Source organism: Variovorax sp. 01N429, from assembly GCF_056399425.1.
This window is the reverse complement of record NZ_JBFTRG010000002.1, coordinates 114580-170827: the sequence shown is the minus strand read 5'-3', so window position 1 is coordinate 170827 and position 56248 is coordinate 114580. Positions and strand designations below refer to the sequence as shown.

The 56248-nt window shown below is 63.8% G+C and carries 53 protein-coding genes, 1 tRNA gene and 1 riboswitch (2 of these 55 running past the window's edge); of the genes, 23 read left to right on the top strand and 31 right to left on the bottom strand.

Translation table 11 applies throughout. The features are described 5' to 3' along the window. A protein-coding gene (locus tag AC1DSF_RS04025; RefSeq protein ID WP_478123590.1) for a xanthine dehydrogenase family protein molybdopterin-binding subunit crosses the window boundary here: on the bottom strand, window positions 1–26 show its beginning. Its footprint begins 2296 nt before the window's first position; 26 of the gene's 2322 nt are visible here — the first part of the coding sequence; the start codon lies at window positions 24–26; its stop codon lies off the left edge, out of view. Window positions 27–244: 218 nt separating this feature from the next. Here AC1DSF_RS04025 and AC1DSF_RS04020 point away from each other — a divergent pair, with 218 nt between their 5' ends. Further along, on the top strand, window positions 245–838 hold the full coding sequence (locus AC1DSF_RS04020) for a MarR family winged helix-turn-helix transcriptional regulator (protein ID WP_478123589.1): 594 nt from the start codon (window positions 245–247) through the stop codon (window positions 836–838). A gap of 120 nt (window positions 839–958) precedes the next feature. Here the strand turns inward: AC1DSF_RS04020 and AC1DSF_RS04015 are convergent, their stop codons facing one another. After that, complete coding sequence (locus AC1DSF_RS04015) at window positions 959–1726, bottom strand: class II aldolase/adducin family protein (protein ID WP_478123588.1); 768 nt, start codon at window positions 1724–1726, stop codon at window positions 959–961. Between the two features lie 62 nt (window positions 1727–1788). After that, the gene (locus AC1DSF_RS04010) at window positions 1789–2373 is read right to left on the bottom strand and encodes an HD domain-containing protein (RefSeq protein WP_478123587.1); all 585 of its coding nucleotides are present in this window, start codon (window positions 2371–2373) and stop codon (window positions 1789–1791) included. Between the two features lie 136 nt (window positions 2374–2509). Between AC1DSF_RS04010 and AC1DSF_RS04005 the strand changes: the two genes are divergently transcribed. Then, the gene (locus AC1DSF_RS04005; protein WP_478123586.1) at window positions 2510–3232 is read left to right on the top strand and encodes a Crp/Fnr family transcriptional regulator; all 723 of its coding nucleotides are present in this window, start codon (window positions 2510–2512) and stop codon (window positions 3230–3232) included. Between the two features lie 21 nt (window positions 3233–3253). Here AC1DSF_RS04005 and AC1DSF_RS04000 read toward each other — a convergent pair whose 3' ends face one another. Then, the gene (locus tag AC1DSF_RS04000; RefSeq protein WP_478123585.1) at window positions 3254–4435 is read right to left on the bottom strand and encodes an ABC transporter substrate-binding protein; all 1182 of its coding nucleotides are present in this window, start codon (window positions 4433–4435) and stop codon (window positions 3254–3256) included. A gap of 238 nt (window positions 4436–4673) precedes the next feature. On the opposite strand from AC1DSF_RS04000, the gene AC1DSF_RS03995 reads away from it, so the two are divergent. Next, window positions 4674–5099, top strand: coding sequence for a hypothetical protein (locus AC1DSF_RS03995; RefSeq protein WP_478123584.1), 426 nt, complete (start codon window positions 4674–4676; stop codon window positions 5097–5099). 10 nt (window positions 5100–5109) lie between these two features. Here the strand turns inward: AC1DSF_RS03995 and trmB are convergent, their stop codons facing one another. The 4 genes from trmB to AC1DSF_RS03975 all read right to left on the bottom strand — a co-directional run bounded on the left by trmB (window position 5110) and on the right by AC1DSF_RS03975 (window position 8874). After that, window positions 5110–5856, bottom strand: coding sequence for a tRNA (guanosine(46)-N7)-methyltransferase TrmB (trmB, locus tag AC1DSF_RS03990; protein WP_478123583.1), 747 nt, complete (start codon window positions 5854–5856; stop codon window positions 5110–5112). Beyond that, a complete protein-coding gene (gluQRS, locus tag AC1DSF_RS03985; RefSeq protein WP_478123582.1) occupies window positions 5853–6767 on the bottom strand; it encodes a tRNA glutamyl-Q(34) synthetase GluQRS in 915 nt (304 codons plus the stop codon). Before gluQRS ends, trmB begins: the two co-directional genes overlap by 4 nt. A gap of 16 nt (window positions 6768–6783) precedes the next feature. Further along, window positions 6784–7851, bottom strand: coding sequence for an NAD(P)/FAD-dependent oxidoreductase (locus tag AC1DSF_RS03980; protein WP_478123581.1), 1068 nt, complete (start codon window positions 7849–7851; stop codon window positions 6784–6786). A gap of 69 nt (window positions 7852–7920) precedes the next feature. Beyond that, window positions 7921–8874: a LysR family transcriptional regulator gene (locus AC1DSF_RS03975; protein ID WP_478123580.1), complete on the bottom strand. Its 954-nt coding sequence runs from the start codon at window positions 8872–8874 to the stop codon at window positions 7921–7923. Between the two features lie 142 nt (window positions 8875–9016). Here AC1DSF_RS03975 and AC1DSF_RS03970 point away from each other — a divergent pair, with 142 nt between their 5' ends. The 4 genes from AC1DSF_RS03970 to AC1DSF_RS03955 are packed head-to-tail and all read left to right on the top strand — an operon-like array spanning window position 9017 to window position 11727. Next, entirely contained in the window at window positions 9017–9718 is a 702-nt protein-coding gene (locus AC1DSF_RS03970; protein WP_478123579.1) for a pirin family protein, read from the top strand. A 59-nt stretch (window positions 9719–9777) separates the two neighbouring features. After that, window positions 9778–10218 carry a DoxX family protein gene (locus AC1DSF_RS03965; protein WP_478123578.1) on the top strand — a complete coding sequence of 147 codons (441 nt, stop codon included), beginning with the start codon at window positions 9778–9780 and terminating at the stop codon, window positions 10216–10218. 14 nt (window positions 10219–10232) lie between these two features. After that, window positions 10233–10784 carry a flavodoxin family protein gene (locus AC1DSF_RS03960; RefSeq protein ID WP_478123577.1) on the top strand — a complete coding sequence of 184 codons (552 nt, stop codon included), beginning with the start codon at window positions 10233–10235 and terminating at the stop codon, window positions 10782–10784. A gap of 28 nt (window positions 10785–10812) precedes the next feature. Then, window positions 10813–11727 (top strand): pirin family protein, encoded by a 915-nt coding sequence (locus tag AC1DSF_RS03955; protein WP_478123576.1) that lies wholly within the window; start codon window positions 10813–10815, stop codon window positions 11725–11727. A gap of 6 nt (window positions 11728–11733) precedes the next feature. Here the strand turns inward: AC1DSF_RS03955 and AC1DSF_RS03950 are convergent, their stop codons facing one another. Further along, complete coding sequence (locus AC1DSF_RS03950; protein WP_478123575.1) at window positions 11734–12519, bottom strand: sulfurtransferase; 786 nt, start codon at window positions 12517–12519, stop codon at window positions 11734–11736. Window positions 12520–12561: 42 nt separating this feature from the next. Here AC1DSF_RS03950 and dnaE point away from each other — a divergent pair, with 42 nt between their 5' ends. Next, entirely contained in the window at window positions 12562–16062 is a 3501-nt protein-coding gene (dnaE, locus tag AC1DSF_RS03945) for a DNA polymerase III subunit alpha (protein WP_478123574.1), read from the top strand. 15 nt (window positions 16063–16077) lie between these two features. Here the strand turns inward: dnaE and AC1DSF_RS03940 are convergent, their stop codons facing one another. The 14 genes from AC1DSF_RS03940 to ribD all read right to left on the bottom strand — a co-directional run bounded on the left by AC1DSF_RS03940 (window position 16078) and on the right by ribD (window position 28250). Beyond that, the gene (locus tag AC1DSF_RS03940) at window positions 16078–17499 is read right to left on the bottom strand and encodes a multicopper oxidase family protein (protein WP_478182349.1); all 1422 of its coding nucleotides are present in this window, start codon (window positions 17497–17499) and stop codon (window positions 16078–16080) included. 11 nt (window positions 17500–17510) lie between these two features. After that, the gene (locus AC1DSF_RS03935) at window positions 17511–18878 is read right to left on the bottom strand and encodes a TolC family protein (RefSeq protein WP_478123572.1); all 1368 of its coding nucleotides are present in this window, start codon (window positions 18876–18878) and stop codon (window positions 17511–17513) included. A 105-nt stretch (window positions 18879–18983) separates the two neighbouring features. Then, window positions 18984–19289 carry a hypothetical protein gene (locus AC1DSF_RS03930; RefSeq protein ID WP_478123979.1) on the bottom strand — a complete coding sequence of 102 codons (306 nt, stop codon included), beginning with the start codon at window positions 19287–19289 and terminating at the stop codon, window positions 18984–18986. A 147-nt stretch (window positions 19290–19436) separates the two neighbouring features. Beyond that, window positions 19437–20417: a CDF family Co(II)/Ni(II) efflux transporter DmeF gene (dmeF, locus tag AC1DSF_RS03925; protein ID WP_478123571.1), complete on the bottom strand. Its 981-nt coding sequence runs from the start codon at window positions 20415–20417 to the stop codon at window positions 19437–19439. Between the two features lie 16 nt (window positions 20418–20433). Beyond that, window positions 20434–21402, bottom strand: coding sequence for a cell envelope integrity protein TolA (gene tolA / locus AC1DSF_RS03920; RefSeq protein WP_478123570.1), 969 nt, complete (start codon window positions 21400–21402; stop codon window positions 20434–20436). 3 nt (window positions 21403–21405) lie between these two features. After that, on the bottom strand, window positions 21406–21843 hold the full coding sequence (locus AC1DSF_RS03915; protein WP_478123569.1) for an ExbD/TolR family protein: 438 nt from the start codon (window positions 21841–21843) through the stop codon (window positions 21406–21408). 16 nt (window positions 21844–21859) lie between these two features. Next, window positions 21860–22573 carry a protein TolQ gene (tolQ, locus tag AC1DSF_RS03910; RefSeq protein ID WP_478123568.1) on the bottom strand — a complete coding sequence of 238 codons (714 nt, stop codon included), beginning with the start codon at window positions 22571–22573 and terminating at the stop codon, window positions 21860–21862. Next, on the bottom strand, window positions 22570–23034 hold the full coding sequence (gene ybgC / locus AC1DSF_RS03905) for a tol-pal system-associated acyl-CoA thioesterase (protein ID WP_478123567.1): 465 nt from the start codon (window positions 23032–23034) through the stop codon (window positions 22570–22572). The genes tolQ and ybgC overlap by 4 nt, the downstream gene beginning before the upstream one ends. Then, window positions 23031–24230, bottom strand: a complete 1200-nt coding sequence (locus AC1DSF_RS03900; protein ID WP_478123566.1) for a pyridoxal phosphate-dependent aminotransferase — start codon at window positions 24228–24230, stop codon at window positions 23031–23033. Before AC1DSF_RS03900 ends, ybgC begins: the two co-directional genes overlap by 4 nt. Beyond that, window positions 24227–24760 (bottom strand): transcription antitermination factor NusB, encoded by a 534-nt coding sequence (gene nusB / locus AC1DSF_RS03895; protein WP_478123565.1) that lies wholly within the window; start codon window positions 24758–24760, stop codon window positions 24227–24229. The genes AC1DSF_RS03900 and nusB overlap by 4 nt, the downstream gene beginning before the upstream one ends. Next, on the bottom strand, window positions 24757–25221 hold the full coding sequence (ribH, locus tag AC1DSF_RS03890) for a 6,7-dimethyl-8-ribityllumazine synthase (protein WP_478123564.1): 465 nt from the start codon (window positions 25219–25221) through the stop codon (window positions 24757–24759). The genes nusB and ribH overlap by 4 nt, the downstream gene beginning before the upstream one ends. Before the next feature lie 28 nt (window positions 25222–25249). Next, a complete protein-coding gene (gene ribBA / locus AC1DSF_RS03885) occupies window positions 25250–26413 on the bottom strand; it encodes a bifunctional 3,4-dihydroxy-2-butanone-4-phosphate synthase/GTP cyclohydrolase II (protein ID WP_478123563.1) in 1164 nt (387 codons plus the stop codon). Beyond that, on the bottom strand, window positions 26410–27063 hold the full coding sequence (locus tag AC1DSF_RS03880; RefSeq protein ID WP_478123562.1) for a riboflavin synthase: 654 nt from the start codon (window positions 27061–27063) through the stop codon (window positions 26410–26412). Before AC1DSF_RS03880 ends, ribBA begins: the two co-directional genes overlap by 4 nt. A gap of 44 nt (window positions 27064–27107) precedes the next feature. After that, window positions 27108–28250: a bifunctional diaminohydroxyphosphoribosylaminopyrimidine deaminase/5-amino-6-(5-phosphoribosylamino)uracil reductase RibD gene (gene ribD / locus AC1DSF_RS03875; protein WP_478123978.1), complete on the bottom strand. Its 1143-nt coding sequence runs from the start codon at window positions 28248–28250 to the stop codon at window positions 27108–27110. A 143-nt stretch (window positions 28251–28393) separates the two neighbouring features. Between ribD and pilV the strand changes: the two genes are divergently transcribed. From pilV to AC1DSF_RS03845, 6 genes are all read left to right on the top strand, one after another. Then, window positions 28394–28993 (top strand): type IV pilus modification protein PilV, encoded by a 600-nt coding sequence (gene pilV, locus AC1DSF_RS03870; RefSeq protein WP_478123561.1) that lies wholly within the window; start codon window positions 28394–28396, stop codon window positions 28991–28993. Continuing rightward, entirely contained in the window at window positions 28994–29947 is a 954-nt protein-coding gene (locus tag AC1DSF_RS03865) for a PilW family protein (RefSeq protein ID WP_478123560.1), read from the top strand. Beyond that, complete coding sequence (locus tag AC1DSF_RS03860; protein ID WP_478123559.1) at window positions 29944–30558, top strand: pilus assembly PilX family protein; 615 nt, start codon at window positions 29944–29946, stop codon at window positions 30556–30558. The genes AC1DSF_RS03865 and AC1DSF_RS03860 overlap by 4 nt, the downstream gene beginning before the upstream one ends. A 68-nt stretch (window positions 30559–30626) precedes the next feature. Continuing rightward, on the top strand, window positions 30627–34538 hold the full coding sequence (locus AC1DSF_RS03855; protein WP_478123558.1) for a pilus assembly protein: 3912 nt from the start codon (window positions 30627–30629) through the stop codon (window positions 34536–34538). Continuing rightward, a complete protein-coding gene (locus AC1DSF_RS03850; RefSeq protein ID WP_478123557.1) occupies window positions 34535–34969 on the top strand; it encodes a type IV pilin protein in 435 nt (144 codons plus the stop codon). The genes AC1DSF_RS03855 and AC1DSF_RS03850 overlap by 4 nt, the downstream gene beginning before the upstream one ends. After that, window positions 34966–35502 (top strand): GspH/FimT family pseudopilin, encoded by a 537-nt coding sequence (locus tag AC1DSF_RS03845; protein ID WP_478123556.1) that lies wholly within the window; start codon window positions 34966–34968, stop codon window positions 35500–35502. Before AC1DSF_RS03850 ends, AC1DSF_RS03845 begins: the two co-directional genes overlap by 4 nt. A 54-nt stretch (window positions 35503–35556) precedes the next feature. Here AC1DSF_RS03845 and nrdR read toward each other — a convergent pair whose 3' ends face one another. From nrdR to AC1DSF_RS03830, 3 genes are all read right to left on the bottom strand, one after another. Further along, window positions 35557–36000: a transcriptional regulator NrdR gene (nrdR, locus tag AC1DSF_RS03840; protein ID WP_478123555.1), complete on the bottom strand. Its 444-nt coding sequence runs from the start codon at window positions 35998–36000 to the stop codon at window positions 35557–35559. A gap of 33 nt (window positions 36001–36033) precedes the next feature. Beyond that, window positions 36034–37278 carry a serine hydroxymethyltransferase gene (gene glyA / locus AC1DSF_RS03835; protein ID WP_478123554.1) on the bottom strand — a complete coding sequence of 415 codons (1245 nt, stop codon included), beginning with the start codon at window positions 37276–37278 and terminating at the stop codon, window positions 36034–36036. A 41-nt stretch (window positions 37279–37319) separates the two neighbouring features. Next, a riboswitch (ZMP/ZTP riboswitch) is annotated at window positions 37320–37446 on the bottom strand. A gap of 37 nt (window positions 37447–37483) precedes the next feature. Further along, a complete protein-coding gene (locus AC1DSF_RS03830) occupies window positions 37484–38332 on the bottom strand; it encodes a transglycosylase SLT domain-containing protein (RefSeq protein ID WP_478123553.1) in 849 nt (282 codons plus the stop codon). Window positions 38333–38937: 605 nt separating this feature from the next. Between AC1DSF_RS03830 and AC1DSF_RS03825 the strand changes: the two genes are divergently transcribed. Both AC1DSF_RS03825 and AC1DSF_RS03820 read left to right on the top strand, forming a co-directional pair. Next, window positions 38938–42732, top strand: a complete 3795-nt coding sequence (locus AC1DSF_RS03825; protein WP_478182348.1) for a DUF748 domain-containing protein — start codon at window positions 38938–38940, stop codon at window positions 42730–42732. Window positions 42733–42823: 91 nt separating this feature from the next. Beyond that, window positions 42824–45667 carry a DUF349 domain-containing protein gene (locus tag AC1DSF_RS03820; protein ID WP_478123551.1) on the top strand — a complete coding sequence of 948 codons (2844 nt, stop codon included), beginning with the start codon at window positions 42824–42826 and terminating at the stop codon, window positions 45665–45667. A gap of 39 nt (window positions 45668–45706) precedes the next feature. Here AC1DSF_RS03820 and AC1DSF_RS03815 read toward each other — a convergent pair whose 3' ends face one another. From AC1DSF_RS03815 to AC1DSF_RS03795, 5 genes are read right to left on the bottom strand one after another with little or no spacing between them, the layout of a single operon-like run. Then, window positions 45707–46501 carry a M90 family metallopeptidase gene (locus AC1DSF_RS03815; RefSeq protein WP_478123550.1) on the bottom strand — a complete coding sequence of 265 codons (795 nt, stop codon included), beginning with the start codon at window positions 46499–46501 and terminating at the stop codon, window positions 45707–45709. Further along, window positions 46501–47262 carry a UDP-2,3-diacylglucosamine diphosphatase gene (locus tag AC1DSF_RS03810; RefSeq protein ID WP_478123549.1) on the bottom strand — a complete coding sequence of 254 codons (762 nt, stop codon included), beginning with the start codon at window positions 47260–47262 and terminating at the stop codon, window positions 46501–46503. The genes AC1DSF_RS03815 and AC1DSF_RS03810 overlap by 1 nt, the downstream gene beginning before the upstream one ends. Window positions 47263–47269: 7 nt before the next feature. Then, on the bottom strand, window positions 47270–47779 hold the full coding sequence (locus AC1DSF_RS03805; protein ID WP_478123548.1) for a peptidylprolyl isomerase: 510 nt from the start codon (window positions 47777–47779) through the stop codon (window positions 47270–47272). Between the two features lie 14 nt (window positions 47780–47793). Further along, window positions 47794–48378: a peptidylprolyl isomerase gene (locus AC1DSF_RS03800; protein WP_478123547.1), complete on the bottom strand. Its 585-nt coding sequence runs from the start codon at window positions 48376–48378 to the stop codon at window positions 47794–47796. 49 nt (window positions 48379–48427) lie between these two features. After that, the gene (locus tag AC1DSF_RS03795; RefSeq protein ID WP_478123546.1) at window positions 48428–49018 is read right to left on the bottom strand and encodes a tetratricopeptide repeat protein; all 591 of its coding nucleotides are present in this window, start codon (window positions 49016–49018) and stop codon (window positions 48428–48430) included. Window positions 49019–49211: 193 nt separating this feature from the next. Between AC1DSF_RS03795 and cysS the strand changes: the two genes are divergently transcribed. The 7 genes from cysS to AC1DSF_RS03760 all read left to right on the top strand — a co-directional run. Next, window positions 49212–50591, top strand: a complete 1380-nt coding sequence (gene cysS, locus AC1DSF_RS03790) for a cysteine--tRNA ligase (RefSeq protein ID WP_478123545.1) — start codon at window positions 49212–49214, stop codon at window positions 50589–50591. Between the two features lie 14 nt (window positions 50592–50605). After that, complete coding sequence (locus tag AC1DSF_RS03785) at window positions 50606–51256, top strand: DNA-3-methyladenine glycosylase family protein (RefSeq protein ID WP_478123544.1); 651 nt, start codon at window positions 50606–50608, stop codon at window positions 51254–51256. A gap of 16 nt (window positions 51257–51272) precedes the next feature. Next, entirely contained in the window at window positions 51273–52253 is a 981-nt protein-coding gene (locus AC1DSF_RS03780; RefSeq protein WP_478123543.1) for an acetyl-CoA carboxylase carboxyltransferase subunit alpha, read from the top strand. Between the two features lie 44 nt (window positions 52254–52297). Then, the gene (tilS, locus tag AC1DSF_RS03775; protein ID WP_478123542.1) at window positions 52298–53248 is read left to right on the top strand and encodes a tRNA lysidine(34) synthetase TilS; all 951 of its coding nucleotides are present in this window, start codon (window positions 52298–52300) and stop codon (window positions 53246–53248) included. Between the two features lie 114 nt (window positions 53249–53362). After that, on the top strand, window positions 53363–54631 hold the full coding sequence (locus AC1DSF_RS03770) for an aspartate kinase (protein ID WP_478123541.1): 1269 nt from the start codon (window positions 53363–53365) through the stop codon (window positions 54629–54631). Window positions 54632–54654: 23 nt separating this feature from the next. Further along, window positions 54655–54747, top strand: a tRNA-Ser gene (locus AC1DSF_RS03765). 236 nt (window positions 54748–54983) lie between these two features. After that, window positions 54984–56248: the 5' portion of an MFS transporter gene (locus AC1DSF_RS03760; RefSeq protein ID WP_478144589.1), read on the top strand. The gene runs 73 nt beyond the window's last position; only the first 1265 of its 1338 coding nucleotides appear in the window; its start codon is at window positions 54984–54986; its stop codon lies off the right edge, out of view.

Below are 56248 nucleotides of genomic sequence, written 5' to 3'. Positions count from 1 at the left end.
GCGGAAAGATCAGGAGGATTGCGCATGGTGAAGGTCCTCGGACGTGGCGGGCCTGCACCTCGAACAGCGCAGATGGATTCATTAGTGAAACAGTGATTCGCTAATGAATGGATATTGTCCGGGAACGTGTTGACGCATCAACTTGCTGTAAACGCCGATTGACGTTAGAAAATAAAGTGGTATGGCAGATAACACGTGACGGTCCGCCGCCAGGCCGCTGCACTTGGACCACAATGCGCGCCACATGACAGAAGAAAGCAAGACCATTCCAGCTCCCCCTGCCGATCGCTCGGCCGTTCCCGACGCGCAGCCCACCCCTTGGACCGACGTCGACGAAGCCGGCACCACCCTTACGGTGGACGCCTTCATCACAACCATGATGAGTCAGGTGGGCAATGCCCTGAGGCGCACGATCACGCTGCCGTACGCCGATCAGTTCGGCTTGTCGGTGTCCGAATGGCGCGTGCTGGCGCTCGTCGCGCACGCAGGCACTGTGGCCTTCAGCGACCTCGTCGTTCAGTCGACTTCAGACAAGGCACTTGTCAGCCGCACCCTCAAGCTCCTGGAGAGCCGGGCCTTGGTTCAGCTGAGTTCAGAGGGAAACACGCCGCGCAAGAAAGTCTTCTGCGCGATCACCCCCGAGGGCAAGAAACTGCACGCAGAGGCCATCCCCCTCGCGCGCAAACGCCAAGCCGCCGCCCTCCGCGTGCTGGCGCCGCCGGAGCGCGACGCCATGTACCGCGCCCTCATCAAGCTGCGCGATTACTGCCGCCAGGAAGAACAGGGAAAAGCCCCCCCCGACCGCCGCAAAGACGACACCCCCGACACCGATATTTAGAGGAACAGGCCGCCGGCCAAAGTCGTGAGCCGCCACGGAACCGGCTCAGCCGGGCCGTCAGCGGCGCCCCCCTTAGAGGGGGGTAGGCGAAGCGACACGAAGTGCGCGCAGCCTGGGGGGTTAGCTCCTGTATGTGTTGTCAGTCCGATCCAGCTTCCGAATCAGCGAAGGCCAGACGAAGGCACCGCCCATTCCCCCTGTCTGCACCTTCATCGCATGACCGACGCCTTCGACGATGCGCGGATCGACCTGCGTCAACTCACCGCCGCCAGCCTGCGCGGCGATCTGGATCTGGCATGTGTTCTCGAACGTGTACATGCTCAGGAATGCATCGGCGATGGTCTTGCCTACCGTCAGCAGACCGTGGTTGCGCAGCAGGAGGAAGTTGGCGTCGCCCATGTCGGCCTGCAGGCGCGGCTTCTCGTCGTCGCGGAAGGCCACGCCTTCGTAGTTGTGATAGGCCAGTGAGGCCAGCACGAAGGTGGACTGCTGGCTGATCGGCAGCACGCCGTTCTTTTGCGCGCTCACTGCAATGCCGGCGCGTGTGTGGGTATGCAGCACGCACTGGATATCTTCACGCGCCGCATGCACGGCGCTGTGAATCACGAAGCCCGCCGGATTGACGGGGTAGGGCGAGTCGATCACCTTGTTGCAGCTCTGGTCGACCTTGACCAGGCTCGACGCAGTGATCTCGTCGAACATCAGCCCATACGGATTGATGAGGAAGTGGTGTTCCGGGCCCGGCACACGCGCGCTGATGTGCGTGAAGACGAGATCGCTCCAGCCGTACAGCGCAACCAGCCGATAGCAGGCGGCAAGGTCGACGCGCAGCTGCCATTCTTCGGCGCTGACGAGCTTCTGGACTTCGGAGGGGGAGGTGGCGTTCATGGTGAGTCTCCTGGCGGGATCGGGTGACGTTGTGGAAATGGGTGCGGAGCTGCGCGATGTGCTCAGGCAGCGGCGGGCTCGGCCGACTTGTAGATGCTCTGGCGCGGCTGCGCCATCACACGCCGGAGCATCGGCTCGAATTCGCTGATCGGCAAGGTCTCGGCCTTGGCGTCGAACGCCGGGTTGTCATAGAGCTCGCAGAATTCGGCGGTGCGATCGAAATTCGGATGGCTGCGAAAGCTCTCGCGCATGTCGCGATCCAGCCCGATGTGATGGAAAAAGTAGTGGCCCTGGAAGATGCCGTGGTGCTGCACCATCCAGTGGTTTTCATCGCTCACGAAAGGCTTGAGGATGGCCGCGGCGATGTCGGGATGATTCATGGTCCCGAGCGTGTCGCCGATGTCGTGCAACAGCGCGCACACCACGTATTCATCGTCGCGGCCATCGCGCAGGGCGCGCGTGGCGGTTTGCAGAGAGTGCGAATAACGGTCGATCGGAAAGCCGCCGTAGTCCCCTTCGAGAATCTGCAGGTGCTTGATCACGCGACCCGGCAATCCGCCCGCGAACTGCATGAATTCGCCGCCGATCAGTTGCCAGTCTTCCCGCGTGCTGTCTTGCATGCGGGTGAAATTCGCTCTTGCGTTCATCGTGTCGTCTCCAGTGGTGTGCAGCGTGTGTGAGGCACTGTAGACCTCGGCTTGCCGCCAAACTGTCGTAAATTTGACAGTCGAAGCCCCTGGTAAACCCCTTACGCCTGAACTCCTGACGTCCTGAACTCTCCCCATGCCTTCGAAAGCCCGTCCGCGCGCAGCAGTCGGAGATCGCTCCGCCATCGAAGCCAACCCATGGTTCGCATCGATGCCTCGGGCGCAGCGGGACGCGCTGCTCGGCGCGGCCGAACTGATCCACCTCCGGCGCGGCGCGATGGTGATACGCCAGGGCGACCCGGTGCATGTCGCGGGCGCGGGCTTCTATGGGCTGGTGTCCGGCACGATCAAGATTTCGACACTGCGGCAAGACGGCCGCGAAGCCATTCTTGCGGTGCTCGAACCGGGCAACTGGTTCGGCGAAATCAGCTTGATCGACGGCTCCCCGCGCACCCACGATGCGACGGCGCTTTCTGCCATCGATCTGCTCGTGGTGCCTTATGAGACCTTCGCGCGGCTGATGCAGGGCGCCGTCTTTGCAGGCGCGATCGCCGCATTGCTCGCAAGCCGCGTGCGGGGGCTTTACGCGCTGATGGAAGACGCCACGTTACGCGGCCTGCGTGCGCGTGTGGCGCGGCGGTTGGTGGCGTTCGCGCACGGCGACGCCACGCAGTCGCCCATCGCGCGGCGGCATTTGACGCTGCCTCAGGAGGCTTTCGCGATGATGCTGGGCGTCACGCGGCAGACGCTGTCGAAAGAACTCAACGCCCTGGCGCGCGACGGCGTGATCGCGCTGGGCTACGGCCGCATCGAACTGCTCTCGCTCGACGAACTGCAAAGGCTCGCCGGCAGCGTCTGAGCGCCTGAGCGTTTCTCGGCATCAACGCAGGATGCGGCCTTCTTTCGTGATGCTCACGAGATCGATGTTGCGCGCCGTGTCGTGCAATGCCGGGCGCAGGTTGATGCGGAAGCCGCCGACGTCGTAGTCGGTCATGCCGGCCATCACGCGCTGCAAGGTCGCGGGCGTGAAGCCCTTGCCGGCGCGGCGAACTGCCTCGCCCGCGGCCTTCGCGGCAATGAACCCTTCAAGCCCTTCGTAGGACGGCGACTGGTCCGAGTTGTCGACCGCGTCCAGGTACTCCTTGACAATCGGGATGGCCGAGGGGCGCGGCGACGGCACGACCTGGGAAATCACGATGCCGCTCACGTCCTTGCCGAGCGCCGTGTAGAGCGGGTCGATGCCGACGATCGAGAAGGCCATGAAGGTGCCGAAGTAGGAGCTCTTTCGCAGCTTGCGAACCACGTTGGCGGTGGTGCCCGAAAGCGATACCAGCACGATGGCTTGCGGCGTCTGCTTCTGCACCGCCTGGAGTCCCGCGTCGAGGTTATCGCCGTTCGGGTGTACCAGCGCGCTCGCGACCAGCGGAGGAAGCTTGAGATCGGCCAAAGCCTGCTGCACGGCGGCCAATCCGGCACGGCCCATCGCGTCGTCATCGCCGATCAGCGCAATGCGCGACTGTCCGACCGCGCCGCATTGACGCACGATCTTCACGGCCTCGTCGGCCATGCTGGGTCGGACATGAAAGACGTTGGGGAAGCTCGATCCGCGCAGGTTGTCGGCGGCGGCAAAGGGCGCGAAAAGCACCGCGCCTTGCTGGGTCGCGACGGCGGCTGCGGCGTCGCTGCTGGCCGTCCCGACGAAGCCGAAGAGCATGTCGGCCTTTTCGGTGGAGAGCAGCGTTTTGGCATTCGCGGCGGCGCGCGTGGCGTCGTAGCCGTCGTCCAGCTGGAGCAACTTGATCTGCAATCCGCTTGCCGCGTTGTTGTCGTTGAACTGATTCGCGTAGAGCTTGGACCCCGCAGCGAATGCCAGTCCGATCTCGTTGGCGGCGCCCGTCAGCGGAACCGATTGCCCAAGGATCACGGTGCGTGGCGCCGTGGCAGGAGCGGGAGGGCGCTGGCCCGCCTGCTGCGCGTGGCTTGCGCCCGCGGCCCAGACGCCGGAACCGAGCCAAAGCGTGGCGCCGGCCTTGCCTATCCAACTCCTGCGCGTGAGTGCCATGTGAAACCCTTTGTTGTAAGTCCTCGAAAAATGTAGCAATGTGTCTGTCGCATCCAAAGGGATTACTTCACGGGATTTGCCTCCGTTCAGACACCGGGCGCACCTGCGCGTCCAAATGTCCATAAGAACCGTCGGATGCTGTTAACTTTTGTATCGCTCCTGTGGCTTTTTGCACAGGGGTAAACAAGGCCCCGCTGTCAAGATTCGCAGTGGACCGGAATGCATCCGGCAAGACGAAATGAAGCCAAAGCTCACTGAGAATTCAGCAAACCCAACGGATGTCGCCCTGCTCGAAAGCGCGCTTCTTGCCATCGAGAAAGTCCTTGCGCATGCCGACAGCAACTCGCAAGAAGCCCCGTACGAAGCTGACGGCTCGCAAGCCGCGGCCAACGTCTGCCTGAGCGCCGCCGCAGCGCTCGTCGATGTGAGCCGCACGCTGATCAACGCGCGCCGCCAAAGCGTGTCGCAAGACAGCGAGCGCGAGTGGGAAGCGATGATCACCTACACCAAGATCGCCAGCCGATCGGCGCACCGCGCCGCGTTGATGATGGCGGCGCAGCAAAGCGCCCAGGCGGCGCACTATGCGGAATCTGCTGAACCTGGGGAACCTGCCGAGCCGGCAGACACCGGGGAGCATTCGGTGTTCGCCGCATTGAGCGGCTGAAAGACTTCGCTCAGACGCGCTCGAACACCACGTCCCAAACGCCATGGCCCAGCTTGAGGCCGCGGTTCTCGAATTTGGTCAGCGGGCGATAAACCGGCTTCGGCGCATAGGCTTGAGCCGTATTGCGCAGGAGCGGCTCTTGGGAGAGCACTTCGAGCATCTGCTCGGCATAGGGTTGCCAATCGGTGGCGCAATGCAGATAGCCGCCGGGCGCCAGCCGATCCGCCAGCTTGCGGACAAACGGCGGTTGAATCAGCCGTCGCTTGTTGTGCCGCGTCTTGTGCCATGGGTCCGGAAAGAACACATGCACACCGGCAAGCGTCGCTGGAGGCAGCATGTGGTCGATCACGTCGACAGCATCGTGCGCGCAGATGCGAATGTTTTGCAGGCCGTGCTCGCCGATGCGCTTGAGCAGCGCGCCGATCCCGGGCTCGTGCACTTCGCAGCACAGGAAGTTCTTCTCGGGCATCAGGCCGGCGATGTGCGCGGTGGCCTCGCCCATGCCGAAGCCGATCTCGAGGATGGTCGGTGCCTTGCGGCCGAAAGCGGCTTCGAAATCCAGCGGCTCTGCCTTGTACGGCAGCAGGAACTGCGGGCCGAACTGCTCGTACGCGCGCGCCTGGCCTTCCGTCGTGCGGCCGCCCCGCTTGACGAAGCTTTTGAGGCGGCGGTGCAGCGGGTGCGCTTCGCCAGTGGGTTTGTCGCCAGCGTTGTCGTCGGGCGAGTCGGGGGGGAGGTCGATGGAGGGGCTGATCACGGCCGCGCATTGTAGAGATCGCGCCACTGCGGGATCCAGAGCGCGAGCGCGACGGCCGGGGACGAGGCTGCCGTCGCGCGCAGGCCGAGCACGCGTGCTGCCGCATCCAGAGCTGCCAACGCATCTGCGGGCGTGTCGGTCCGCAGCGGCGCCGCACCGTTCTGCTTGGAGAGCTTGTCGCCGTCGGCACCGCGCACCAGCGGCGTGTGCAGATAGGTGGGCGTCGGCACGCCGAGTGCCCGCTGCAGCAGGATCTGGCGCGCCGTGTTGTCCGCAAGATCTTCGCCGCGCACGACGTCCGTCACGCCTTGGTCGGCATCGTCGACGACGACCGCGAGCTGATAGGCCCAGGGTCCGTCCGCTCGCTTGAGGACGAAGTCGCCTACTTCGCGCGTCACGTCCTGCTGCTGTGTGCCGAGGCGACGATCGCGCCAGCGCATGGGTTCGTGCGCGGGCGATCCCTCGAACTTGGCGGTCGCGAAGCGCCATGCGCGCGCCGGCTTTCCATGCAGGCTGCCGCGGCACGTGCCAGGGTAGACGCGCTCTGCATGGCGCGCATGCACGACGCCACGCCGCGCCAGCGCATCGTCGATGTCCTTTCGGGAGCAGCCGCACGGGTACACCAGGCCCGCTGCCTGCAACTGCTCGAACGCCCGTTGGTAAAGCGCCGTTCGCCGTGTCTGCCACACCGGAGGCTCGTCCGGCAGCAGGGCGCAGGCAGCCAGTTGCGACAGGATGACTTCGCCCACGCCCGGGAGACACCGCTCGGTGTCGGCGTCCTCGATGCGCACCAGCCAGCGCGCCTGCGGCCCGCGCGCTCGCACGTCGAGCCAGCTCGCGAGCGCGGCCACCAGTGAGCCGGCGTGCAAGGGTCCGGTGGGAGATGGGGCGAACCGGCCGATCCGGGTCATGACCTCGGCACGAGGATCAGGCCAGCTTCAGCGCCAGGGTGAGCCCCGACAGGAATGCATCTTCGACGCGATGGCCCGTGCACCAGTCGCCGGCCACGCCGATGCCGGCCTTGGCATCCCACAGGTGCGGCTTGCCCACTGGGACCTGGGTCTGTGCCTCGGGCCAGCAACGGGCTTGCGCATGCGAAGGCTCGGCGCGGATGCCGGTGATTTCGGCAAAGGCGCGAAGCAGCTTGGCTTCGACGCGCGAGGGTTCGTCTCGCAAATGCTCTTGCGACCACGCCGCGCTCGCCTGGACGGTCCAGCGCTCGATGCGGTCGCGGCCGGGCTTGGACGATTCGCGTGCCAGCCAGGCCACGCGATGGTGGTTGCTGCGCGCAGCATTCCACTGGGGGCCGAGGTGCGACAGCGTGGGCTGGTTGGCCTGCGGGAAAGCGATCATCAGCGTCCAGCACGGCGCGATGCGAACCGGGTCGATCTTCTGGCTCAGCTCGGAGGAGAGCCGGCCGTCGCTCAGCAACTCGCGAGCGCGGGCCGGCGGCACCGCCAGCAGCACCGCATCGAATCCGGAGTAAACGTGCTGCGAATCGTCGCTGCCCGAGGTCCGGAGCTGCCAGCGCTTCGCGTCCAGCGCGTCACGTTCGATGCGCGTGACCTGCGTCTGCGAGATGAGCGAGTCTCCCAGCGGCGCGGCCCAAGCGCTGGCGAGGGCGTCCATGCCGGGCTGCGCGACCCAGTGCTTTTCCATGCCGGGGAGGGCGGCTTCGGCGACGCGGCCGTGCGGATCGAGTACGCGCACGAGGTTGGCGCTCCAGGGCTTGCAGATCTTGGGCGCCGTCTCGAGCGCGCGCGCAAAACGCGGATCGCGCACGGTGAAGTACTGCGCGCCGCTGTCGAAGCGGCCGAAGGGCGTCGACACGCTCGCCATGCGGCCCCCGGCTCCTGCTTCTCGTTCGAAGAGGGTGACGCGGTGGCCCGCCTGCAGCAGCGTGCGGGCGCACGCCACGCCGGCAATGCCCGCGCCGACGATGGCGAAGTGGCGCGGTGTGGGTCGGTGGCGGTCGGCAATGGGTCGGATGGTCATGACAGTCTCATTGATGTGTGGCAGGCAAGGCACTCTAACCGGGTTGGCGGCCTCATCAGCGGGCGCCTTTCATTTGCTGCGATGGCGCTCGAGGAGCGCGACCCGGCTGCCTTCGTGTTCGAACTGTTCGAGCCACCATTGCAGCGCGCGCCCGGGCTTGCCGGCCGTGCGGACGCGCCAGGCGCAATGCATGGTGGCAAGCGGCGGGACGCGCTCGGTCTTTCGTTCGACCAGATGCCCGGCTTCGATGTAAGGCCGGGCCATCGGCTCGGGCAGAAAGCCTCCGCCCAACCCATGCAACTGGGCTGCCAGTTTGGCTTGCATGGTCGGCACGGTCAGTACGTCCTGCCCTCCGACCAGGTTGACGGTCATGCTCGGCCCGGCGCGCGACGAATCCGCAGCGGCCACGGCGCGGTGCTGGCGCAGCACCTCATCGCTCAAGGGCACTTCGATGCGCGCCAGCGGATGATGCGGAGCCACCGCATAGACGAATGGAAGCTCGCCCAACGGCCGACTGCGAATGCCCGTCGCCGTGAACGCGAGGCTCGCCGCATCGAGCACGGCGCCGACGGCGAGATCGGCTTCTCCGCTCGTCAGCGCTTCGATCGTGCCCAACAGCGTTTCGTCCCGCAGCTTCAGCCGTGTGGGCGGCTCGAGTGCATAGAAGGCGCCGACGAGGTCGAGCAGTGGATCACGCGCGATGACGCTGTCGACCGCAATCGTGAGCATCGGCTCCCAGCCTGTCGCGACCCGCTTGACGCGATTGGCGACGGCATCGATCTCGCCAAGCAGACGGGTGCCTTCGCGCAGCAACTCGACGCCGGCTTCAGTCACGCGGGCCTGGCGGGCGCTGCGGTCGAAAAGCAGCACATCGAGCGCGTCTTCGATCAGGCGCACCCGGTAGCTCAACGCGCTCGGAACCAGGTTGAGGGACCGCGCCGCTGCGGCGAAGCTCCCGGTGCTCGCCACCGTCTGCAGCATGGACAGCGCGTCGGGTGTCAGGACGTCACGGGCGGTAGGCATGATGGCCGATCGATCAAAAAAATTGAATGATGCCATCAAACGCCATTGCTTTTGGCCGCCATCGCGAGCCCTAAAGTTCTTCACATCCGCTGCGCACAGGGCGCGGCATGAAGAAGGCCCTTCAAGGGCAGGAGTCAAGCAAATGTTGCAAGTCCGTAAATCCCAGGAACGCGGTTATGCCGACCATGGCTGGCTGCGCTCCTTTCACAGTTTTTCGTTCGCCGGCTATTACGATCCCGAGCACATGGGCTTCGGCAACCTGCGTGTGATCAACGAAGACCGCGTGGCGGCCGGCGCCGGGTTCGGCACCCATGGTCACAAGGACATGGAAATCATCAGCTACGTGCTTTCAGGCGAGCTCGCACACAAGGACAGCATGGGGAACGTCGAGTCCATCCCGCCGGGCGATGTCCAGCGCATGAGCGCCGGACGCGGTGTGATGCACAGCGAGTTCAATCACAAGGCCGACGAGACGACGCACTTCCTGCAGATCTGGATCGAGCCGAACGTGCGCGGCATTGAACCGGCCTATGAGCAGAAGACATTCACGGAAGCGGAAAAGCGCGGCAAGCTGCGCCTGGTCGCTTCGCCGGATGGCGCGGAAGGTTCGGTGCTCGTGCATGCCGATGCGCGGCTGTTCGCAGGCCTGCTCGATGGCGAAGAAAAAGCAGGCCTGGCGCTCGACCCGAAGCGCAAGAGCTACGTGCACCTGGTGCGCGGCGAACTCGAAGCCAACGGCACGAAACTGACCACCGGCGATGCCGCTCTCATCCAGGGCGAATCGCAACTCACGCTCAGCGCTGGCAAGGACGCCGAAGTGCTGGTGTTCGATCTCGCAGCCTGAGCCGGCGAGTTTTCAGTCTCTCGATTTATCTTTCAGTTTTTCAACAGAGGAGTCTTCCGATGAATACCACCACCGCATCCACCTACGCCGCTCCGGCCTCCACGGCCGCCGCGCAAGACACGCTGGCGCTGATCGGCCGCGTGCTGATGGCGCTGCTTTTCATTCCGGCCGGCTTCGGCAAGCTCACTGGCTTTGCAGGCGCCGCCGGCTACATCGCTTCGGCCGGATTGCCGTTGCCGCAACTGGGCGCGGCAATTGCGATCGTGGTTGAACTTGGCTTGGGCATCATGCTGCTGGTCGGCTTCAAGTCTCGGCTTGCGGCGATCGTGATTGCTGTGTTCACCGTCGCGGCCGCGATCTTCTTTCACAACTACTGGGCCATGCCTGCCGAGAAGGCTTACGTGAACCAGCTGATGTTCTTCAAGAACCTCTCGATTGCCGGTGGCCTGCTGCTCATCGCCGCCTTCGGCCCGGGCCGTTTCAGCATCGACAAGCGCTGATCGGAGCTGCCCAGATGCCCGATATCGTCGTTGTCTTCCATTCGGGCTACGGCCACACGCAGCGCGTCGCGCAAGCGGTGGCCGACGGCGCTGGCGCGCACCTGCTCGCCATCGATGCCGACGGCAATCTCCCGGCCCAGGGCTGGGAAATGCTGGCCGCGGCGGACGCGATCATCATGGGATCGCCGACCTACATGGGCGGCGTCAGCTGGCAGTTCAAGAAGTTCGCGGATGCGTCGTCCAAGGTCTGGTACGTCCAGGGCTGGAAGGACAAGCTCTTCGCGGGCTTTACCAACAGCGGCACCATGAACGGCGACAAGGACGCCACGCTGACCTACCTGTGGCACCTTGCCATGCAACATGGCGGCTTGTGGGTCAGCCTCGGCATCATGCCCAGCAGCGACAAAGCCGCCAAGCGCGATTCGATCAACTATGTCGGCGGTTACAACGGCTTGCTGACGACTTCGCCCACCGACGCAAGCCCGGCTGAAATGGCGCGCGGCGATCTCGAAACCGCGATCAAGTTTGGCGAACGCGTGGCGGAAGTGGCAACATCACGCCGCTGAACAACCGCCCGAACCTGGAGAACTTTCGATGACCGCCACGCTGCTGCTGCAACCCCATGACAAGGATTTGGGCGGGGGCTTCAAGGTCCGGCGCCTGTTGCCGGCGGCAAAGCAACGGTCGGTCGGGCCTTTTGTGTTCTTCGATCATTTCGGTCCCGCGACCGAAGTGCCGGGTTCCGAGCACGATGTGCGGCCGCATCCGCATATCGGGCTGTCGACCGTCACCTATCTCTTCGAGGGCGCGATGATGCATCGCGACAGCCTCGGCAGCGTCCAGGAGATTCGCCCCGGCGCGATCAACTGGATGACGGCGGGGCGGGGCATCGTCCACTCCGAACGCAAGCCCGAGCGACTGCTCGGATCGACCTACGAAAACCACGGCCTGCAACTGTGGGCCGCGTTGCCGCAGGCCCACGAAGAAGTCGAGCCAAGCTTTGCGCACACGGCGGCGGAAGACATTCCTTCGCTCCATGTGCAAGGGGTGAAGGTCCGTGTGCTGGTGGGTGAGGCGTTCGGCGCACGTTCGCCCGTTGCGACTTTGTCGAAGACCATCTATCTCGATCTGGCATTGCCTGCTGGGGCGCGCTTCGAGTTGCCCGCTCTCGCGCCTGAACTTGCGATCTACCCGGTCGACGGCGACGTCTCCATCGATGGCGAACCGGTGGAGCAACACACCATGGCCAAGTTGGCTGAAGGCGAAGGCGCCGTGCTGACGACGCAGGGTGCCGTCCGCGTGATGGTTATCGGCGGCGAGCCACTCGACGGGCCGCGCTTCATCACCTGGAACTTCGTGTCGAGCCGGCGCGAGCGCATTCTCGAAGCGGGCGCGGACTGGGCGGCTCAACGCATGGGCCACGTACCGGGCGAGACTGAATTCATTCCGCTGCCCGGCCATCCGTTCCAGGTGCAGGCGCCGCCGGATACCGGCACGACGCCGGTCTGATAGGCCTCAGCGCTTGTTTGCGATGTCCGGGTCTTCAGCGGCTCGGGCGCTCGCGCCGCTTGCGCGCGCCTTCAGATCCGGCGACAACGATTCACGGCCATCGAAGACGAAGCACTCGCCCTGGTAGTGCGCGCCGCCCACCTGCTCGAAATACTTGAGGATGCCGCCTTCCAGCTGCAGCACATCGGCGACGCCGACTTCCCGCATCAGGATCGCCGCCTTCTCGCAGCGAATGCCGCCGGTGCAGAAGCTGACCACGGTCTTGCCCGCGAGCTCTTCGCGGTGCTTCTGCAAGGCCTTCGGAAATTCGGTGAACTTGTGAATGCGCCAGTCGATGGCGCCTTCGAAGCTGCCGTAGTCGACCTCGAAGGCATTGCGCGTATCGAGCAGCGCGACCGGCTTGCCCGCATCGTCGTGCCCCTGGTCGAGCCATCGCTTGAGCGTCGGCGCGTCCACCCCCGGCGCGCGACCGGCGGCGGGCTGGATGGCAGGGTGGTCCATGCGGATGATTTCGCGCTTGAGCTTGACCAGCATTCGGCGAAAAGGCTGGCTGGCGGACCAGCTTTCCTTGGCCTCCAGATCGGCAAAGCGCGAATCGGCTCGCATCGACGCCAAAAATTCGTGCACCGAATCCGGCGCCCCCGCGAGAAAAAGGTTGATCCCTTCGGGCGCGATCAGGATCGTGCCCTTGAGCCCGAGCGCGTGGGTGCTCGTCCGAAGTTTTTCACGCAGTTCTGCGGCGTCGTCAATCGGTACGAACTTGTAGGCCGCGATATTCAAAATCTCTTGCACGGGGCGGGATTGTAGGGAGGTAGCGCTTTCTACAATGCACGGATGTTCGTTCACCTGCGCCTGCACACCGAGTTTTCCGTCGTCGACGGCACCAACCGCATCGACGAAGTCGTCAAGGCCGCCGCCAAGGATGGTCAGCCTGCACTGGCGATCACCGACCTCAATAATCTGTTCGGCGGGGTCAAGTTCTACAAGGAAGCGCGCGGCAAGGGCGTCAAGCCCGTGCTGGGCGCCGAGGTTTTCGTCGAAGGTTTCGGCGCCGATCCTGGCGCGCTCACACGCATCGTCCTGCTGGTGCAAAACAAGCAGGGCTACCTCAATCTCTCCGAACTGCTCGCGCGGGCCTGGACGCAGAACGTCGGTCGCGGGCAAGCGCAGGCCGCCTGCAAGCTGGCGTGGCTGGAGGAACTGCAGGGCGGTTTGATCGCGCTTTCAGGCGCGTTGGCCGGGCCGCTCGGTGCGCCGCTGCTGCAGGGCAAGGCCGAACGCGCGGCGGAGGTCGCGCTTCAATTGGCCGGCTTGTTTCCGCATCGCTTCTACATCGAGATTCAGCGTGCCGGCCGGCCCGAGGACGAGCCGCACGTGGTGGCCGCAGTGCAACTCGCCGCGCGGCTCAAGCTGCCGGTGGTCGCCACGCATCCCGTGCAATTCGCGACGGCCGAAGACTACGAGGCGCATGAGGCGCGCGTCTGCATTTCCGAAGGCGAGATCCTGGGAAATCCGCGCCGGGTGCGCAAGTTCACGCGCGAGCAGTATTTCAAGTCGTCGGCGGAGATGGAGAAGCTCTTCGCCGACGTGCCGAGCGCCATTGCCAATACGGTCGAGATTGCCAAGCGCTGCAATCTGACGCTCGTGCTCGGTAAGCCGCAACTGCCGAATTTCCCGACGCCGAACGGCATGCCCATCGAGGAATACTTTCGGGTCGCTTCGTTCGAAGGCCTGGAAGAGCGGCTCGCGCATTTGTACCCCGACGCCGGCAAGCGCGATGCCGAGCGGCCGCGCTATGTGGAGCGCCTCGAATTCGAGATCAACACCATCCTGAAGATGGGGTTCCCCGGCTACTTCCTGATCGTGGGCGACTTCATCAACTGGGCCAAGAACAACGGCTGCCCGGTCGGGCCAGGCCGCGGTTCGGGTGCCGGCTCGCTCGTCGCCTACGCGCTGAAGATCACCGACCTCGACCCGCTCGAATACAAGCTGCTGTTCGAACGTTTCCTGAATCCCGAGCGCGTCTCGATGCCTGACTTCGACATCGACTTCTGCCAAGGCAATCGCGACCGGGTCATCGACTACGTCAAGGACAAATACGGCCGCGATGCCGTGAGCCAGATCGCCACGTTCGGAACCATGGCCGCCCGCGCCGCCATCCGCGACGTGGGCCGCGTGCTCGACATGAGCTACATGTTCTGCGATGGCATCAGCAAGCTCATCCCGAACAAGCCGGGCATGTCGGTCACGCTGCAATACCCGCCGAGCCCGAAGGTGGAGGGCGACAAGAACAACTACGCCATCGAGATGGAGCCGCAACTCGCCGCACGCATCGAGAAGGAAGAAGAAGTCCGCACGCTGGTCGAGCTGGCGCAGAAGCTCGAAGGCATGACCCGCAACATCGGTATGCACGCAGGCGGCGTGCTGATCGCGCCGGGCAAGCTCACCGACTTTTGCCCGCTGTACCAGCAGCCCGGCAGCGATTCGGCCGTGAGCCAGTACGACAAGGACGATGTCGAGGCTGTCGGCTTGGTGAAGTTCGACTTCCTGGGGTTGGCGACGCTCACGATCCTGGAGATTGCGAAGGAATTCATCATCAGGCGCCACAAGGGCCAGGAAAACTTCGCCTACGAGAACATCCGGCTGGACGACGCGCACACCTACAAGCTGTTTGCGGACGGTTTGACCGAGGCCGTGTTCCAGTTCGAATCGCGCGGCATGCAGGGCATGCTGAAGGACGCGCGGCCGACGCGTCTTGAAGACCTGATCGCGTTGAACGCGCTGTACCGTCCGGGCCCGATGGACCTGATTCCGAGCTTCGTCGCGCGCAAGCACGGGCGCGAGCCGGTCGAATATCCGCATCCGCTGGTGGCGGACATGCTCTCCGAGACCTACGGGATCATGGTCTACCAGGAACAGGTGATGCAGACCGCGCAGATCCTCGGCGGCTACTCGCTTGGCGGCGCCGACTTGCTTCGCCGCGCGATGGGCAAGAAGAAGGCCGAGGAAATGGCCGAGCACCGCGAGATCTTCCGCAAGGGTGCCGCCAAGAATGGCATCGACCAGAAGAAGGCCGACGAAATCTTCGACTTGATGGAGAAGTTCGCGGGGTATGGCTTCAACAAGTCGCACGCGGCCGCCTACTCGCTGCTGGCCTATCACACGGGTTGGCTCAAGGTGCACTACACCGCCGAGTTCTTCTGCGCCAACATGACTGTCGAAATGGACAACACCGACAAGCTCAAGGTGTTGTTCGAGGACGCGCAGAAGAATTTCGGCATGACCTTCGAGCCGCCGGACGTGAATCGCGGCAACTACCGCTTCGAGCCGGTCAACGACAAGGTGATCCGCTATGGGCTCGGTGCCGTCAAGGGCACGGGCCAACTGGCCGTCGAGTCGGTCGTCAGGGCGCGTGAAGAAGGCGGGCCGTTCAAGAGCCTCTTCGACTTCTGCGTTCGCGTGGACCGGCAACGCATCAACAAGCGCACGGTCGAGGCGCTGATCAAGGCCGGCGCCTTCGATTCATTGCAGCAGAACCGCGCTTCGCTGATTGCTTCGCTCGACCGCGCCTTCGAGTTTTCCGCTGCGACCGAGGCCAATTCGGCGCAGGTGGACATCTTCGGAGACAGCGAGCACGGCTCGGCAACGCAAGAGCCCGATCTGATCGACGCCACGCCGTGGGGCGTGAAGGAGCGGCTGACCTACGAGAAGACGGCAATCGGCTTCTACTTGTCGGGGCATCTTTTCGATGAGGTCGCGCATGAAGTGCGGCGCTTCTGCAAGCGGCAGATCGACGACCTCATCGACAGCCGCGAGCAGCAGGTGATCGCGGGCATCGTGAGCGACTTCCGCGTGATCAACGGCCAGCGCGGCCGGCTGGCGATCTTCAAGCTGGACGACAAGTCGGGCTCGATCGAAGCAACGGCCGACGAGGCACTCTGCAACAACAACCGCAACGTTCTCAAGGAAGACGAGCTGGTCATCGTGAGCGGGCGCCTTCAGCCCGGCCGCGGTGGCTTCGAGGCGCGCTTCCAGGTCATGCAGGTGTGGGACTTGGCGGCGGCGCGCTGCCGCTTCGGAAAATATCTGCGCGTGGCAGTCAATGGCAAGGCGCCGGACATCGCGCGGCTGGTACGGGAGTTTCCGCCGCGCACCGAGCAGAGCGAGCACGGGGAACTGCAGCAAGGGCTGGGGGTTCGGCTGTCGATGGCGCGCGGCGGCGCGCAGGTCGAACTGCAATTGGGCGAGCGCGCGAAGTTCTTTCCGACCGACGCGGCGCTTGCGAGCTGGATGGCGCAGGCCGAGGCCGGCAAGGCGGCCGTCGTGTACGAATAAGAGACCAGTGCGGGATCAGTGGCCTTCGTGGCCGCTGTGAGCTCCATGACCGCCGTGGTCCTGATTGCCTTGATGACCTTGGTGGGTGGTTGGCTCGCGTGCGTTGACCGCACGTGAGTCTGCCRTCGGGGCCCGACTGCGCACAGCCTCTGGGAGCTCGCCCGTGTATTCCCTGGCAAGCGTGCCGGCGGGATGCTTGAACCACCCTGGATCGCGATAGTCGCCCGGCTTCTGGTTGTCGCGGACCTTGACCACGCTGAACATGCCGCCCATGCCGATGGCACCGAATGGACCGGTGCCGGTCATCATCGGCAACGTGTTGTCCGGCAGCGGCATTTGCATCTGCGCCATGTCGTGCATTCCGCGGTCGCCCATGTGCATGTAGTCAGGGATGAGCCGCGTGATCTTCTCGGCGACGCCGCGGCCGTGGACACCGAGCATGGTGGGCACGTCGTGGCCCATGGCGTTCATCGTGTGATGCGACTTGTGGCAGTGGAAGGCCCAATCCCCGGCGGTTGCATTGAATTCGAAGGCTCTCATCTGCCCGACCGCTACGTCAGTCGTCACCTCGGGCCAGCGGGCAGACGGCGGCACCCAGCCGCCATCGGTGCCGGTGACCTCGAAATGGTGTCCGTGGAGGTGCATCGGATGGTTGGTCATCGTGAGATTCCCGACGCGGATGCGCACCCGGTCGCCCGTCCTGGCGACCAGCGGATCGATGCCCGGAAACACGCGGCTGTTCCAGGTCCAGAGGTTGAAATCGAGCATGGTGTTCACCCTCGGCGTCGCGGCGCCGGGATCGATGTCGTAGGCGGCGAGCAGGAAGACGAAATCGCGATCGACCTTGAACATGTCCGGCTCCTTGGGGTGCACGATGAACATGCCCATCATTCCCATCGCGATCTGCAGGGTTTCGTCGGCGTGAGGGTGGTACATGAAGGTGCCTGGCTTCTGCAGGACGAACTCATAGACGAAGGTCTTGCCGGGTGCGATCGCCGGTTGCGTCAGCCCGGTCACCCCGTCCATCCCCGACGGCAGCAGCATCCCGTGCCAATGGATGCTCGTCGGCTCCGGCAGCCGGTTGGTCAGGAAGATGCGAACACGATCGCCTTCGACGGCTTCGATGGTCGGGCCGACGCTCGTGCCGTTGTAGCCCCAGAGATTCGCGTTCATGCCCGGCGCCAGTTCACGCACCACGGGCTCGGCGACGAGGTGAAACTCCTTGACGCCGCCTTTCATTCGCCATGGCAGCGACCAGCCGTTGAGGGTGACAACGGGGTTGTAGGGGCGGCCTGTTTTCGGGACCAGCGGCGGCTGCGTGGCCGGCGACGGCTGGACGGGAGCTTCCGGCAGGGAGGCAGCACCGATGCGGCTCACGGCGCCCGTGCCCAGCGCCGTCGCGCCGGCGGTGCGGAGAAAGTTTCTGCGGTTGTTCATTGGGTGGTCTTTCAGTTCTGGCCCGGCGATCGGCCCGGCGATTGCCCCGTCAGTGCCGTCTGAAGGTTCGTTTCGGCAATCCAGTAATCACGCAGCGCATCGATGTACGCCGTGACGCTGGTGATCTGCTCTCGCGCATCGGCCAGAAGCTCGAAGACGCTGATGAGCATGCCGTTGTAGCGAAGCAGGTTCTCGTCGGAGATGCGCTTCTTCAGCGGCACCACCTCGTCGCGGTAATGCCTGGCGAGGTCGTAGGCCGTGCGATAGGCGGCGTACGTTTCCCGCACTTCCGATTGCGCATTGAGCGCCACTTCCGAGGCGCGCTGCATCGACTGCATGTAGATCGCTTCGGCGCGTGCGGTGCGCGTCGTTCCGAAATCGAAGAGCGGCAGTTCGAGTTCGATGTCATACCCGTTCTCTCGCGCTTCGCCCGTCTGGCTCTTGTTGGCATAGCCCAGTTGCAGGACGTTGACCCATCGCGTCGCCTGCGTCAGGCCGAGTGCCTTCGCGCTGGCTTCGGATCTTCGCTTGGCAAGCTGAACGTCAAGCCGCTTGTCCATCGCCGTCTGTTCTGCGTCCTTGGACTGCATCTGCTCTTTCGGCAGATCCGGCAGGCGCTCGGGAAGCTGCAAGGCGTTCGGACCGCCCGGCAGGCCGAGCAGCCGGACGAGACGCTCCCGATCGGCAGTCGCCTGATGTTGGGCACGCGCCAGCTGCGAAATCGCGTCCGCATGGAAGGACTGCTCGCGCATCTGCGACAACTTGTTGAAGTTGCCGGCCTCGGCCATGCGCCGTGCCAGTTCATTGGAAGCGTCCGCGGCTTCCTTGACGCGCTCGTAGTACCTGACGAGGTCCTGCGAGGCCACTGCGCCGAAGAACGTCTTGCGCGTGTCGGCGGCAAGCGCCACGGTGCTGGAAGCCGCTTGGTACTGGGCTTGTTCGAAGCGGCGTTGCTCCACCTCCTGGGCGAGAGGCATCGTCAGCAGGCCCAGGATGTTGAACAGGATGGAGCGGTCGATTTCGGTGACACCGCCGCCGCTCAGCCGCCCGAAGCTGAATGATGGATTGGCGAGGCGCCCGGCCCGCACGAGGTCGGATTCGGCGATGCCGAGATCGGCATAGCTGGCCTGCAATCCGGGGTTGTTGAGAAGCGCGAGTTCAACCGCGCGGTCCGCCGTAAGCGGCTCACCCAGGATTTCGCTGGTGCGCCTCTGGACGGAGTCGGCGTCCGAAGGCGTGCGCTGCCATTTGGCAATTTGCCCGGTGCGCTCCTTCGTCAGTTCGGCGACCTTGTCAAAGCCGCCGTCTTTCGAGAAGGAGGCGCAGCCAGCAAGAACGAGCAGCGTCGCGCCCGCAAATGTCTTGACGTAGATTTTCATTTTGGAAGCATCTGAATCGTTGGCGCGGGCGCGGGCCCGGCCAACCATGGCCCGCGCGATGGACGCGCGAGCGCCTTGTGGCCTCGCGTAGGAGGCCCTGTCAGGTCAGATGCTTCGTGGAGGGCGTTCCTGGCGCTCCGGGAGATAGCCCGGAGAGGGAACGCTAAGGGCCGGAAAGACGACCGGCGCAAGGTCCTGCGGCGCTGGCACGCTGGGCCAACTGCTCGCGAGCGGGGTCAGGGAGCACAGGTCGCAGCAGAGGTTGCATTGCTGGGACGTCTCTAAGGAATTGCCGTGCTGATCGTGAGCATGTTTCGCATGTTTCGCATGTTCGGCGTGATCGCCATGGGCGTCATGGTCGCCATGATCGGCTGCAGCGGCCGATGCGTGCGCCTGCACAGGCGCGTGCATCTGCGGTTCGGCCATCGCACCCCGCAGCGGTAGCGACACGGCGAGCAGAAGCAGCAGGAAGATGCGAAGGAATTTCACTGGAACGATGGGAGCGCAGGGCCGCAAATCTAAAGCTTGCCACTGTGGCAAGGTCAAGGACTCGCTGGCCTACGTCCGATCAGGACAACGGTTGATTTCGATAGTGGCATGCACGACCTCCTCATGCACCGACAGCCAGCTGCGAACCGCATCGGGAGTCAGCTCTTCATCGTGAGTGACCACGCTCACGGCGCAGGCGTAGGTCGCCTTGCCGACGCGCCAGACGTGGAGGTCGGTCACGCGAGTCTCGGTCGCGTGACCCTGTTCTTCGATGACTTCGCGGATTTCGTCGACCACCGGATGATCCATTTCGCGGTCGAGCAGTACCTTGCTCGTATCGGCGATCAGCCGCTTGGCCCAGAGCGCCACGACGATCGCACCCACGATGCCCATGACAGGGTCGAGCCAGGACCAGCCGTAGAGCCAGCCGCCCACGAGGGCGACGATGGCGAGCACCGATGTTGCGGCATCGGCAACCACGTGGACGTACGCCGACTTGAGATTGAGGTCGTGATGGTGTTCATGACCGTGCTCGTGCCCGTGCCCGTGCGCAGGTGCGTGAGCGTGATGGTCATGATGCTCACCGCCGTGATGATGGGCAGCCCCCAGAATGAATGCCGACACGATGTTCACCAGCAGCCCGAGCGCACCAATGACGATGGCCTCGCGGTAGTGGATCGCGGCAGGGGAAATGAGCCGCTCGACCGAGCCGGCGACCATCAGCGCGGCAACCACCAGAAGAAAGATCGCACTGGCGAATCCGCCCAGCACTTCGATCTTCCAGGTGCCGAAAGCGAAGCGTCGGTCCCTGGCGTGGCGCCGGGCGGCGGCGTAGGCGAAGGCGCTCAGCCCAATCGCGACCGCATGCGAACTCATGTGGAAGCCGTCGGCCAATAGCGCCATCGAGTTGTAGGCCCAGCCGGCAGTAATTTCGGCCACCATCATGATGGCCGTGATCCACATCACGAGCTTCGTGCCGCGTTCGCCGGCGGCGTTGCCTTGATCGAACTGGTGGTCGTGTTGCCACGGGCTCAGGTCGTGGGTGTGCATGGCAATCGTCCTTCCGTCAGCGCTTCGGCCTCAACGTGATGGTGAGCCGCGCTGGAACCGTGCCGTCGACGTCTCGGGGGAGTTTCTCGGTTTTTTGCAGGGCTCGCAACGCAGCCTCGTCCCAGTTCGGCAAACCGCTCGACTTGTTGAGCGTCGGTGTTCCGACGATGGTTCCGTCGGGCGCAAGTCGAACGTCGAACTCGGCTGCTGGATTGCCGCTGACCAGATCCGCATCAGGAAATACCACGTTCGGACGTACTGCCGCGTTGACCTTGCCGCCATAGCTTCCAGAGGGGCCCGAAGCCTTTGCCGCCGCACCTTCGCCACCGGTACCGGCCATCGCCTGCATGCGCTTGAGCGTCGCCGCGCGATCCGCAGCGGCTTGGGCCGCTTGCTTGGCTTCGGCTTCCTTCTTCTTCGCGGCTTCGGCCTGCTTGGCCTCGGCTTCTTGCTTGCGCTTCAGTTCGGCCTGCTTCTGTTGTTCTTCCTTCTTGCGCTCGGCTTCGTCTTCTGCGCGCTGCTTCGCTTCGGCCTCTTTCTTTTCCTGCGCTGCCTTCTTGGCGGCGTCGAGCTTCTTCTGCTGCTGTGCCTGCTGCTCCAGTTCGCGCTCCTTCTGCTCTTTTTGTTCCTTGAGTTTCTTCTCGCGTTCGAGGGCGATGTCAGGCGCGCGCGGCGTCGGCGTGGGCTCCGGCGGCTTCACCGCTTGCGGCGGCGGAGGCGGGGGCGGCGGCGGAGGAGGGGCGGGAGTCGGCGTCGGCACCGGTGGCGTAGGTGTTGGCGCGACAGCTCGCGGCGCAGCCTGCTGAACCGTCGATGACCACAGCTCGGCTTCCACCGCGTCGTTCTCGGCCTCCCGGCGCCAGTTGACGCCCCAGGTCAGGGCGGCGATGAGCAGCGCATGCGCGATCAGCGCCAGCACCACCGCGCGCAACGTGCCGCGCTGCGGCGGCGGCGCGAATTCGGGGCGATCTGAGGCGAGCGACATGCCTTACTTCGCGCCCGTGGTCTGCACCGACAGGCCGACGCGCTCGATACCGCTGCGCTTGAGCTGGTTCATCGCCTTGACGACGGTCTCGTACTTGACGGTCTTGTCGGCGCTGATGACCACCGGGCGTTCCGCGTCGCCGCCTTGCGCCGTCTTGGCCGCCGCGCCGATCTGTGTCATCGGGATCGAGCTGCCACCGCTGCCGGTGGACGGGTCTTTCTTGATCTGCACTTCGTCGTCGCTCTTGATGACGATCTCGATCGGCTTGTCGGGCTGCTTGTTGGCGCGATCGACCGTGGGCAGGTTGATCACGCTCGGCGTGATCAGTGGCGCGGTGACCATGAAGATGATCAGCAGCACCAGCATCACGTCGATGAACGGGACCATGTTGATCTCGTTGATCGTTCGGCGGCCGCGGCCGCGGGAGGACATGGCTGGCATGGCGAGGTGCTCCGCTTCAGCGGCCGGTGGCCGCGGTGACGGATGCCGGATGCACGTGCGCCGTCAGGTTGCGCTGAAGGATGTTCGAGAACTCTTCGATGAAGGTCTCGAGTGCGATGGCGATCTTGTCGATTTCGCGCGCAAAGCGGTTGTAGGCGACCACCGCCGGAATGGCCGCGAAGAGCCCGATGGCAGTCGCGACCAGCGCTTCGGCGATGCCGGGTGCGACCGTCGAAAGCGTGACCTGCGCAAGCGCGGCGAGCCCTGTGAAGGCATGCATGATCCCCCACACGGTGCCGAAGAGGCCGACGTAAGGCGAGACAGAGCCGACGGTTGCGAGAAAGGAGAGGTTCTGTTCGACAGCGTCGAGTTCTCGCTGGAAGCTCGCGCGCATCGCGCGGCGTGCGCCGTCGAGCAGCGTGCCCGTGTCCGACACGTGGCGCTCGCGCAGCTTTTGGTATTCGCGCATGCCGGACGCGAAGATGCGTTCCATCGGGCCGGCGAACTTGGCGTTCTGCGCGGCCGAGGAGAACAGTTCGTTCAGGCTCGTGCCGGACCAGAAGTCGCGCTCGAAATCTTCGTTGAGCGATCGGGTTCTCTTCAGCGCAAAGTACTTGCGGAAGATCGCGGCCCAGCTCGCGACGGAAACGACGATGAGCAGCAGCACGACGAGCTGCACGGGGATGCTGGCGTGCAGCAGCAGGGAGATGATCGAGAGGTCTTGATTCATGGCTTGAGAGGTTGAGACATGGAGCGCGCGTAGCGCTCGAGGGTTCCCGAAACTTGAGGGGGGATGCGCGCGGGCCGCAGTGTGTCGGCCAGGACCCAGCCGATGCGGATCGTGCCTTCGCACAGGAGCGTGGCGTGCGCCATCTCGCCCTCATCGGCGTCTTGCTCTGTTTTTGATAGCACGCGCTGGGCGATTATGAGTGACGCGGAGCCGATCTGGCGAAGCTCGGCTGTAACGAGCAGTTCATCATCGAGCCGTGCCGGGCGGTGGTATTTGAGCTGCGTTTCGCTCACGACGAAGATGCCGCCGGTTTCCTCGCGCAAACGCCCTTGGGCAACGCCGAGCGAGCGCAGCCATTCGGTGCGCGCGCGTTCCATGAACTTGAGGTAGTTGGCATAGAACACGATGCCGCCCGCATCGGTGTCTTCCCAATAGACGCGGATGGGCAGCGCAAAGCTCATGCGGGAATGGCGGCGCCCGCCCAGGCTCGCAGCCGCGCAATCGATTCTTCGAGGTGCGCCATCGAGCTGGCCGTCGAAAAACGGATGAAGCGCGACGTATCGGCAGCGCCGAAGTCGCGGCCCGGAGTGACGGCGACGTGGGCCTGCTTCATGGCTTCGAAGGCGAAGTCCCAACTGCCGGAGATGCCGAGCTTCTCGGCAAAATCGCTGCAGTCGGCCCAGGCGTAGAAGGCGCCGTCGGGCACCACGGGCACCTTGAGGCCGAGCGCGTCGAGTTGCGGAATGAACCAGTCGCGCCGCGCTTTGAACTCGGCACGGCGGCGTTCGTATTCGGTGATGCTCTCGGGCTCGAAGCAGGCAAGCGCGGCGTATTGCGACACCGTGCTCGCGCAGATGAAAAGGTTCTGCGCCAGGCGTTCGATGGCAGGCACCAGCGAGTCCGGCACCACCATCCAGCCAAGACGCCAGCCGGTCATGTTGAAGTACTTGCTGAAGCTGTTGATGCTGATGACCTGATCATCGATGGCGAGCGCGGTCTGCCCGAAGGCGTCGTCGTATGAAAGTCCCAGGTAGATCTCGTCGACGAGCGTGATGCCGCCGCGACGGCTGACGACCTCATGAATGCGGCGAAGTTCGTCGGGTGCGATCGATGTGCCCGTCGGATTCGAAGGCGATGCCAGCAGCACGCCGCGCGTGCGGTCGGTCCATGCTTCTTCGACCTTGGCGGCGCTGAGCTGAAAGCGCTCGGCGGCGGTGGTCGGCACCAGCACCGCGCGGCCGTCGGCGGCGGTGACGAAATGGCGGTTACAGGGATAGCTCGGATCAGGCAACAGCATCTCGTCGCCGGCTTCGATCAGGGCAAGGCAGGCCAACTGCAGCGCGGCCGAAGCGCCAGCCGTGATGACGATCCGGCGTGCCGGCACTTCGACGCCAAATCGTTGGGTGTACCAGTGGCTGATGCGCTCGCGCAGGTGGTCGAGGCCAGTGGCCTGCGTGTACTGCGTTGCCCCGGCGCGCACTGCGCGGGCGGCGTGTTCCTGCACCAGCGGAGGTGCCGTGAAATCCGGCTCGCCGATGTTGAGGAAGATCATCGGCCGGTCGGTGAGAGCCACTTCGCGAGCGAGCTTGGACGCCGCCTTGGCGACCTCCATCACATAGAAAGGTTCGATGCGCTCCGCGCGCTTCGAAATCCTCATGGCTTTGCCTTTCCGCTCGCGCGATCGGCCTCGACTTCAAGCGCGCGCAATTGCGGTGCAACGCCGTTGAGCACGGCATTCACATACTTGTGGCCGTCGGTACCGCCAAACTCCTTGGCGAGCTCAATGCATTCGTTCAGGACCACGCGCCAGGGCACGTCGGGGCAGTTCTGAAACTCATACACGCCGATCCACATCACGGCATGCTCGACCGGCGAAATCTCCTCGAGCTTGCGGTCGAGCAGCGGCACGATCAGTGCGTCGAGCTGTTGCGCAGTCTCGATCGATCCATGCAGAAGCGCGTCGTAGTGCGCAGCGTCCGCCTTGTGAAAGCCGGCCAGATCACGCGTGAATTCGTCGATCGCCGCCGGTTCGTTGTGGCCTACCAGATGCTGATAAAGCGCTTGCAATGCGAACTCGCGAGCGCGGCTGCGCGTGGATTTGGCCGAAGCCTTTCGCGCGCCGGTGCTGGTGAGGCCCGTGCGGGTTTGGCGTGGCTTGCCGCCCGGGCTTTTGGTGTCTTCGGTCATGAGAGGGTGGCGAGCAGTCGCGCCATTTCGACGGCGACGCGCGCAGCGTCGCGGCCTTTGTCGGTCTGGCGCGCGATCGCCTGTTCGAGGTTTTCGGTCGTGAGGATCGCGTTGGCGATCGGAAGGCGATAGTCGAGCGCCAGGCGGCTCACGCTGGCGCCTGATTCGTTCGCGACCAGCTCGAAGTGATAGGTCTCGCCACGAATGATGCAGCCCAGCGCAACGAGCGCGTGATAGCGGTTGCGCTCGGCCATGGCCTGCAGCGCGACTGGGACTTCGAGCGCACCGGGCACGCTCACGTGGTCGATGTCGGACTTGGCGACGCCCAGCGCGGCGAGTTCGCCCAGACAGGCTTTGGCAAGCGCATTGGTGATGTCTTCATTGAAGCGCGCCTGAACGATGCCGATGCGCAGCCCCTTGCCGTCCACTTCGAGGTCGGCGCCCTTGTTCGCGTGCTGCATCAGGCGGTCCGCCTTGTGTGTGGGTGGTTCATTGTTCGTCGTCCTTGGAGAGGTAGCCGGCGATTTCGAGCCCATAGCCCGCCGCCATGCTGGGCATGCGACGCGGCGTGCCCAGAAGATTCATCTTGTGCACGCCGCATTCACGCAGGATTTGCGCGCCGATGCCGTAGCTGCGCAGGTCCATGCGACCGCGCTCGGGCGCCTGCGCCGGGCGCGCGGTGCCGTCGAACTGCGACAGCAACTCGGCGCCGGTTTCTCCGCAGTTCAGCAGCACGGCAACGCCTTTGCCTTCTGCCGCCAGGTGCGCGAGGCTGGCATCGAGGCTCCAGGAGTGCAGGGCGCGATTGCGTTCGAGCGCGTCGAGCACCGAAAGCGGCTCGTGTACGCGCACGTCCACGGTGTCGCTGGCGTTCCATTTGCCGCGGACCAGCGCCAGGTGCACGCCGTTGCTCGGCTTGTCCTTGAACGCGTGAGCGGTGAAGGGGCCCCAGGCGGTCTCGATTTCGCGGCATCCCACTTTTTCGACCAGCGATTCCGTGCGGCTGCGGTGTTCGATCAGGGCAGCGATGGTGCCGATCTTGATGCCGTGCTCGGCCGCGAAGAGCTGCAGGTCGGGCAGGCGGGCCATCGTGCCGTCTTCGTTCATCACCTCGCAAATCACCGCGGCTGGTGAGCACCCCGCCATGCTGGCGAGATCGCAGCCCGCTTCGGTATGGCCGGCTCGCATGAGCACGCCGCCGTCGACGGCCTGCAGCGGAAAGATGTGCCCCGGCTGGACGAGGTCGGCAGCGACGGCATTCGGCGCGACCGCGGCCTGCACGGTTCGAGCACGGTCCGCCGCCGAGATGCCGGTCGTCACGCCTTCGGCCGCTTCGATCGACACGGTGAACGCGGTGGAATGCTTGGCGCCATTGCGAGCCACCATGGGCGGCAGCTGGAGCCGCTCGCACATTTCGCGCGAGAGCGTGAGGCAGATCAGCCCCCGGGCATGGCGCGCCATGAAGTTGATGGCCTCGGGCGTCACGTGGTCGGCCGCCAGGACGATGTCGCCTTCGTTCTCCCGGTCTTCCTCGTCGACGAGGATCACCATGCGGCCAGCGCGCAGCTCGGCGACGATGTCCTCGACCGGCGAGATGGATGCCGGGGCGCGGACGCCCCGCGGGGCTCCGATGGGCGTGACGGAGGCGTTCATGGCGCGTTGTCTTTCTTTGGGAGGGGAAGGGCGCCCGCCTGGAGCATGCGCTCCACGTAGCGCGCGACAGTATCGATTTCGAGGTTGACGCGGCTGCCCTTCCTAAGGCTGCCGAGGGCAGTGTTTTCGACCGTATGGGGGATCAGGTTGATGCTGACTTCGCTTCCGTCCGGGCCGTCGCTCACGCTGTTGACCGTGAGGCTGACGCCGTTCACGGTGATCGAGCCCTTGTAGGCGAGGAAGCGGGCGAGGGCCGGCGGAGCCAGTACGCGAAGCTCCCAGCTTTCGCCGACCGGCGCGAAATGGCTGACCGTGCCGATGCCATCGACGTGGCCGGACACGATATGGCCCCCCAGCCGGTCATTGGCGCGCAGAGCCTTCTCGAGATTGACCCGCGCGGCTTCTTCCGACAGCCCGGCCGTCTTGTCGAGCGATTCGGCCGAGATGTCGATGGTGAAGAGTTGCTGCGGAGGATCGAGCGTGGTGACGGTCATGCAGGCGCCGTTGAGCGCGATGCTGTCACCGAGGCCCACGTCGTCGAGATAGCCGTCAGGCACCGCGATGCTGAGCCGCTTGCCGTGGGATGAAGAACTGCCGAGGTCGTGGACTGCGGCGATGCGCCCCACGCCGGTGATGATTCCGGTGAACATCGCGGCATTTTCGCAGAGATGTGGGGCGCGGCGGCGGGCACGCCTTAGAAAGCGTCCCGGCCTGCGATTCGGGCCAGGATCCGGATGTCGGCTCCGAAGCGATCGACGGAGCGGAAATCCAGCGCGAGGGCCCCCGACAGCGCGGTCAGTGGTCCTTCGGCAAAGGGGTGGCTTGCCATTTCCAGGCCGTCGCCAAGAAATTTGGGCGCCAGGTACAGCAGCATTTCATCGACCAGTCCTTCGCGGATCAACGAGCCGTTGAGCTTGTGACCGGCTTCCACATGCAGTTCATTGATTTCGCGAACGGCGAGATCGCGCAGCATGGCGGAAAGATCCACCTTGCCATCGGCGTTGGGCAGGACCGTGATCGTGGCACCCCGCGCCTCCAGGGCTCGGGCTTTGGGCTCGTCCCTGCTCGCGGCGTAGATCCAGATCTTGCGGCCCGGGACGCCGAAGATCTTCGCCTCGGGCGGCGTTTGCAGGCGGCTGTCCACCACCACCAGATGCGGTTGTCGGGATGTTTCGACCAGGCGCACGTCCAGGCGCGGGTCGTCGTCGATCAGCGTGCCGACACCGGTCAGCACGGCGCTCGCTCGCGCCCGCCATGCATGGCCGTCAGCGCGGGCGGGTTCCGAAGTGATCCATTGGCTCACGCCATTGGTGAGCGCCGTCTTGCCGTCGAGCGAGGCCGCAACCTTGAGGCGCACCCACGGCGTCTTGCGCACCATGCGGCTGAAAAAACCGATGTTGAGTTCGCGCGATTCCGCGGCGCCAGGCCCGACCACGACTTCCACGCCGGCGGCGCGAAGACGCTCGAAGCCCTTGCCACCGACGAGAGGGTTCGGGTCCGAGACGGAAGCAACCACACGGCGAATGCCCGCCGAGACCAAGGCGTCACAGCAAGGGGCGGTGCGGCCGTGATGCGAGCAAGGCTCCAGCGTGACGTAAGCCGTCGCGCCCGCGACCGAATGACCTCTTGCAGCAGCGTTCTGCAAGGCCATCACCTCGGCATGCGGGCCTCCCGTGCGCTGCGTATGGCCGATCCCGATGACCTCGCCTGCGGCGTCCGTCAGGACGCAACCCACGCGCGGATTGGGATCGGTGAGATAGCGCGCTTCGAACGCGAGTTGTTGCGCAGCGGCGATCTGCTGTTCATCGGCATTGAGTGGGGGCACGGAAGCAACCATGTAGTCGAACGGAGTACCGCGGAGCGAGAGTCTGAGGGACATCGCGGGACGCACCGGCCGAATCATACGAGCGGTAGAAAAACCGGGATGAACGGCGAAGGCTCGTCATTAGACTGCGCGGCCAAAGAGGGAGAGGAAAAATCATGGCGTTAAGCAAACGTCCGGCCGGAGGCTTTTCGCTGATCGAGGTGCTCGTCTCGATCGTCGTTCTCAGCCTTGGATTGCTGGGCATGGTGGGGATGTTGTTGACATCCGTGAGGAGCACCAGCGAATCGGCGTCGTTCACCGAAGCGGTCAACCTCGTGCGTGAGCTTTCGGAGAAGACGCGCGTCAACAAGAATGTCGCGGCGCGAAATGCCCGGGCCAATCCTTATCTGGTCGACCTCAAGAGCACGGATGTGCTTCCGGGGCAGGGCGGCACCTGCGTCGGCATGGATGCCGCATGCGACGAGGCGAGCCTGGCGGCATGGGACATGGAGCAGTGGGTCGAACGTGCCAGACTTGCTCTCCCGCGGGCCCACGTGGTCGTGTGCTTCGATGACGCCGTGGTGAGCGAAGAAGGGGAAGATTTCCGATACGTGTGGAACTGCAGCGACCAGGGCCGCAACCTCGTCGTCAAGCTGGGCTGGGTGCCCCGAATCGGCAGCGAAGACGAAATGGCCCAGCGAGAGCCTCGCATCGTCATGCAGCTGATTCCGGGGCATAACTACGGCGATACCGAGAGCGACGGCGGGAGTTCCTGAATGGAGTCTCGATTGCGGCAACGCGGCGTGACGTTGATCGAGCTGATGATCGCCATGGCGGTCGGCTTGGTCATCGTGCTCGCTGCCTCGACGGCTTTTCTCGCAGGAAAGAGGCTGTTCAACACCAGCGCCGACGCCCAGGCGGTCCACGAATCGCTTCGCTTTGCGCGTCATGTGGTGCAGGGGCAGCTTCGTCAGGCGGGCTACTCGGACTATGCGCCTGACCACCTGACGGAGGGTGTTGTCGTCGGCGGCGGCGACGCAGCGCCGCTCGATGGTGCCGATGGTCTTTTCGACCTTCCTGTCGTGGGTGCCAGCAACACGGCAGTCGGCAAGAACGGCAACAGCTTCGGAGAGGACGACACCGACCTGAGCGCGGGCAACGACTCGCTTGTCGTTCGCTTCTTCGGCCGCAGCAGCGCCAACGATGCCGGCAAGGACGACGGGACCATCATCGACTGCCTGGGTGTGGCTCACGCTGGACCTGCCGAGGCTTCTCCCACCGGTGGCCGTGTGTCCAGCTTCTTCTTCGTGGCTCGCGCGGACGATGGAGAGCCCGAGCTCTACTGCAAGGCGCCATCCAGCACGGGGTCCTTGTATTCGCAGCCCTTGGCGCGCGGTGTCGAAAAATTCAAGGTCGTCTACGGGCATGACGGCGACGGCGACGGCGTGCCTGATGCGTGGCTCGAGGCCAGGGAGATTTCGGCCAAAGCTGCGGGCGGGGGGAGCGTCAATGGCGAGTGGCGCAAGGTCGTGGCAGTTCGCGTGGGCGTGGTGGCTCGGAGCAATCGCCGGAACGGTGACCTGAGACGAGTCAGCGACGAAGACTATCGGCTCTACCCCCTAGGCAAGGGTTTTGAAAAGATCTACTTCGATCCGCCGGACGACGGCCGCTTTCGTGCCGTTGCGACATTCACGGTCAAGCTGCGAAACGCAGCGAGGAATCCCGCATGAGTCGCGAATCGGGCTTCTCGCTGATCGTCGTGCTGCTCCTGTTGATCGTCGTCACCGTGTTGGGATTGGGTGCGGCGCAGCTTTCGGTCGTCGATGAAGTTGCGGCAAGGAATGATCGAGACAGGGAGATCGCCTTCCAGGCCGCGGAGGCGGCATTGATCGATGCCGAACTCGATGTTCTGGGACCGAACAAGCACACCTCTTCGCGTCTTTGCCTGTTCAACAGCAAGGATGTGGCGGCGTTCGTCCCGGGGTGCGGCAGCGCCGGAAATAACCAAGGCCTTTGCGCTCCCGCGCAAAGCGGCGCAACGCCGGCGTGGATGCGCGCCGATCTCTCGCCTGAAAGCCGCACATCGGTTGAATACGGCGCCTTCACTGGACAGAAATACGTGACCGGCACAGGCGCGACACCCGCTGCTCCGCCACGCTACGTCATAGAGGCCATGCGCAACAACGGGGGGTGGGAGTCCGATCGCCTTCAAAGCGCGAGTGCCGGCAAGACGACTTATCTATTTCGGGTCACGGCCATCGGGTTTGGTGTCAGGAAAGAAACGCAGGTGGTTCTACAGACGAGTTTGCACAAGCCAATCGTCAGTAGCGGTTGCCCATAAGAAGATCAGCAAGGGAGTTGAAATTGTTCGGGATTAGAGAAAATGATTTGAGAAGGGCCGCCTTCGCTATGGCCCTTTATGTCGCCGGCATGTCCACATGGGCCGCTAGTGTTCAGGCTCCGCCAGACGCTGTCCTTCCGGATCTGCCGCTTTACGCCGCGTCATTGCCGGTCAAGCCCAACATGGTGTTGGACCTCTCCGTCACATCCTCGACAACAGGAGCTGCGTATCGAACCCCTTTCGACATCAAGGCGGCCTATGTCGGCTATTGGGACCCGATGGGGTGCTACGACTATTCGACGGCGGACGGGTATTTCAAGCGGACCGCGACGGCGAGCATCTCGAATGGGGCCATCGCCTGTTCGGATCAATGGAGCGGCAACCTGTTGAACTGGGCCGCCTCGTCCGCCGTGGACATGTTGCGATACGCGTTGACAGGCGGCGATCGTGTGAAAGACACACCGAGCGCCACCGTGCTCCAACGCGCGGTGCTTCCGTCCGACTTCTATAACTCGAGCCATTTTTCCCAACGGTCTGTGGAGGGCCATCTCGACAAGTTGACGCCATTGGTCGCGAAGGGGGGCGTCGAGAAAGACGGCACTTTGCACTTTTCCAATTGCAGCAATCTTTTGTTCGTGGGGCCGACGTCGTCCGGAACATGCAGCAACCCCGGAACGGATCAGAGTTTTGGACCTGATGGATCTGGGCCGTATTTGGCGCGCGTCGAGGTTTGCTCGACGTCGGAAGGCCCCGTTCGCAGCGGCCTTTGCGTGAGATATCCAAATGGCGAATTCAAGCCAGCGGGCACGATCCAGGCGTTTGCAGAAAAGATGCGCTTCGCGGCTTTCGGCTATTTGATGGAGCAGGGCAATGCCCGTTACGGCGGTGCCCTGCGTGCGCCCATGAAATTCGTGGGCCCGACGACGGAGAGCGACAAGTTCGAGAAGCTCGCCAACGCCGAAGCCGAATGGGATGCCGATAGCGGGGTGTTCCTGGCAAACCCCCTGTCGAGCAGCGAAGGGACCAGCGGCGTCGTTAACTACATCAATCAATACGGACGCACCGGTTCTGCAATCGCCAACTACAAGGATCTCGATCCGGCCGGCGAGATGTATTACGAGTCTCTCCGGTATTTGCAGGGGCTGGAACCGACGACCGCTGCCACCAGAAACATCACTGCAGCCATGGGAGACGGATTTCCTGTTTACAACGGGACGAGCCGCTGGGGCGCAGGTGCAAAGAGCGGTTGGGACCCTGTAGTCTCAAGCTGCCAGCGCAATCATGTTGTCGTGATCGGAAGTCCTTACACGGACCATGACGGCTCTCTTCCAGGGCTGATGACGGATGGACTGGACGGATGGGCCGGGCTTCGCCAGGTAGAGGCCGCGGATCCTGACACTGCTTTCTGGTCGAGGATCGTCGGGGCATTCGAGAACAATGAGGCTCTTTCATACCCTGGTCCTTCGGGAAGCAATGCCACTTTGATGACGCGCGGCAATGATGCGGGGCCGCGCGCTATTGCCTATACCGACCATCTTGCGAACAGGCAAACAATCACCTCTGCAAACATCGACACCTTGGATGTCGGGGCCGACCAAGGATCATTGGGATGGGCAGGATTGGCTTATTGGGCCAACACGCAATCCATTCGGGGCGATTACCCGGGCGTGCGCGTCAAGACCTACGCCGTCGACATGGACGAATCGGGCTCGGGCACCATGGGTGAGAAGCAACGCGGCAGTTCGTTCTACTTGGCCGCAAAGTACGGCGGCTTCGACGACAAGAACAACGATGGCAATCCATTCGTGACTTCCATCGGAGCGGGCGCCGATGAATCCTTTTCGAATGCCGAATGGCAATCCGGTGTCGACAACGACGCAAAGCCCAAGCCGGCCAAATATTTCCTCGCCGACGAGCCTCGGAAGATGGTCGCGGCCGTTCGCAGGATTTTTGCGAGTGCAAGTGCCGGCGCGTCGAGCGTGAGCAGCGGGAGCCCTGCAGGGGGTGCATTGTCGAATTCGCGCATTGCGTCCACCGGGGGGACGCTTTACGTTCCTCAAGCGGACAGCACGCGATGGTCTGGCTCGGTGCTCGCCTATAAGTTGCGCCATGAAAACGGTGCAGCAGGCCAGGACGCCACGCCGATCTGGAATGCTGGCGATCGACTGACCGGCAACCTTCAGGCGAATCCGCCGATCCAGGCTCGCGACCCTGATACACGGCGCATCTTCACCATGCTCAGTTCCGGCGCCGGCGCTGAATTCACCTGGAATGCGCTGAAAGAAGACGCCACGTTGAAGGGCCGCCTGGACACGGAACCCTATTCCGCGACAGGTACAAAAGACAATCTCGGCGAGGCCCGCGTCGACTATCTCCGCGGCGATCGTTCGAAGGAAGCCGAAGGCGGCAATGGCCAGTTCAGAACACGTGATTCGGTCATGGGCGACATCGCGAATGCTGCGCCACTGTGGGTCGAAAACGCCGCTGCGCAGGCTGTGTACGTCGGCTCGAACGACGGCATGCTCCACGCTTTCGCAGCCGATAGCGGCGACGAATTGTTTGCCTACGTGCCACGTGCGTTGCACGCAAGGCTCGGCGCCTACACGTCACCTGACTATGGGCACCAGTCCTATGTCGACGGCAATTCCGTCTCAGGTGAAATCCAATCGGCAAACGGATCGGCGAAGACGGTGCTCGTCTCAGGTATGGGCGGCGGCGCACGCGGCGTCTTCGCACTGGACATCTCCGACCCGGCGCGCTTTTCTGAAGATCGGGTGATGTGGGAATTCACGGGGGCGGATGACTCGGACATGGGACACGTCACTCAGGCGCCGCGCATCATGAAGTTTCGGACAGAGGCGGCCGCGGCTGGCCAGGCCGGCGTCTATCGATGGTTTGCCGTGGTGCCCTCGGGCTTCAACAACGGCAATCCGAACAAGGCAGCGGCTCTGTTCCTGCTGGCCTTGGACAAGCAAGCCAACACGCCATGGGTGATCGAGAAGGATTATTTCAAGATCGTGCTGCCTGATCCGGTCGATGCGACTGTCGTCAATGCGTTGGGTCCGGTGGGCGACTACACAAGCGCAGACAACACGACCCTTCTGCTCTTTGCCGGCGACACCCAAGGCAATTTGTGGAAGTTCGATTTCACCAAGAGTGCGCCGTGGAACGAGTCGGCCAAGTCTGGCGCGCTGGCACTGAGCGGTGCACCGCTCATGGTCGCGAAAGACGATGCGGGCAAACGGCAGCCCATCACAATTGCGCCGGAGGTGGGTGCAGGGCCGAACGGTGGTGCGATCGTGCTCTTCGGCACCGGCAAATTCGTCGAAATCGATGACCTGACCAGCCGCAACACGCAGACGCTCTACAGCGTATACGACACCGGCATGGCCATCTCCGACAGCGAGACTCGCACGCACTTGCAGCAGCGACAGGTGAAGGCCGATATCGAGCACGCGGGTCAGTTCACCATCTCCGGCGATGCCTTCGTCTACGGCAACTACAACGCCAAGACGCCGCACCGTCGAGGCTGGTACTTCGATCTGCCGGACGCGGAGAGCCAAGGAGAGCGCCAAGTTTCCCAAATGGTGCTGAGCGATGGCTATTTGGTGTTCAACACGTTGATTCCGGACTCGAACGTTTGCGGCCTGGAAGGCAACGGGGGCGGCGGGCACAGCTGCGCGGTGAATGCGATGACCGGACTGTCATCGGGCAGCACCTGCATTCCGTCCACCGTTGGTGTGCTCGGGGCGCCGCTGTTGATCCAGGAAGGCGAGGGCGCTTTCAGCTCGACCGATACCTTTGGCCGGCGCATCGAGCGCAAGAAGGTTTCTGTCATCAACCTCGGTTCGGGAGAGGGCTCCCGTCCGGGGAGTGCAATCGTCAGCCCTATCGCAGGCGATGCAGGCGGCGTGATCTCGCAAATTGCCGGCCGTCTCAACTGGCGCGAAGTGCTCAACTTCAAGGACATCCGCAAATGAAGCACTCGGCTACCGAACGGCCGTGCTTGTCTGGCGGCTTTACGCTGATCGAAATGCTGATCGTGGTGGCGCTGGTTGCCATCCTTGGCGCTATCGCCTATCCGTCGTACATGGATTCCGTCCGAAAGGGTTGGCGCGCTGAAGCTCGTACCGCACTCATGCAGGAAATGCAGCAGCAGGAGCGCGTCTACACGCAGCGCGCAAGGTACAACAAGGCGCTTTACAAGACAGGCTCGGGCGACAGCGAAGGCGACAGCAAGTACGAGATCGCTCTCGGCGCATGCGACGGACGCGATGATCCTGGCCATTGCATCCGGCTGACTGCCACTTTGAGGGCCGGCTTCTCCGATCCTGCCGTAGGCAACATCTGGCTCGAAAGCACCGGAGTCAAGGGATGCGACGGCGACGACCAAAGCAGGTGCTGGCAATGAACGCACGCGTCTTTCGCCCTGCATATCGCTGCGGTGCCCGCGGGTTCACATTGATAGAGATGATGATCGTTGTTGCGCTCGTCGCAATCCTGAGCGCAGTCGCCGTTCCCAGCTTCAGGGATCTGCTGCTCAATCAACGTCTCGCCTCGACCGCGAGCGATTTCATTGCTGCATTGAGTCTTGCGCGATCGGAGGCCATGAAGCGTTCGCAAAAGACAACGCTGACCGCAACGAGTCGCGACTGGAACAATGGATGGGAGGTGACCACTGCGGTGGATGACGAGTCGGCAGTGCTGCGCACATTCGAAGCGCTCAGGACTGGAATCGAAGTCGATACCAGCACCGGCAACGGCTTCGACAAATCGATTGCCTTCGATGCCAATGGCTTTTCGCGGGCGAGCGCCGGGTGCGTGACATTCAGGGCATCGACGGGACGACGCAGTGCCGTCGTTCTGTCCGTATCGGGCCGGGCACGGATTTGTGACCCCGACAAAAAAGGTGACTGCGGCGGGGGCAGTTGCGGCAAGGGATAACCTGCTCCGCGGCCCTGCGCCCCCTTGGGACTGCAGGGTTGAGGTTGATTCTCGCTAGATGTCTCTCAGCAACTGCCTGAACTCGTCCACATCCTCGAAGCTGCGGTAGACCGAAGCAAAACGGACGTAGGCGACCTTGTCCAGTCGCTTGAGCTCGCGCATCACGAGCTCGCCCACTTTCGTCGATTCGATCTCGCGCAAGCCGCTGGAAAGCAGCTTCTGCTCGATGCGCAGCAACGCCGTGTCGATCTGCTCGATGCTGACCGGGCGCTTGCGCAACGCCAGCATCATCGAGGCGCGGACCTTCGCGGCCACGAAGTCGGCGCGGCTGCCGTCCTTCTTGACCACGACCGGAAAGTTCACGTCCGGCCGCTCGTAGGTGGTGAAGCGCTTGTCGCAAGCGCTGCACTGCCGGCGGCGGCGGACGAAGTCGCCGTCCTCCGAAACGCGCGTCTCGACGACCTGCGTTTCGAGGTGGCCGCAGAAAGGGCATTTCATGCGGCGGCTCCGCCGGGCACGGCAGTCATGGGATCAGCGATAGACCGGGAAGCGGCTGGTCAGCGCGTTCACCTTGGCGCGCACCGCCTCGATGTTGGCCGCATCGCGCGGGTTTTCGAGCACGTCGGCGATCAGGTTGGCGGTCATTCGCGCTTCTTCGTCCTTGAAGCCGCGGGTCGTCATCGCCGGCGTGCCGATGCGCACGCCGCTGGTGACCATCGGCTTTTCCGGGTCATGCGGGATGGCGTTCTTGTTGATCGTCATATGGGCGGCACCCAGCACGGCTTCGGCTTCCTTGCCCGTAATGCCCTTGGCGCGCAAGTCGACGAGCATGACGTGGCTTTCGGTGCGGCCGCTCACGATGCGCAGGCCTCGCCCGGTGAGCGTCTCGGCGACGATCTGAGCGTTCTTGACCACCTGCTGCTGGTACGCCTTGAATTCGGGGGAGAGCGCCTCCTTGAAGGCGACCGCCTTGGCGGCAATCACATGCATCAGCGGGCCACCCTGCAGTCCCGGGAAGATCGCGCTGTTGATGGCCTTTTCGTGCTGCGACTTCATCAGGATGATGCCGCCGCGCGGGCCGCGCAGGCTCTTGTGCGTAGTGGAAGTGACGACGTCCGCGTGAGGCACGGGGTTGGGATACACGCCCGCGGCGACCAGTCCGGCGTAGTGGGCGATGTCGACCATGAAGATCGCGCCGACATCCTTGGCCACTTTGGCGAAGCGCTCGAAGTCGATGCGCAGCGAATAGGCCGACGCGCCCGCGATGATGAGCTTGGGCATTGCGTCATGCGCCTTGCGTTCCATCGCGTCGTAGTCGATTTCTTCCTTGTCATTCAGGCCATAGCTCACGACGTTGAACCACTTGCCGCTCATGTTGAGCGGCATGCCGTGCGTCAGGTGCCCCCCTTCTGCCAGGCTCATGCCCATGATGGTGTCGCCGGGCTTCAGGAAGGCCAGCATGACGGCTTCGTTGGCGGAGGCGCCGCAATGCGCCTGGACGTTGGCCGCGTCGGCGCCGAAGAGTTGCTTCGCGCGATCGATGGCCAACTGCTCGGCCACGTCCACGTGCTCGCAACCGCCGTAATAGCGCTTGCCCGGATAGCCTTCGGCGTACTTGTTGGTGAGTTGCGAGCCCTGGGCAGCCATGACAGCCGGCGACGCGTAGTTTTCGCTCGCGATGAGCTCGATGTGGTGTTCCTGGCGGGCGTTTTCGGCCTGGATGGCAGCCCAGATTTCAGGATCGGTCTGTTCGACCAGATGATTGCGGTTGTACATGGCAGTCCTTCAAGACGATGGTCCTTGTTCTTCAACCAAACAAGGGCTGCCCAGGCGAACGGCGGAACGCCTGCTCGAGACTGCAGGCGGCACGCTTCCCAGTGGTAGTCCACGTCAGCGCAAAGCACCTGAAAAGGGTTGCGCCTATCGCCAGTCGCGTGCTGGCCGAGTGTAGCTGACGACGGTCGCCGTCGTCTCGAAAAGCCTACGAATCCCCAAGCAAGGCGACGCGCTCGGGATCAGTCGCCGGCTGCTTGGCGGGCGCTGGGCCCACGACGGGAACAGGATTCGGGCGCGCTGCCGGCGACGGAGCCATGATCGAGGGTGCGCGCCCCGCGACGACCTGGCGCAGACGCTCGTGCTCGGCCAGGACCTTGGAGGCGTAGCCGCCATCGTCGGTGAGATTCGCTGCCCCGACGTAGAAGCGCAGGCCGCCCTCGAGAGAGCCGGCGCGGGCGATGCATTCCTGCAGCACCTTGACGCCGACGCGCATGTTGGTGACGGGATCGAAGGCAGTCAACGTGCCGCCGGCGCTTTCGTATTTTTCGCCGTGGACGCGGGTCATGACCTGCATCAGGCCCTGAGCGCCGACATGGCTCTGGGCGAAAGGATTGAAGCTGGATTCGACGGCCATGATCGCCAGAATGAGCGTCGGATCGAGCTTCGTGCGCTTGCCGAGTTCGAAAGCTTCGCCGACCAGGACGGTCAGGGGCTCGACGGCCACGCGGTATTTCTTGCTCAGCCAGTACGCGACGGCGGCTTGCTGCTTGGGCAATTCCTGAGGGCTGGCGGCCGTGGTCCGCTCAATGGCTGTGGGTTCGAGATCGGTCGTTGCCGCGACTTCGGGGGCCGGCTTGCGTGACTGGAGCCAGCCCATGAGTTGTTCTTCACCCGATTGGCGAAGATCGGGCCGAGCGACCATGGCAATGGCGGCAAAGACGATCGCGAGCCCGACAAGGGCAAACCCGTTGTGGGTGATTTCGAAAAAGCCGTCGACAACGTCGGACGCGAAGGTACGTAGCCCTCGGGCGGTGGCATCAAGCACCTGCTTCATCGCTTTTTTTCCTTTCTGGCGGCGCCTGTTCGCAATGCCCTTGGGCTAAGCAGAACGCAGCAGCGCTTGGATTGGTACGAATCAGGTCCGCGCATGGTGGAGGAGCGCGGTCGCCTGATCAAAGCCGGGGAAAGTCGGCAGCGGAGTTGTGAGAGTCCTGGGCCGTCCGGCGCCAGGGCTGCGGCATTCTAGGAGCGGCTAAATACCCGGTCAAGAATAAGGAATGCAATCGATATTCGAAAACTTGGCCGTTCATGTAAACGTTAGTTCGCGCATCGGGCGCCAATTTTCGATTGAAAACCTCACTTGAAAATTTTCCGCGAGGCGCCTACGCTCAAGAGGCCTCGAATTGAGGCGTATCACCAAGGTCCAGCAGCCGAAGGAGGAATCCCGCGGTTCAGCGACTGAGGCCAAATGGTGGCAATCCCTTGCTGCCAGCCTGGCCGGAACATTGAACTTCCGGTCGCGCGAAACGATGGCATGGGCGTTGCGCCCGCCATCAAGCCCGGTGTCTCGGCTCAGCGTCGAGATACCGGGCTTTCTTCTTTGGCAACTCAATGTCAACACCGTTTCGCCTTCAATTGTTTCGGGCACACTCCCGGTCGATGAATGCAGCTTGGCTGAAACAAAACAAATGGGTGCGGCGTGGGATCGTCGCTTTGCTGGTCCTTCCGGGCGTCTGGGCTATCGCGTGGCTGGCGGTTCCGCCGATTGCCAAGAGCCAGATCCAGAAGATCGCGAGCGAGAAATTGGGCCGACAGGTCACGGTCGGCAAGATCGATTTCAAACCCTGGACGCTCGAACTCGCCGTCAACGACTTGAAGATCGCCACGGCCGATGGCGCGCGCTCGCAGCTGGCCATCAAGCGCATCTATATGGATGGGGAGTTGCAGTCCATTCTCCGGTTTGCACCGGTGATCGATGCAGTGACCATCGACTCGCCGGCGATCCTCCTGACTCATCTTGAGGACGGCAAGTACGACATCGACGACATCCTGCAAAAACTGGCCCCCGCGCCGGACGCTCCCAAGGGCGCTCCTCCGCGCTTTGCCATCTACAACATCGGAATCTCGGGCGGGTCTTTCGATTTCGACGACCAGAAGGTCAAGCGCAAGCACGAACTGCGCAACTTCGTGCTCAACGTGCCCTTCCTGAGCAATCTGGCCTCTCAGCGCGAAGTCAAGACCGAGCCCAAGCTCGCTTTCGTGCTCAACGGCAGCAAGTTCGATTCGTCCGCATCGTCCACGCCTTTCGCCGAAAGCCACAAGACTGATGCGCAACTGAGCTTCCAGGGGCTCGACCTCGTTCCTTATCTGGCGTACATGCCGGGCGGTCTTCCCGTGTCGGTGCAAGCCGGCAAGCTCGATGCCGACCTGAAGGTGGATTTCGAGCAGGCGGCCACGGCGGGGCTCAAGATCACAGGCACCATCGCCGCGAACGGCATCAAAGTCGCGGACACCAAAGGCAAGGATCTTCTGGGTTTCGACTCGCTGAAGATCGCCCTGGCTGACGTCAGGCCGCTGGACCGGGTCGTTCACCTCAGTGAAGTTGCTCTGGCAGGGCCGCAACTTGCGGTGGCGCGAGACCCGGGCGGCCAGATCAACCTCCTGGCGATCAACCCCAGCACCGGCGCAAAGGAAAAAGTCGTCGCGGTGCCGGCCCCGCCACAAGACGGAGAGGGCGCTGCCAAGGTCGCCGAGCCGCCCGAATGGCGCGTTCAGGTCGACAAGGTCGCACTGACACAGGGCGCTATCGGCTGGCGTGACGAGACCACGCAACCTGCAGCGGCCATCGACGTCAAGGATCTGGCGGTCGAAGTCAATGCGGTGACCTGGCCCATGGAAAAACCCGCGACGTTCAACGGCTCGACTTCCGTCGGCGGCGCGGCCGTCAAATTCAATGGTGAAGCGACCGACAAGGTGGCGCACGTCCAGACTCAGGTCGACGCGCTCCCGTTGTCGCTGGCCGCTCCTTATCTGGCGCAAAGCCTTGAACCGACGCTGGACGGAAAGCTGACCGGGCATGTCGAGATTGCGTGGACGCAACCCGAGCTCAAGCTCAAGGCGAGCAGCGTCGTTGCCGAAGGGCTGGCGCTCACGCAACAAAAGACCGCGCTGGCGAGCCTGGGACGTTTCGAGATCAAGGATGCCGAAGTCGACATGACCGCGCACACGCTCGCGATCGGTTCGTTGACGGCTGGCAGCCCCAAGATTCGTGTCGAACGGGACAACGAGAAGCGATGGATGTTCGAGCGCTGGCTGAAGGCTCCTGCCGGCGGCACTGTGGACGCGAAGGTGGCCGCGCCCAAGAATCCCCAGGCGTCCGAGGCCTCCGAGGGATCCACGCCAGCGGCGAACACCAGGCCATGGGCTCTTTCCATTGGCACGGTGGCAGTGGAAGATGGCGCAGTGTCCTATGCGGACAACGCGAGCGCGACGCCCGTCGCCTTCGAGATCAGCGCCTTGAAGGTGAACGCGCAAAAGATCGCGCCCAATACGCCGACTGTCTCGCCGCTCAAGCTGTCTGGCCGAATCGGGTCGGGCCGAGCAGAGCCGGGGCGCTTCGAATATGACGGCAATCTGGCGCTGAAGCCGTTGGCAGCCGAGGGCCGGCTCCTGGTCGCTTCTCTTCCAGCTCACGCTTTCAAGGCGTACTACGCCGACGCGCTGAACATCGACATCCGCCGCGCATTCGCGAGCTATCGAGGCACCGTCAAATATTCCGACACCGGTAAGGGCATGAATGTCCGGTTGGCCGGGGACACCGCTGTCGATGATTTCCGCGCCAACAGCGCCGCCCTCACGCAAACCGCAGGCTCGTCCAGCAGCAACCAGCTGCTGAGTTGGAAGACCTTGGGTTTGCGCGGCGTGCAGGTCAACATGGTTCCCGGTTCGCCGCTGACGCTCGACGTGCGAGAGACCACGCTGAGCGATTTTTTCGCGCGCGTCATCATCGATCCGACCGGGCGCCTCAATCTGCTGGACTTGACCAAGAAGCCGGGGCAGCCGACGCCGACTGCAGCCGAGAGCGCTCCGTCAACGGAAATCAAGACGCAGCGCAGTTGGCGGGGGACGAATACGACGACTGCCGCGAAGAAGGAGAAGGCACCGCTTTCGGGCGCGGAACTGGTGGTCGGCGGCGCGCCTTCGGCCCCTTCGGCTTCACCCGCGGCGGGTGCGCAGCCCGCGGAACCGGCCGATCCAATGGCCCCGATCATCAATTTCGGGCCGATGGCGCTGGTCAACGGCAAGATCGACTTCTCCGACCTGTTCATCAAGCCCAACTATTCGGCTGATCTGACGGAGCTCACGGGCAAGCTGAGCGCTTTCTCGTCCAAGCCCCAGGGCGACAGGCCCGCACTGGCGGACCTCGAGCTTCGAGGAAAAGCCCAGCAGACGGCATCGCTGGAGATCAACGGCAAGCTGAATCCGCTCGCCAAGCCGCTCGAACTCGACATCACAGCCAAGATGCGCGAGCTCGACTTGCCGCCTCTGTCGCCGTATTCAATCCGGTTCGCGGGACACGGCATCGAGCGCGGCAAGCTCAGCATGGACGTGACGTACAAGATCGCTCCGGACGGCAGCTTGACGGCGTCGAATCGGCTGATCCTCAATCAACTCCAGTTCGGCGAGCAAGTGGAGGGCGCCCCGGCCAGCCTGCCGGTTCGCCTGGCAGTGGCGCTTCTGGCCGATCGCAACGGCGTGATCGACGTCGATCTGCCGCTGAAGGGATCGATCAACGACCCGGAATTCAGCATAGGACCGCTGATCCTCAAGGCTATCGTCAACCTGATTGCTAAGGCCGCGACGGCGCCCTTCGCCTTGCTGACCGGCGGAGGCGGGGGCGGCGAATCGAGCTCCATCGTATTTGCATTGGGCAATTCCGACCTGTCTGCCGAAGCCAAGGAAAGCCTGGACAAGGTCGCAAAAGCCATCGTCGACCGGCCGGCCCTGCAGATGACGGTCGTGGGCACGGCCAGCCTGGAGCGCGAGCGCGAGGCCTACCAGCGCCAGCGAGTTCGCGCTCTTGCGCAGACTGAGAAGCGGAGAGCCGCCGTCCGGGCGGGCAAGAATGCGGCCGACGTCGAGCCGCTCACGGAGGCCGAGTACCCGGCGCTGCTGGCCGCTGCCTACAAACGTTCGGAGATCACCAAGCCCCGGAACATGGTGGGATTGGCCAAGGATCTGCCAACCGAGGAAATGGAGAAGCTGCTTGCCGCCAACGTCGCCGTCGATGAAGAGTCGATGCGGCAACTGGCCGTGGATCGCGGCGCGGCCGTGCGCGATTACCTGCTGGCCCAAAAGGTGCCGAGTGAGCGTCTTTTCCTCGGCGCGGTGCGGACCAAGGCCGAGGGCGACAATTGGAAACCGGTCGCCGAGCTGAAACTCGCAACCCGCTGAGCCGGGCGGCAGCAAGTCGGTGAAAATGGAGCGGTGCGCCGGCAATTGCCGGCGCCTTCGCTTTTCTTCTACAGATAACGATATTCGCGCAGTGACATCAACTTCTTCCAAGCCTCACGACCTCCAGTCCCTCGACACCCTGACCGGCGGCGCATTCACGGCGTCCACCTCCGGCGAGCGCGCGCAGCGCATTCGCGAGTGGATCGCCGGCAATCCGTCGCCCGAGCAAATGCAGGACGTGTTCAAGGAACTCAGCGGACGCGACAAGGGTGCTGCGCGGTTGCTGCGAGAAAAGCTCGACGAACTCAAGCGCGCCAAAGGCCAGGAGGCGATCGCCGTCGAATGGACGCACAAGGCCGAAGCGCTGCTCGCCCAGCCCAAGCTGAACATCGCCGATGCCCTGGCGTGGCAGCGCGACGCCGCCAAGGCCGGTGCTCCGCTGTCGCGTGAACCGCTCGCGGGCTTCAAGGCGCGCCTGTCCGAGCGCGTGAAGGGCATCGAAGACCTTCAGCATCGCGCACAAGTGCATCGTGAGGCGGCGGTGCTTCTGGCGCAGCGCTTCGAAGTGCTGTCGACAAAGAGCTGGCGCGACGCGCAGGCCGCCGAAGAAGCCTTGCGCGCGGATGTCGCGCACTGGCAGCAACAGGCCGCCGAGATTGCAGCCGACAGCAACTGGAGCAGCCTTGATGCCAAGTTTGCGCCGCAACTCGAGTCCTCCAAGGCACAACTCCTGGTGGTCTCGGATGCATTCCATGCGGCGCTGGCGCAGGCGCTCGCCGCTGCGGCGGATCCTGCCGCGCCGCTCCCGCCGGTGCCGGTTTGGGCCGACGAGCTGCGCATCGCGCGCGGCGGTGCTCCGGAGGCAGCGGCTCCCGCTCCGCAGAAGCCAGCCGGCCCGAGGGTCGACCCTGAAAAACGGGCTATCGCTCAAGAGGCGGTTCAAGCCGCGCTCGCGAAGCTCGAGCAGGAAACGGCTGAAGGTCATGGCAAGGGGAGTGCCGGCGCGGCGGCGGCCCTTCGCGCGGTGCTCAAGGAGCACGGCCGGTTGGTCGACGCACCCCTGGAGGCCCGTGTTCATGCTGCGCTGGTGGCCGCTGGCGAACTCGAAGGCTGGCAGCGCTGGAGCGCCGACAAGGTCCGGGAAGAACTCGTTGCCAAGGCCGAAGGCTTGTTGAAGCGCCCCGAAGGCCAGGCCCTGGGCGGCCGCAAGATGCAGGAGACGCTCCGCGCGCTGCGCGAGCAGTGGAAGCAGTCCGACCAGGGCGGCGTCCCCAATCACGCGCTCTGGAAGCGATTCGATGAGGCATGCAACGAAGCCCACAAGGTGGTCGAGGCCTGGCTCGAAAAAGTCCGCGCCGACGCCGCCGAGCATCGTGCCCAGCGCCTCGCCCTGATCGAAGAGCTCAAGGCCTGGACCGCGGAACACGCCCAGACTTCCGATCTCAAGGCGGTCAATCGTGCGCTGCATCAGTTCGCCGATCGCTGGCGCGATGCGGGACACGTTGGCGAAAAGGTGTTCGCCGATCTGCAAGCGCAGTGGAGCGAGGCTTTCGGCGCCGCGCGTGCGCCGTTCGAGGCCCAGCAGAAGGCGAGCGTCGAGCGTCGCCAGGCCATGATTGCGGAAGCCGCCGAACTCGGCGCCACGCCGGTGCTGCGCATCGATGCGGTCAAGGCGCTCCAGCAGCGTTGGCAAGCCGAAGCTCAAGCCGTGCCATTGGACCGCCGTCAAGAGCAGAAGCTCTGGGACGCATTCCGCGCGCCGATCGACGAAGCCTTCAACCGAAAGACTGCCGAGCGCGAAAAGGCATCCGCAGCGATGAGCGAGCACGACCGCAACGTGCTGAATGCGTCGAAGGCGCTCGAGGCCGCGAACGCGACCGGCGACGCGCAGAAGATCCGCCTCGCAGTCGCCCAGCTCGAAGCCGCCATCCGCGGCGAGGCCCCTGCACCCACGCCGGCGCCCGCGCCCAAGACTGCGCCCGCAGACTCCGCCGCAGCGGATGGCCCTTCGGTGGGGGCGACGGAAGTGGTCGCACCCGGTCAAGCTGCTGCCGAGTTCAGCGAAAGCGCCGAACAGGCGCCTTCCCCGGAAGATGCTGACGCCGTGTCCGCGGAGCCGGCAGCCGCCGAGCCGGGCACGCCAGATCTGGTCGCGCCTGCCGATGGCGCCGATGCATCCGCGCGCGCGGACGCCCAAGCCACCCCTCCGGCGGCACCGCCGAAGCCGGCACCCAAGCCGGTGATCGCCGTGCGAGGCGATGACCGACCCGGCAACAAGAAGGGTGAAGGCGTTCCGGCCGCGCGCGGCGGAAGGTTCGGCGATCGCCGCGACAGCCGTGGGGCTCCTGGCGGCCCGGGCGGTCGTTCCGGCCCCGGCAGCGACCGACCGCAGCGTGGCGCCGAGCGCGGTGCCCCCGCGGGCGCTGGTCGCTTCGGCGACCGCCCGCCGCGGTTCGAAGACCGCGGCCCCCGCTTGGGCGACGCCGCCTTCCGCGCGCAACGCGATGCGCTCGAACGTGCAGAACTCGCGTTGCGCAAGCTTGCGGCGCAAGCACATGGTGAGGCACTCACGCAGGTTCTTGGCGCCTGGGAAAAGCGCGATCCGGCGCAGTTGCCGAGCGCGCAGGAGTTGGGTCGTGCCGTAACGCCTGCGGTGCGAACCAGTTGGTCGCAGGCAGTGGGATCGGCACCTTCAGTGCAAGCTGTCGAGGCCGCCGAAGCGCTGCTGCGCCTTGAGATGGCCGCCGAGGTACCGACGCCGGCGGAGCAACTCGACGCTCGCCGCGCATTGCAACTCAAGCTCCTGACGCGACGCGGCGACCCCACGCCTGCGCAAACCTGGGGCCAGGATGCCGGCAAAGTGCTGGCGGCACCGCACGATGCGGCCACCGCGCGCCGACTGCAGAACGCGCTCAAGGCGCTGCTTCGCAAGTAAGGGAGATCGGCCGGTTTTGCGCCGGCCGATTCCTGAGGATCAAGCCCCGGTTGGCGGCAGGAAGAAATCGTCGAACAAGGCGGCCAGCGCGGGGAAGTCACCCGCAAGCTGGATGCGATTCACGAAATAGGCCTCGCAAGCGACCGCGAAAAATTCGCCCGGTGACTGGGCGCCGTACCCGTCGAGCCAAGGGGGCTCCCCGCCAAAGCGCTCCGCCACGATGGTTTTCTCCCTGAAGGCATCGAAGGCGGGTTGCAGTACTGCCATCCACGCGGCACGCGCTTCGCGCGCATTCGAGGTCCCTCGGAAGTTGGGCGGCAAGGGCGGGCACCCGTCGACCGAACCGCCTCGCATGTCGATCTTGTGGGCGAATTCGTGGATCACGACGTTGTAGCCCTCGGCTTGAGTTGCGCCGCTGGCGAGCACGTCTTGCCAGCTCAACATCACGGGCCCTCGGTCCATGGCCTCGCCGGCGACGATCTCTTCATATTGATGGACTACGCCGGCCGCATCAATGGTCGTTCGTTGGGCCACGACTTCGGACGGATGCACGACGACGCCGACAAAATCGTCATACCAGTTGAGGCCGCCCTTCAGGTGCAGCACCGGGAGAACAGCCTGAGCGGCGATCGCCAGGGCGACTTCATCGGAGATGACGAAACCGTGCGCGCCATGGAAGCGCTTGTCGCGGAGAAATTCGGCCGCCAATTCGCGAAGGCGTTCCATGTCGGCTGCGGGACGTTCTGCAAGGAAGCGATAGCGCGCGAGCGTTGCCCGCCAAGCCGGATCGGGTATGCGGAGCGGCGCGCGCAGCTTGCGCAGCCATGCAAGCATCAGCGGAGATCGACGCGTTGGGCGCCGGCGCTGGAGATGCACAGCAACTGAGCGCGCGGAGGATGGGCGGCGACGTCCCAGTCGCTCAGGACGATGCGTTGGAGCCCTTCGCCCAGCGGGTGGACTGCGGGTTTGTGAGTGTGGCCATGCACCAGCGTTGCGGCGCCCGCCTTGTGCAACCAGTCGCGCGCTGCATCGGCATCAACATCAGCCCAGACCATGTCGGGACTGTGCTTGCGGTCTTCACTCTGCGCGCGAACCGATCGGGCGAGCGTGCGGCGTTCCTCGATGGGCCGCGCAAGCACGGCGTCTTTCCAGGCGGGCGTCCGCACCTGTGCCCTGAACCGCAGGTACTCGGTGTCTTCAAGGCACAGAAGATCGCCGTGGCTCAGGAGCCAACGCTTGCCGTGGAGGACCAGCACCGTCGGATCGTCGATGAGCGTCATGCCGCTTTGCGCCGCGAAGGCGGGGCCGAGCAGGAAGTCCCGATTGCCATGCATGAAGTAGACGGGCCGACGTGCCGTTGCGACGCGGAGCACGTCGGCGCACTGAGCTTCGAAGCCGGGGAGGGTGGCCGCGTCGTCGCCGACCCACACCTCGAAAAGATCGCCGAGGATGAAGATCGCATCGGCCGGCGAGGTTTCGAGGTAGCCGCGCCAGACGTCGAAAGTGGCCTGTTCCGCGGCCTGCAGGTGGAGGTCGGAGATGAGATCGACCGTGCGCCAGGTCACCGGCGCCACGATCTCTGCAAACGCCTCCATGGGAACGTCAGGCCTTGACGACGGCCTTTTCGATCACGACGTCGTCGAGCGGCACGTCGTCATGGAAGCCTTTGCGGCCCGTTTTCACGGCCTTGATCTTGTCCACGACTTCCTTGCCTGCAACGACCTTGCCGAAGACCGCATAGCCCCAGCCCTGGGCCGACGGTGCGGTGTGATTCAGGAAGCCGTTGTCGGCCACGTTGATGAAGAACTGCGCCGTGGCCGAGTGCGGCGCGCTGGTGCGTGCCATTGCCACGGTGTAGTTGTCATTCTTGAGGCCATTGTTGGCCTCGTTCTGGATTTCGGCGCCTGTCGGCTTTTGCGACATGCCGGGTTCGAATCCGCCGCCCTGAACCATGAAGCCAGGGATGACGCGGTGGAACACCGTGTTGTCGTAGTGGCCCTTGTTGACGTAGTCGAGAAAATTCTCGACCGTCTTTGGCGCCTTGTCCTGGTCGAGTTCGAGCGTGATGACGCCCTGGTCCTTGATGTGCAGTTCGACTTGGGGATTGCTCATGAGGGCTCCTTTGATTACTTCGCCACGGTGGCGGACTGGATGGTGATGGTTTCGACGGGGACGTCAGGCATGCCGCCCTTGTTGCCCGTGCGGGCGGTGCGGATTTTGTCGACGACCTCGGTGCCGGAGACGACCTTGCCGAACACCGCATAGCCATAGCCATCGGGGTTTGGCGCATTGAGGTTGGCGTTGTCCTTCACGTTGATGAAGAACTGCGCGGTCGCCGAATTCGGGTCGGACGTGCGGGCCATCGCGATCGTGTACTTGTCGTTCTTGAGGCCGTTCTTGGCTTCGAGCGGAATTGGAGCCCGCGTCGGCTTCTGCTTCATGTCAGGCGTGAAGCCGCCGCCCTGGATCATGAATCCGTCGATGACGCGGTGAAACACCGTGCCGTCATATTGCTTGTCCTTGACGTACTGAAGGAAGTTCTCGACGGTCTTCGGCGCCTTGTCGGGGTAGAGCTCGACGACGATGTCGCCGGCCGACGTGCTCAGCTTGACTCGCGGCGCGTTCTGCGCCTGCGCCCAAGCGGATCCGGTGATGGCCAGCGTGGCGGCCGCAATCAGCGCCGCACGGCGCGAGATGGCTTGAAGAGTCACGGGAGAGTCGCTTTCCGAAAGTTGCGCCGAAGCGCGTTGGAGAAGTGGCCTACCGGCGCACGGGCTTGCGGCCGTCGGCGGGTGCCGGCGGGAGGTCACCGGCGTTTGGCGCGCTGAACATCTGGCGGATCAGTGCGAGCTTTGGCGGCACCGTGGTGTTGGCGGGTTCGAGTTGCTTTGCGCGGCTATAGGACTGCGCCGCGAGTCGGACATACACGTCGCCGAGGTTCTCATGCGCGGTCGCGTAGTCGGGGTTGAGCTTGGTCGCCATTTCGAGCGCCGCGCGCGCCTTGTCGAACTGGCTTTGCGCCGCATACAGCGCGGCGAGGTTGTTGTACGGCTCAGGCAGCTCCGGGAAGTCTTGCGTGAGCTGCGTGAAGGCGGCGATCGCCTCCGTCTGCTTGCCTTGCTCGGTGAGGATCACGCCGCGCAGGAAGCGCATTTGCGGATCGCGAGGCTTGCCGGCGATGTAGGCATCGGCCTTGGCAAGTGCTTCGTCAGGCTTGCCTTGGCGGAGAAGCGCGTTGACATCGCCATAGTCGTCGGCATGTGCCACGCTCAAGGTCAGCGCCAGGGTCAGCGCCAGAAGGGCAGGGAAAAGGCGAAAAAGCGATGAGGTGAAGGTAGCGGCGCTCTGCATGAAGCCTCGAGTATTGGGGAGGACACGGGCCTCGTAAACACGCGGAAAATATCCGTCGGTGGCCGTTTATACTGCGAGGAATTGTAGCCGAGGGGCCACCTCCAACCCCTCGTCCCAACAGTACATTCACCCCTGAAAAACCCGCTGTCTTTCGCCCGTTTTGGCGCGCGCGAACCGACGCTTTTCGAGCTTCATGAGTCTTCGCATCTACAACACGCTTTCGCGTGAACTGGAGGAATTTTCTCCTCTGCAACCAGGCAGGGTGCGCATGTACGTGTGCGGGATGACTGTCTACGACTACTGCCACCTGGGCCATGCGCGTTCGATGATCGCGTTCGATGTCGTGCAGCGATGGCTCAAGGTGTCGGGTCTCATGGTGGACTACGTTCGCAACATCACCGACATCGACGACAAGATCATCCGACGCGCCGTCGAGAACGGCGAGAGCATTCGCGCGCTCACGGATCGGATGATCAACGCGCTGCATGAGGACGCCGACGCGCTCGGAATCGAACGGCCGACGCACGAACCCCGTGCGACGGACTACATCCCGCAAATGCTGTCGATGATCACCACGCTCGAACAAAAGGGGCTGGCCTACCGCGCGCCCAATGGCGACGTGAACTATGCCGTGCGCAAGTTCCCGGGCTACGGCAAGTTGAGCGGCAAGTCGCTGGATGAACTGCACGCCGGTGAACGCGTTGCGGTGCTTGACGGCAAGGATGATCCGCTCGATCCGGTCTTGTGGAAGAGCGCCAAGCCGGCCGAACCCGACGAAGTGAAGTGGCCGAGCGCGTTCGGTCCTGGTCGGCCGGGCTGGCATATCGAGTGCTCGGCGATGGCGTGCGAACTGCTCGGCGAAACCCTCGACATTCACGGCGGTGGCGCGGATCTGCAGTTTCCCCACCATGAGAACGAGATCGCTCAAAGCGAAGGCGCCAACGGCAAGCCCTTGTCTCGCATTTGGATGCACAACGGCTTCATCAACATCGACGATGAAAAGATGTCCAAGAGTTTGGGCAACTTCTTTCTCATTCGCGATGTGCTGAAGGAATTCGACGCCGAGACGATCCGATTCTTTGTGCTGCGAGCGCACTATCGCAGCCCGCTCAACTACAGCGATGCCCACCTGAGCGATGCGCGTGCCTCGCTCAAGCGGCTGTACAACGCGTTGCTTGCGGTGGCGCCTGCGCCGCTGGCAAGCATCGATTGGAGCAATACGTATGCCGCGCGCTTCAAGGCGGCGATGGATGAAGACTTCGGTACGCCCGAGGCGGTGGCGGTCCTTTTCGACCTTGCCGGCGAAGTCAACCGCACGCGATCGGCGGAATCGGCAGGGCTCTTGAAGGCGCTGGGCGGTTGCCTCGGTATTCTTCATTCAGATCCGCAAACATTCCTGCAAGCTGGTACGGTGCTTGACGATGCCTCGATCCAGGCGCTGATTCAGCAGCGTGCCGAAGCCAAGGCAGCGAAGAATTTTGCTGAAGCCGACCGAATTCGTAGCGATTTGCTGGCGCAAGGCATCGTCCTGAAAGACTCCCTGACCGGCACGACATGGACGTCGGCTCAGTGAACGCGACAAGAACGATGCCGTCTGCGAAGCAGCCAGAAATCCAGGTTTTCACCCCCGACTACTGGGAAGAGGCCTGCAAGCACCTCGCCAGGAAAGACCGCGTGATGAAGCGGCTGATTCCGCGCTTCGGCGACGCTTGCCTGGAGTCGCGCGGTGACGCATTCACGACCCTGGCGCGAAGCATCGTCGGGCAGCAGATCTCGGTGAAGGCGGCGCAATCGGTCTGGGACCGTTTCGCGGAACTGCCTCGCAAGATGGCGCCGGCCAGCGTGCTCAAGCTCAAGGTCGACGACATGCGCGCGGCCGGGCTTTCGGCGCGCAAGGTGGAGTATTTGGTCGACCTCGCGCTGCATTTCGATTCGGGCGCCGTGCACGTCGACTCGTGGAAGGACATGTCCGATGAGATGATCATCGCGGAACTGGTCGCAATCCGTGGCATCGGCCGCTGGACCGCCGAAATGTTCCTGATCTTCCATTTGATGCGACCCAACGTGCTGCCACTGGACGACCTCGGCCTGATCAACGGGATCAGCCAGAACTACTTCTCGGGCGACCCCGTCAGCCGCAGCGATGCGCGCGAGGTGGCTGTTGCCTGGGCCCCTTATTGCAGCGTGGCGACTTGGTATATTTGGCGATCGCTCGACCCGCTACCGGTCGCATACTGAATAACAGGAGAAGACGTTGGCGAAACGAACCTTTCTCGACTTCGAGCAGCCCGTCGCTGAACTCGAAAGCAAGATCGAAGAACTGCGCTATGTGCAAACAGAGTCGGCAGTCGACATCTCGGAAGAAATCGATCAGCTTGGCAAGAAGAGCCTTCAGCTCACCAAGGATATCTACAGCGACCTGACGCCTTGGCAGATCACGAAGATCGCCCGGCATCCGGAGCGTCCCTACACGCTGGATTACATCAACGAAATCTTCACCGATTTCGTCGAACTGCACGGCGACCGTCACTTTGCCGACGACCTGTCGATCGTCGGCGGTCTGGCGCGATTCAATGGCACGCCCTGCATGGTGCTCGGCCACCAGAAGGGCCGCGACACCAAGGAACGCACCGCACGCAATTTCGGCATGAGCAAGCCGGAAGGCTATCGCAAGGCGCTTCGGCTCATGAAGACGGCCGAGAAGTTCAAGCTGCCGGTCTTCACCTTCGTCGACACGCCTGGCGCATACCCAGGCATCGACGCCGAAGAGCGCGGCCAGTCCGAAGCCATCGGCCGCAACATCTTCGAGATGGCTCAGCTCGAAGTGCCGATCATCGTGACGATCATCGGAGAGGGCGGCTCCGGCGGCGCGCTGGCGATCTCGGTCGGTGACCAGGTGCTGATGCTGCAATATTCCGTCTATTCAGTGATCAGCCCCGAAGGCTGCGCATCGATCCTCTGGAAGACCAGCGACAGGGCGCAGGAAGCTGCCGATGCACTTGGCATAACGGCGCATCGACTCAAGGCGCTGGGGCTGGTCGACAAGATCGTCAACGAGCCGGTCGGCGGTTCGCACCGCGATCATCGGCAAATGGCGGCGTTCCTCAAGCGCGCGTTGAACGACGCCTTCCGCCAGGTCAGCGACCTGAACGTCAAGGAATTGCTGCATCGCCGCTATGAGCGTCTGCAAAGCTACGGTCGCTTCGCCGACACCAAGGCCGACAACGGCAAGTAGGCGCGGAGGCGCGGCGCAGGCCGGAGCCTGTTGCGCAATCCAAGATGGAAAATCCCGCCGACCATGCACTGGCTTCATGGGCGGCGCCGTTGCCGTTTGCCGTGGCCTACAGCGGCGGCGCGGACTCGACCGCACTGCTTCATGCTGCCGCCAGCCGCTGGCCTGGCCAAGTGCATGCGCTCCACGTGCACCACGGTTTGCAAGGCGCCGCAGACGAATTCGAGGCACATTGCACCGCGACTTGCCTGGCGCTTGGCGTTCCTTTGCACGTAGGCCGCATCGATGCTCGGCACGCGCCGGGCGAGAGTCCCGAGGATGCGGCCCGCCGGGCGCGCTACGTCACTCTGGCCTCATTGGCGCTGGCCCATGATCTCGCGCATGTCGTGCTTGCACAGCATGCGGACGATCAGGTCGAGACGATGCTCATCGCGCTCAGCCGTGGTGCTGGGGTCGATGGCTTGGCTGGAATGCCGATGCGTATGCGCCGGCACGGTGTCGAGTTCCATAGGCCGTTGCTCGCGGTGCACGCCGATGCGCTGCGCGAATGGGTCGTCGCCGAACGGGTTCCGCATATCGAGGACCCGAGCAATGCCGACCTTCGATACACACGCAACCGCATCCGCCGACAAGTGCTGCCGGCGCTCGCAGCTGCGCTGCCGCAGTACCGCGAAACCTTTGCACGCTCGGCGCGCAACGCGGCACGGGCTTCTGCGCTGCTCTCGGATGCTGCGGCACGCGAGCTTCTTGACGCGGGCACCCCGCCGTCATTGGCGGCATTGCGCGCGTTGCCGCGCGAGAGGCTTGCCAACGTCTTGCGCCACTGGTTGAAGCGCGACCATGCCGCCGTCCCCAGCGAGGCGCAACTGGAGCAACTGCTCGACCAGATTGCCGCATGCAGCACGCGTGGCCATCGGATCCAACTGAAGATCGCATCCGGCCGCGTCGAGCGGGAGGGCGACACGCTGCGTTGGTACAATTCTTCGCCCTTGCCGTAGCTCACAGACTTTGCGCTGAATCAGGCTGCAGGCGGGTGCATGAATGCCGGTGTGGGCCGTTTTGCCGGTGTGGCCGCCGTTGCGGCATCCGAACTCTTCTCTTTGACTTTACCCATGGCATTGATCGTTCACAAATACGGCGGCACGTCGATGGGCTCCACCGAGCGCATCAGGAATGTGGCCAAGCGGGTCGCCAAATGGGCGCGCGCCGGCCATCAGATGGTCGTGGTCCCCAGCGCGATGAGCGGCGAAACCAATCGCCTGCTCGGCTTGGCAAAAGAACTCGCCACCGGCAAGCCCGGAGACGACTACAACCGCGAACTCGACATGCTCGCCTCGACAGGCGAGCAGGCATCGTCGGCGCTGCTGGCCATCGCGCTGCAAGCCGAAGGTCTCCAAGCAGTGAGCTACGCCGGCTGGCAGGTTCAGGTCAAGACCGACAGCGCCTTCACCAAAGCCCGCATCGAGAGCATCGACGACGAACGCGTGCGTGCGGATCTCGATTCCGGCAAGGTGGTGGTCATCACCGGATTCCAGGGCGTGGACGATGCCGGCAACATCACGACGCTTGGCCGCGGCGGCAGCGACACTTCGGCAGTCGCCATTGCGGCGGCGCTGAAGGCCAGCGAGTGCCTTATCTATACCGACGTGGACGGCGTCTACACCACCGACCCGCGCGTCGAGCCTGATGCACGTCGCCTGGCGACGGTCAGCTTCGAGGAAATGCTCGAAATGGCGAGCCTGGGCTCCAAGGTCCTGCAAATCCGCTCGGTCGAATTTGCCGGCAAGTACAAGGTCCCGCTGCGTGTGCTTTCGAGCTTCACGTCGTGGGACATCGATATCGACGAAGAGGCCAAATCCGGCACGCTGATCACTTTCGAGGAAGACGAAAACATGGAACAAGCCGTCGTATCCGGCATTGCGTTCAATCGCGACGAAGCCAAAATTTCCGTGCTCGGCGTGCCTGACAAGCCGGGCATCGCGTATCACATCCTCGGCGCCATTGCCGACGCGAACATCGAGGTCGACGTGATCATCCAGAACCTGAGCAAGGACGGGCGTACCGACTTCAGCTTCACGGTTCATCGCAACGACTACGCCAAGGCGATCGACCTGCTCAAGGCCAAGGTCCTGCCGACCCTGGGTGCGGCCGATATCGTGGGCGACACCAAGATCTGCAAGGTCAGCATCGTCGGCATCGGCATGCGCAGCCACGTTGGCGTTGCAAGCAAGATGTTCCGCGTGTTGAGCGAGGAGGGGATCAACATCCAGATGATCTCGACCAGCGAAATTAAGACTTCAGTTGTGATCGACGAAAAATATATGGAGCTCGCTGTACGCGCGCTGCATAAAGCCTTCGATTTGGACCAACCGGCGTCCTGAACGCTGGCATAATCGTTGGCTCAGGAACTGTGACCGAGTGGCCGAAGGTGCTCCCCTGCTAAGGGAGTATGGGGTGTAGAGCCTCATCGAGGGTTCGAATCCCTCCGGTTCCGCCAGACATCGTCTTTGACGATCCCAAGAGCCCCCGCGCTGATTTAGCTCGGGGGCTTTTTCGCATCTGGAACCGTCAAGTCTCGCGCCACAACCATCTACGGGTTAACACTAGGTATCGGAATGTCAAGGACATTCAGTACACTTATCGACATTGATTCAGCGCACTGAATCGATTCGAGCCCCACAACTGCTTCAAAAGCGCACCGAAGACGCGGCAGACATCAATCCGGAGAACTTGATGACCACCAATTTGCGCCGCACCTTCGACCAAGGACCCATGAGCCGTTTTCAGTGGAGTGCAATCGCCATTTGCGTGACGTTGGTCATGCTCGACGGCTTCGACGTGCTCGTGATGGCGTTTACGGCTGCCAGCATTTCAGCTGAATGGAAGCTCACCGGCGCGCAGTTGGGAGTGCTGTTCAGCGCTGGCCTGCTGGGCATGGCTGCCGGTTCGCTGTTTCTGGCGCCATTGGCCGACCGCTTCGGCCGCCAATCGATCATCCTTCTGTGTCTGACGGTGGTTGCCCTCGGAATGGGAGCCTCCGCGCTTGCGCAAGACAGCATCCAGATGGCGGCCACTCGCGCGTTCACGGGCGTCGGCATTGGCGGAATGCTCGCCAGCGTCGGCGTCATCACGTCGGAATACGCGTCGAACAAATGGCGCAGCACAGCGGTTGCGCTGCAGGCGACGGGCTATCCCATCGGCGCGACCATCGGCGGAAGCATCGCGGCTGTGCTGCTCGAGCTTTACGGTTGGCGCTCGGTGTTCGTCTTTGGTGCCTTGGCCACCGCGTCCATGATTCCGCTCGTGATCTGGCGGTTGCCCGAGTCCGTGGATTTCCTCGCTTCCAAGCGTCCCCGCGGTGCGCTGCGCAAGCTCAACGTCTTGATGCAACGGATGCAACGCCCGCAACTGGCCGAGTTGCCGCCGCGAGATGCCGAAGCGCTGCGCTCGTCCAATTCGATTTCGGGGCTCTTCGCCGGCGGCCTTGGCCGGTCGACCTTGTTGCTCTGGCTCGCGTTCTTCCTGTTGATGTTCAGCTTCTACTTTGCGCTCAGCTGGACGCCCAAGCTGCTCGTTTCCGCTGGCCTTTCTGCCCGCCAGGGCATCACCGGTGGCGTGCTGCTGAATATCGGCGGCATCATCGGAGGCAGCGTCTTCGGCCTGCTGGCGTCGAAGCTCGATCTGGGTCGCCTCACCGGCGCGAACCTGGCGATCACGGCGCTGGTGATGGCGCTTTTCGGCGCCGTCACAGGTCATCTGAGCGCGTCGTTCAGCGTTGCATTCTTGATCGGGATGTTCATCTTTGCCTCGATGGCCGGGCTCTATGCATTTGCGCCAGCGATCTATCCGGCAGCAGTTCGTACCACCGGCATGGGCTGGGCGATCGGCGTCGGCCGCATCGGCGCGATCGTCGCGCCGCTCACGGCGGGCGCGCTCCTCGACGACGGATGGCAGCCGCCTCAGCTCTATTACGCGTTCGCACTGCCATTGCTGGCCGC

Coding starts and splice junctions, on each gene's coding strand:
- AC1DSF_RS04020 (WP_478123589.1), top strand. CDS start 245: ATGACAGAAGAAAGCAAGACCATTCCAGCTCCCCCTGCCGATCGCTCG.
- AC1DSF_RS04015 (WP_478123588.1), bottom strand. CDS start 1,726: ATGAACGCCACCTCCCCCTCCGAAGTCCAGAAGCTCGTCAGCGCCGAA.
- AC1DSF_RS04010 (WP_478123587.1), bottom strand. CDS start 2,373: ATGAACGCAAGAGCGAATTTCACCCGCATGCAAGACAGCACGCGGGAA.
- AC1DSF_RS04005 (WP_478123586.1), top strand. CDS start 2,510: ATGCCTTCGAAAGCCCGTCCGCGCGCAGCAGTCGGAGATCGCTCCGCC.
- AC1DSF_RS04000 (WP_478123585.1), bottom strand. CDS start 4,435: ATGGCACTCACGCGCAGGAGTTGGATAGGCAAGGCCGGCGCCACGCTT.
- AC1DSF_RS03995 (WP_478123584.1), top strand. CDS start 4,674: ATGAAGCCAAAGCTCACTGAGAATTCAGCAAACCCAACGGATGTCGCC.
- gluQRS (WP_478123582.1), bottom strand. CDS start 6,767: ATGACCCGGATCGGCCGGTTCGCCCCATCTCCCACCGGACCCTTGCAC.
- AC1DSF_RS03980 (WP_478123581.1), bottom strand. CDS start 7,851: ATGACCATCCGACCCATTGCCGACCGCCACCGACCCACACCGCGCCAC.
- AC1DSF_RS03975 (WP_478123580.1), bottom strand. CDS start 8,874: ATGCCTACCGCCCGTGACGTCCTGACACCCGACGCGCTGTCCATGCTG.
- AC1DSF_RS03970 (WP_478123579.1), top strand. CDS start 9,017: ATGTTGCAAGTCCGTAAATCCCAGGAACGCGGTTATGCCGACCATGGC.
- AC1DSF_RS03965 (WP_478123578.1), top strand. CDS start 9,778: ATGAATACCACCACCGCATCCACCTACGCCGCTCCGGCCTCCACGGCC.
- AC1DSF_RS03960 (WP_478123577.1), top strand. CDS start 10,233: ATGCCCGATATCGTCGTTGTCTTCCATTCGGGCTACGGCCACACGCAG.
- AC1DSF_RS03955 (WP_478123576.1), top strand. CDS start 10,813: ATGACCGCCACGCTGCTGCTGCAACCCCATGACAAGGATTTGGGCGGG.
- dnaE (WP_478123574.1), top strand. CDS start 12,562: ATGTTCGTTCACCTGCGCCTGCACACCGAGTTTTCCGTCGTCGACGGC.
- AC1DSF_RS03935 (WP_478123572.1), bottom strand. CDS start 18,878: ATGAAAATCTACGTCAAGACATTTGCGGGCGCGACGCTGCTCGTTCTT.
- AC1DSF_RS03930 (WP_478123979.1), bottom strand. CDS start 19,289: ATGCACGCGCCTGTGCAGGCGCACGCATCGGCCGCTGCAGCCGATCAT.
- dmeF (WP_478123571.1), bottom strand. CDS start 20,417: ATGCACACCCACGACCTGAGCCCGTGGCAACACGACCACCAGTTCGAT.
- tolA (WP_478123570.1), bottom strand. CDS start 21,402: ATGTCGCTCGCCTCAGATCGCCCCGAATTCGCGCCGCCGCCGCAGCGC.
- AC1DSF_RS03915 (WP_478123569.1), bottom strand. CDS start 21,843: ATGCCAGCCATGTCCTCCCGCGGCCGCGGCCGCCGAACGATCAACGAG.
- tolQ (WP_478123568.1), bottom strand. CDS start 22,573: ATGAATCAAGACCTCTCGATCATCTCCCTGCTGCTGCACGCCAGCATC.
- ybgC (WP_478123567.1), bottom strand. CDS start 23,034: ATGAGCTTTGCGCTGCCCATCCGCGTCTATTGGGAAGACACCGATGCG.
- AC1DSF_RS03900 (WP_478123566.1), bottom strand. CDS start 24,230: ATGAGGATTTCGAAGCGCGCGGAGCGCATCGAACCTTTCTATGTGATG.
- nusB (WP_478123565.1), bottom strand. CDS start 24,760: ATGACCGAAGACACCAAAAGCCCGGGCGGCAAGCCACGCCAAACCCGC.
- ribH (WP_478123564.1), bottom strand. CDS start 25,221: ATGCAGCACGCGAACAAGGGCGCCGACCTCGAAGTGGACGGCAAGGGG.
- ribBA (WP_478123563.1), bottom strand. CDS start 26,413: ATGAACGCCTCCGTCACGCCCATCGGAGCCCCGCGGGGCGTCCGCGCC.
- AC1DSF_RS03880 (WP_478123562.1), bottom strand. CDS start 27,063: ATGTTCACCGGAATCATCACCGGCGTGGGGCGCATCGCCGCAGTCCAC.
- ribD (WP_478123978.1), bottom strand. CDS start 28,250: ATGGTTGCTTCCGTGCCCCCACTCAATGCCGATGAACAGCAGATCGCC.
- pilV (WP_478123561.1), top strand. CDS start 28,394: ATGGCGTTAAGCAAACGTCCGGCCGGAGGCTTTTCGCTGATCGAGGTG.
- AC1DSF_RS03865 (WP_478123560.1), top strand. CDS start 28,994: ATGGAGTCTCGATTGCGGCAACGCGGCGTGACGTTGATCGAGCTGATG.
- AC1DSF_RS03860 (WP_478123559.1), top strand. CDS start 29,944: ATGAGTCGCGAATCGGGCTTCTCGCTGATCGTCGTGCTGCTCCTGTTG.
- AC1DSF_RS03855 (WP_478123558.1), top strand. CDS start 30,627: ATGGCCCTTTATGTCGCCGGCATGTCCACATGGGCCGCTAGTGTTCAG.
- AC1DSF_RS03850 (WP_478123557.1), top strand. CDS start 34,535: ATGAAGCACTCGGCTACCGAACGGCCGTGCTTGTCTGGCGGCTTTACG.
- AC1DSF_RS03845 (WP_478123556.1), top strand. CDS start 34,966: ATGAACGCACGCGTCTTTCGCCCTGCATATCGCTGCGGTGCCCGCGGG.
- nrdR (WP_478123555.1), bottom strand. CDS start 36,000: ATGAAATGCCCTTTCTGCGGCCACCTCGAAACGCAGGTCGTCGAGACG.
- glyA (WP_478123554.1), bottom strand. CDS start 37,278: ATGTACAACCGCAATCATCTGGTCGAACAGACCGATCCTGAAATCTGG.
- AC1DSF_RS03830 (WP_478123553.1), bottom strand. CDS start 38,332: ATGAAGCAGGTGCTTGATGCCACCGCCCGAGGGCTACGTACCTTCGCG.
- AC1DSF_RS03825 (WP_478182348.1), top strand. CDS start 38,938: ATGAATGCAGCTTGGCTGAAACAAAACAAATGGGTGCGGCGTGGGATC.
- AC1DSF_RS03815 (WP_478123550.1), bottom strand. CDS start 46,501: ATGCTTGCATGGCTGCGCAAGCTGCGCGCGCCGCTCCGCATACCCGAT.
- AC1DSF_RS03810 (WP_478123549.1), bottom strand. CDS start 47,262: ATGGAGGCGTTTGCAGAGATCGTGGCGCCGGTGACCTGGCGCACGGTC.
- AC1DSF_RS03805 (WP_478123548.1), bottom strand. CDS start 47,779: ATGAGCAATCCCCAAGTCGAACTGCACATCAAGGACCAGGGCGTCATC.
- AC1DSF_RS03795 (WP_478123546.1), bottom strand. CDS start 49,018: ATGCAGAGCGCCGCTACCTTCACCTCATCGCTTTTTCGCCTTTTCCCT.
- cysS (WP_478123545.1), top strand. CDS start 49,212: ATGAGTCTTCGCATCTACAACACGCTTTCGCGTGAACTGGAGGAATTT.
- AC1DSF_RS03785 (WP_478123544.1), top strand. CDS start 50,606: ATGCCGTCTGCGAAGCAGCCAGAAATCCAGGTTTTCACCCCCGACTAC.
- tilS (WP_478123542.1), top strand. CDS start 52,298: ATGGAAAATCCCGCCGACCATGCACTGGCTTCATGGGCGGCGCCGTTG.
- AC1DSF_RS03770 (WP_478123541.1), top strand. CDS start 53,363: ATGGCATTGATCGTTCACAAATACGGCGGCACGTCGATGGGCTCCACC.